We start from the raw sequence: 57,671 nt of genomic DNA on the forward strand, positions 1-57,671 counted from the left end.
TATGAAGTCATGGTTGGATAAACGGATGACATGGCTGAAAGGTGAGTTTGATAAGATGTAAGGCTTTGGCCGACGGATATTGGTGATGTTTATCTAATTCAAGAAGATGAGAAAGATCGTATTCTTTGCTATCATAGTCCTATGCCTCACTAGCTGTAAGGAAGACCTGTCGGATTACTTCGAGAGGATGGATCTTCGCGAGGAGGCCAACAAGAGACAGAAGGAACGTAATGAGCAACAGGCGAAGCGGAACGAAGAGCAGGCCAAGTGGAACGAGGAACAGGCTCAACGGAATGCCGACCAGGCAGCGCTGAACAGAGGCCTGCGCCTTCAATGGGAGGAGTTGGCCAAGAAGCTTGACAGTCTTGAGGCTGTCCGGGCTGTTGTGCCACCAGTTGAGCCGAAGTTGTTGTCCGTCACTTTTGCTAAGGCGGAGAACCCGAAGTTGAGTGCGGACATCAAATGCGAGATTGTCGATGATAATACGATAGAGTGCTGGTTGCCGGGCATCGTTACCGAGAAACAACTCATCCCGCAGTTCACTTTCGACGGTACCATGGTCACCATCGATGGTATTGAGGCTGTCAGTGGAGAGACGAAGTTCAACTTCAAGAAACCGTTAAAGGTGACGGTCATGACCTCGGACAAGATGGTTCACTACCTGATGTATGTCCATTCCTATACGGGCTTACCGATTCTCTACATCAATACGGCAGGTCAGCAGGAAGTTACATCCAAGGAGTATTATATTGATGCTTCGGTCAAGTTGGTGGAGGATGTACGGACGAGAAGTGCCGGTGATGTGACCGAGGCTGTCGGTCATATCAAGGGCCGTGGTAACTCGACATGGGGCCTTCCCAAGAAACCATACAGACTGAAGTTCGACGAGAAAGTGTCTTTCCTCGGAGAACATAAAGACAAGTCATGGGTGCTGATTCCTAACTGGACGGACAAGAGTATGCTTCGCAATGCGTTGTCTTTCTATCTGGGTAAGATGAGTAATATGGACTGGACCCCTTGTTATCATTTCGTGGAGGTGATCTTCAACGGTCGTTATGACGGTACTTATCTGTTGACAGAGAAAGTGAAAGTCTCCAATCACCGGGTGGCCGTCGGTGACGACGGGTTCTTGCTCGAATGCAACAACTGGGCCGACCGTGAGGACGACGCGACATATTTCCATACGACCTATGTCGATCCGGCTATCGTAATCAAAGAGCCTGAGGATGTGCAGTATGATGATGCTAATTACACGTATATCGTGAATTATATGTCAACGCTTGAGCGTACCCTGTTCTCCTCCAGCTTTACGAATCCTTCCACTGGATGGCAGAAGTATATGGATATGGATTCTTTCGTTGACTGGTATCTCATCCATGAGATTGCCAAGAATGTTGACTGTATGTTCAACTTCAGTACATTCATGCATCTGGAGAGAGGAGGAAAACTGAAGATGGGACCACTCTGGGACTTTGATATCGCATACGGTAACCTTAAGGAAAGCGGCTCTAGTTATCTGAAATGGATCTCCCCACAGGGGAATCTCCTCACGCAGACGAAGTGGTACAGTCGTTTGATGAAGGATCCTGCCTTTGTTGCGAGACTGAAAGAACGGTTCGACTTCTTCTATAAGCATAGAAACGACGTGTTTATGTTCTTGAATGATTATGCCGATTATCTCCGTTATTCTGTCATAGAGAATGAGGATCGTTGGGGCACCTTATATCATTATACTTATAAGAATGCCGATATCTGGGGATCCTATAAGAATGAGGTGCAGGATCTGAAGGAGTGGCTGAACACGCGTTTCGAATGGATGAAGTCCGAGTACGATAAGCTATAACAGCAAAGCGGTGATCTCCTCGTCGGTCGACAGGTTGAAATCACCGGGTATCGTGTTCTTCAGGGCTGCTGCGGCCAGCGAATAGTTGAGTTGTTTCTGTTTGTCATCGGGGTATACCCTCATGGCATGTAACCACGCGCCCATGAAAGCGTCGCCCACCCCTACGGGGTCCACTACGTCGGGGATATCTACGATGGGAGCCTGAAGAAGCTCTCCGTCGGTCCATAGCAGACCTGTCAGAGTGTGGTGGTTGGACGACACGATATTACGCATGCCCATCATCCAGTTCCGCAATCGTGGGAAACGTTCATGCAGTTCGTCGAACCATTCCTTATACTCATCCATCTGCATCTTGAAGTTTGAGTCTGTTGCCGTGAATGGCGGCTGTGGATGCTGACTCAGCCATTCAAATTCGATGGCATCGCCAAACATCATGTCGCACCGTGACAGCATCCTACTAAGAGTCTCCCGTGGGTCGGCCCCATAGCGCCATAGGTTCTTGCGGTAGTTGATGTCGAAGCAGACGGTTATACCCAACTCGTCGGCAATATCGAGTGCCTCAAAGGTGGCATCGGCAGCCTGTTGTGAGATAGCCGCAGTGATACCAGATACATGGAAGAATAAAGTGTCTTTCAAGATCTCGCGCCAGGGAATCATACCAGGCTTCAGGTCGTAGTAGGCGGAGTTGTTGCGGTCGTAGATCACCTTGGCGGGACGCATGCCTGCTGCCGGCTCAAAGTAATAGGTGCCAATGCGTTGTCCTCCGTAGAGCACATGACTGGTGTCGACACCCAACTGAGCCAGACACATAGCTCCTGCATGTCCGACAGGGGTGTCTGGCAGACGGGTGATATATGTCACATCCTCACCGAGTGTGGCCAGCGATACGGCCACGTTAGCTTCGCTTCCTCCATATTTGCTGGTGAACATATCACCCTGTGTCAGTCGTTGGTGGTCTGGCTTTGAGAACCGGAGTAATAGCTCTCCGAAAGTTACAATCTTCTGCCTCTTCATAATTTGTCTAGTTTATCTGTTGGCTTTGCTATGGCATACTTTCTCCCTCAACGTATTGCGACATTAAGAGGTGGTCACCATCATAGACAACATAGGTGAAATGGGTGATCCAGTCGCCGAGGATGATCATACGTACCTTCTTCGTCAGTTGAAGGTCTAGTTCGATATGGCGGTGGCCATAGATGAAATAGTCCACGTTCGGGTGGTACTGGATATATCCTTTGGTGAAAAGCACCAGATGTTCGCGGCTTTCTCCCATATAGGGCGGTTCCTCACCGCTCGGACGTTTCAGTCGACTGTGCTTGGCCCAGTGAAGACCGAACCACATGCCCCAACGGGGATGCAGGGCGGAGAAGGCCCACTGACAGAAGGATGAGTGGAAGATGGTACGGATCAGCTTGAACTTCTTGTCGGGATCGCCTAGTCCATCGCCGTGAGCCAAGAAGAACATCTTACCGTAGATCTCCGTCGTCATGGGCTGCTTGTGCAAGATAACACCGCATTCCTTCTCCAGATAGTCGTATGCCCAGATGTCATGGTTGCCGGTGAAATAATGTACCTCCACACCCATGTCGGTCAGTTCCGATAGTTTGCCGAGGAAACGGGAATATCCTTTTGGTACGACATATTTGTATTCGTACCAGAAATCGAACATATCGCCCAACAGGTATATGGCAGCTGCTTTCTCCTTGATACTGTCAAGGAAGCGCACCAGTCGTCGTTCTTGCATCCGTCCGTGCGGAATGGCAAGCGATCCCAGATGGGCATCGGAAAGGAAATAGACATTCTTCATCTGAATTGTTGATTAGTCGAACCCCAGTTCGACGCGTGCCTCTTCGCTCATCATCGACTGATCCCAGGCTGGCTCAAATACCAGATTGACATTACAGCCTTTCACCCCTTCGACACTCTCCACCTTCGTACGTACATCCTCCAATATGAAGTCGGCTGCGGGACAGTTGGGCGCGGTGAACGTCATGTCAAGTTCAACAAATGGTTCTGAGTCGTTGTCCTGTACGTCAATCTTATAGATCATTCCCAGATCGTAGATGTTGACGGGAATTTCTGGGTCGTAGACGGTCTTCAGCACATCAACGATCCGCTCTTCTATCATTGTTTTCTCTTCTTGTGTCATATTCGCTGCAAAGATACGTATTTTTATCAAATTTTGCTATACGTAACAACTTATTTTATTATTTTTGCTTAGGAAAATGGAGGGCTTAATTGTATTAAGAAGAAAAGACTGCAAAAACAGATGATCGACAAACGAGAATTCGAAATGGTTTTCAGACGTCATTATGACGGGATGTTCCGACTGGCACTAAGGATGTTAGGCGATGAGGCTGAAAGCAAGGATATTGTGAGCGACGTGTTCGCCCAACTGCTCCATCGCGGCACAGATCTCAAGTCGGACACTCTTCGAGCCTATCTGTTGACAAGCGTACGTAACCGCTGTATCAATCTGCTGGTGCACAAACAGAAAGAACAGCAGATGCAGAAGGCCGTCGTTGTAGAGATGATCACCCCAGAAAAGACCGTTGAACAGGAACAACTGCAGATGCTATACCACTACATCGACACGCAGTTTCCCAAACTCTCGCAGCAGATACTTCGTCTGCGCTACCAGCAAGGCTTGAAGTACCGCGAGATTGCCAAGGTGCTGCAGGTCAGCGAGGTCACCGTCCATAAACATCTGTCGCAGTCGCTGAAACAATTAAAGGATTATTTTAAATCATCGGATTATGGAATCAAATGACAAACTGGAAAAGCTCCTCAGGCAGATGTATACCCTAGAGTCCCTCCACGATAACGATATAGATACATCGGACATCGTCGACGAGGCGTGGACGAAGTTTGAGGCAGAACACTTTGGAGATGGAAAGCGAAGCGTGAAAACTGAAAGTTTTTCGTTTCTCAAGATAGCTGCAATATTTGTTGGAGTACTACTGCTCTCTGGTATCACCTATGCTGCTGTGCAGATGATAAATAGCAGTTCACAGAAGTTACAGAAAGAACAGGTCGTGGCGACAGTAAATACAGAACACTCAGCTGGCAATGCCCAACTGACAGAGCAGGATAGTACTCTGCACAAACCCATCGTCTACGAAGATGCAGAATTGGCAACCATCCTGAAAGATATGGCATCTTACTATCAGGTTGAACTCATCTATAAGAATGAGGCCAGCAAGCATATCCGTCTCTATTTCACATGGGACCAAAAACAGACGATAGACGATCTTGTCGATACGTTTAACAAGTTTGAGCGCATCCGGATTGTTTATGAGAACAAGAAATTGATTGTAGAATAACTTGAATCAACACAAAATGAAACATTATATATTCACAGTGCTGCTCTGTGGCTTGACGTTGTGTGCTCAGGCACAGAGGATAAGCCGCCATTACCAAAACGAGTCACTGTCAAAGGTCCTTGAAGACTTGAACACAGTCACCAGCGATAAGACCATCTATTTCATCTACGATGAACTGGAAGACTTCACAGTCACCAGTCACTTCTGCGATCTTCCCATCAAAGAGGCCATCCGCGAGGTCGTTGGTTTCTATCCGATGAAGGTGACATATGAAGGTGATAAGATCTTCATAGAATGTACCCAAAAGGAAGATACCAAGGTGATAGGCCATATCGTGGACGAAAACGGACAACCCGTAGAATTCGCCAATATCTCATTGCACAACGCCATAGAAATTCAAAACAATGATCAAAATTCCACATATATTAACGGAGGCGTGAGCAATGAGAATGGCGATTTCGTAATACCCTGTAAGGCCCAGCGCATCACACTGAGAGTGTCGTATGTCGGCTATAAGACCGTTACCCGAAACGTCAGCGTGGGCAACATCGGCACCATCACCCTCCAGCCTGAGACCTATATGGTGAAAGGTGTTGAGATTAAAGGCGAGAGACCTCAATACAAACCAACAACGGGTGGCGTAACCGTCGATGTACAACACTCGCTGCTCCACGACATCGGCAATGCCGCCGATCTGTTGTCGATAATACCGATGGTGCAGGGCAAGGATGGTAAGTTTGAGGTGCTGGCCAAGGGTGAGCCCGAGATCTACATCAATAATAAGAAGGTGCACGATATGGGTGACTTGAAACAGCTGAAATCAACAGACGTCAAGAGCGTCGATGTGATTACTTCCCCTGGTGCGAAATACAATGCCGAAGTGAATGCCGTGATCCTTATCAAGACCTTGAAGCCTCTGGGCGATGGATTCAGTCTGATGGCCACCAGTCAGACTTGGAAAAACAACAAGTGGAACACCTACGACGACTTAACGTTGAAATATCGCACTGGCGGCCTGGAGGCTTTTGCCAATGTCGCACTCGATAACGGTCATTACAGCAATGATCAAAATATCGATCAAGAACTGCATATCAGCAAGGACTTGTTTAGCGGCAGTGCAGAATTACCTGTCAGGAGTTCGTGGACGGAGATTCAGTATCAGGCAGGTCTGAGTTACGACTTCAGCACAGATCATTCTATAGGTCTGAGTTTCTCTTCGCAAAAGAACCTCCATAGTTGTTTCAAGTCGGATATGAAACAGTACTACATGAAGAACGGAACCTTTGATGGTAATGTCTATCTGACAACAGATATCCGCGAGAAAGACAAGCCCGTATGGGAACTGAACACCTACTATGTAGGTAAGATAGGGCAACTGGGTATTGATCTGAACGCTACCATATTACGACGTGAATCAGAGGAAAATAACAATCAGTATGAGACAAGTCAGGAATATGGCAACCGCACCATCACCACGCTGACCAATGAGGACCGTAAGATGGTAGCCGGTAAACTGGTGCTGACCTATCCCGTCTGGAAGGGTGAGTTAAGCGCAGGATCAGAAGCGACAAGCACAAAGAGCCGTGGTGGTAACCTCAACCTGGAGAATATCATCCCAGAGTCGGACACCGAGATGGAAGAAAAGAATATCGCCGGCTTTGCTGAGTATGAGTTACAACTAGGCCTGTGGCACCTAAATGCTGGTCTGCGCTATGAGCACGTCGCTGCGGACTACACCTCGTTTGGCGTCTGGCAGGAGGAGCCCAGCCGTACCTATAACGACTGGTTCCCCAATGTCTCAGCAGCCTGGCAGAAGGGTAAGTGGTGTGCTCAACTGAGTTACAACAAGCGCATCACCCGTCCGCCATACAACATGTTGACCTCTATGGTCATATACGACAGTCGAATCCTATACGAAGGCGGTAACCCATTGTTGCGTCCCTCGGTAAGACAGAGCATCGACTTCAACCTCACCTATTCATGGCTGAACTTTGTTACTGGTTTTACTCGCGAGAATGACTTCTTTACCCACGTTGGCCAGGTGTACGATGAAGTGCAGGAGATTGCCATCCTCCGTCCAGATAACTTCGACCATCAGGACCGTGTCTATGTCACACTCGTCGCATCGCCTAAATTCGGGTTCTGGCAGCCGCAGGCTACGCTGCACTATTATCAGCAGATGTTCGATGCAGAGAAATATGGTGTGCCAAAGAAACTGAATAAGCCTGAGTTCAGTTTTAATCTGAATAGCTGGTTTGAGATCAATCCGACGGCTAAGGCTTTGGTACAGGTGAACTATTCTGGCGCCAACCACTGGGGATTCATGTATCGTGGTGACAAATTCCAAGTGAATGCCCGATTGCAGAAGTCATTCCTGAAAGGGCGCCTGGCAGCTACTCTGTATGCCAACGATATTTTCCATACGGCTAAGAACAAGACGACGACTTACTATGCCATCGGAAAGACAGCACAGGATTACTACAGTTACACGCAAAGCGTGGGACTCACCCTGAGCTATAACTTCAATGTCTCAGGCTCGAAGTATCGTGGTACAGGTGCTGGTAACGACGAAAGGAACCGTCTCTGACCATTAACATCTCCCTTGCTCATGATAAGAGTAATATTGTCCGTCAGTGACGATGACATGATCGAGAAAATGAATACGCATCAGTTCACAGGCGCGTTTGATACTTCTGGTCAACTCATCGTCCTGACGACTGGGGGAGATGTTACCTGACGGGTGGTTGTGACAGACGGCCAGGATGGTAGCGTTGGCCAGCACCGCCTCACGGATGATGATGCGGATGTCGACAGCGGTCTCTGTGATACCACCGTGCGAGATGCGTATTTTCTTGATAAGGCGGTAATGCTGGTTGAGTAGTAGAACCCAGAACTCCTCCACGTCAAGATCCTGCATCACGGGCCGCATGTGGTTGTAGATGCGTGTGGCAGTACCAAGATCAGGTCGTTCCTCCGGTGTCTCCATCTGTCGGCGTTTGCCCAGTTCGCAGGCGGCGAGGATGCTGATGGCTTTCGCCTCACCGATACCGTTGTAGACACAGAGCTCACTGATGTTTCTCTTTCCGAGAGTGTTCAGGTTGTTATTACAATCTGCGAGAATCCGTTTCATCAGTTCTACCGCGCTCTCTTCCGTGGAGCCCGATCCGATGAGGATTGCCAGCAACTCTGCATTACTCAGTGTTTCTGCACCGAGACTTGCCATTTTCTCCCGTGGCCGGTCTTCCTCCGCCCATTCTGATATTTTTAGTTTGTTCATAGTGAAAAGCTTGTGGATTAAAAGTTAACAATGAAGGGTTTGTCTTTGGTGGTTAATTATAAAATGTTTTCTCGAATGCCTGGAACTCGTCTTGCCTGAGGATACATCGTTTCCACCACGATTCGATGAACCCCAGTCCGTAGCCCATCAGTTGGACGAAGGCCGCAGGGACGGAGAGAAGTCCCACCTTGAGGCTCTTGTTCCTGATGGTCGAGTCGGTCAGGATAAGGATGCTGTATATGATGATCGGTAACCATGGCAGCAGACAGAGCCAGCGCCATTGGTCGTTGCCGCAGTAGTACATCAGGAGTCGTCCGACGGCTGAGATGAGAATCAGTCCGATGACACCGACGGTGAAGACGGTGGGCAGCAGATGCACGAGTTTCATTGTACCGGGATGGCGCTTCTCGAGATTGATACGGGCGATGCCACTGTTGTAGACCTGTCGGAAGAATTTCCGGAAGTCGGTACGACGTTTGTGCCATACCCAGGCTTCGGGAAAGAGACGTGGCTTATAGCCTGCCTCGACGATACGATAGGAGAAGTCGATATCCTCACCAAAGCGCATCTTTGAGAATCCGCGCAACTGTAGATAGACATCACGACGGATACCCATATTAAACGAACGGGGATAGAACTTGTCGAGTTTCGTCTTTCCACCACGGATACCACCTGTGGTGAAGAACGAGGTCATCGAATAGCTGATGGCCTTCTGCACTGGGGTAAACGAGGGATGGGCCGCATCAGGACCGCCAAAGGCTTCTGTAGGAGTCTCTTTCAGAGAGTCTTCGACCGCCTGGATATAACCTTCATGCAGTACGACATCGGAATCGAGAATGAGCAGATAGTCGCCGCTGGCACGCTCAGCCCCGTAATTACGGCTTTGGCCAGGACCGCTATTCTCCTTGGCGTAATAATGCAATGCAAGGATGTCTGCGTACTTGTCGCAAACATCCTTGCATGTCTTTGTCGATCCGTCCTCCACAATAATGACCTCGAAGTCCTTCAGTGTCTGATTAGATAGGCTTTCGAGGAGTTCGTCCACTTCATCGGGACGATTAAAGACGGGAACGATGATTGAATATTTCAAGGTTCAATATTCAATGCTCAATTATTCCTTTACGCGCTGCAGATAGCTGCCGTCGCGGGTGTCAACCTGAATCAGGTCGCCCTCGTTGATGAACAGGGGAACGCGAACCTCAACACCAGTCTCCAGTGTGGCGGGCTTCAGTGTGTTAGTGGCGGTGTCGCCCTTGATGCCCGGCTCAGAATGAGTAACGCGGAGCACGGTCTTTACCGGCATCTCGGCATAGAGGATCGTGCCGTCGGTGGTGTCGGATACCACCTCTACGATATCGCTCTCCTTCATGTATTCATGGCCGATAACGAGCTCGTTGTCGATGGGGATCTGCTCGAATGTCTCCTGGTTCATGAAGATACGACCCGACTGGTCCTCATAGAGGTACTGGTAGGGGCGGCGCTCGATGATGACGTCTTCGAGTTTCTCACCGATGTTGAAACGACGCTCCAGAACACGTCCGTCAGAGACGTTCTTAACCTTGATGATCATGATCGTGTTACCCTTACCTGGCTTTCTGTGCTGGAAATCGATGCAAACCCAGATGCCGCCATCCATTCTGATAGCAGTTCCTTTTTTAATGTCTTGTGAATTAATCATATAACTAAAATGTTGATTTTGTTTCGTTTTCGGGTGCAAAATTAGTGCAAATCGAGTGAAAAACCAAATTTTATTGGATTTTTCCGCATAAAACTTGCGTAATTCAAAAGAAATGAGTACTTTTGCAGCCCAAAAGTGACGATAATAACAAAATAAAATAAGTATAAAGCAATGAAGAGAACATTTCAGCCGCACAATCGCCGTCGCGTCAACAAGCACGGCTTCCGTGAGAGAATGGCCACAAAGAATGGCCGCCGCGTATTGGCTGCACGTCGTGCCAAGGGTCGCAAGAAGTTAACAGTTTCTGACGAGAACCACGGAAAGTAATCCGTTATCTCTAACAGAATATTCGGTTAAAATAGGAAGAAGCAGAGTGTAATCTTTGCTTCTTCCTGTTTTTTATGGTATCGTTCTAAGCATTTGCTTCGTTTCAACAAACCTGAAGAATCCTTTGTTCTGTTCTTATCCTTCCGTATTTCTGCTGTCTGCAATGGTGAAGGTGCTCACGCTCGGAAAAAAAAGAAACAAGTTTCTTTGTTTTTCTCTCGCTTATTCGTACCTTTGCACTAAAGAAAAGAAGAAACAACATGAAAGCAAAGGATTTCTTTGGGAAGTTCGTCAGTGCCTATCTGTGGGGTAACCTGCTGGCGATGTTCCTTGTGATTGTCGCTTTGGCAATCGGCGTCAAATACGGTCTGGCATGGTACACGCATCATGGTGAGGGTATCGAGGTGCCCAAGATCGAGGGGATGTCCTATGCCGACGCCCGTCTGATGATTGATGAGATGGGCCTGAACATCATCGTCAGCGACTCTGGCTACAACAAGCGTCTGGCGGCCGACTGTGTTCTGGCGCAGAACCCGGGACCGGGTATGAAAGTAAAGACCGGTCATACGATCTATGTCACGGTGAACTCTCCTTCCTCTCCTTCCTTTGCGATCCCCGATGTGGTGGATAACAGCAGCTACCGCGAGGCGGAGGCCAAGCTGACGGCCTTGGGCTTCAAGCTCCTGCCTCCGCAGTATGTGTCGGGTGAGAAAGACTGGGTCTATGGTATCTTGTGCAAGGGCCGCCGTGTGTCTACGGGCGATCATGTGTCGATAGAGGCCCCGTTGACCCTGATGATCGGCAGCGGTGAGTACGACTCCGACGAGGATGTCGACTATATAGAGCCTGAGTACAGGATGATGCGTGGCGACGACGTGGACGAGTTCGAAGAGGTGAGATGATGCAACAGGACGAGATAGACGAGTTAGAGTGGTTGTCCGAAGAGGAATCCGACAATGAGTCGGAAGGCGACGGTCAGCTCTATGAGCACTTCCGGATGGAGGTGGACAAAGGGCAGGAGCCTGTCCGTATCGACAAGTACCTCTCTGAGCATCAGCAGCATTCCAGCAGGAACCGTATCCAGAAGGCTGCCGATGCGGGCTTTATCCATGTGAACGACAAGCCCGTAAAGAGTAATTATAAGGTCAGGCCTGGCGATGTCATCACGCTCATGCTCGACCGTCCCCATTATGACACGACGATCGAACCGGAGGATATCCCGTTGGATGTGGTGTACGAGGATGACGATCTGATGGTCATCAACAAGCCTGCGGGCATGGTGGTGCATCCCGGCTGCGGCAATTTCAACGGTACGCTCGTCAATGCCATTGCCTGGCATCTGAAAGACCTGGCCTCGTATGATCCGAATGATCCGGAGGTCGGACTGGTGCACCGTATCGACAAGGATACCAGTGGCCTGTTGGTCGTTGCCAAGACACCGGATGCCAAGACCTCGTTGGGCAAGCAGTTCTTTAATAAGACCACCCATCGTAGTTATAACGCACTGGTATGGGGTAACTTCGTCGAGGACGAAGGGCGCATAGAGGGGAATATCGGTCGCGACCCGAAGGACCGCCTCAGGATGGAGGTCTTTCCCCCCGACTCCGAGATCGGCAAACCGGCCGTCACCCATTACCGGGTGCTGGAGCGCTATGGCTATGTGACGCTGGTGGAGTGTATCCTCGAGACAGGGCGTACCCACCAGATACGTGCCCACATGAGACATATCGGTCATCCGTTGTTCTGTGATGAGCGTTATGGCGGCACGGAGATCCTTCGGGGCGAGCGCACGGCGAGTTATAAGGCTTATATCCAAAACTGTTTCAAGCTTTGTCCCCGTCAGGTCCTGCATGCCCGCACGCTCGGGTTCGTCCATCCGTCGACCGGTCAGCAGATGGACTTCTCCTCTGAGTGGCCCGACGATATGACTGCACTGATCGAGAAATGGAGAAGATACGTAAAGGTAAGAGAATAGAAAGGTAAATAGATAATAAGGTAAAAAAGTAAAGACACAATGAATGATATGAAAAGAACGATAGCTATCGTCTGCGGAGGCGACTCATCGGAGCATGATGTATCACTCCGCTCCGCTCAGGGACTCTACTCCTTCTTCGACAAGGAGCGTTACCATGTGTATATTGTCGACATCAAAGCACAGGACTGGCGCGTGGAGCTCTCGGATGGCACTACAGCTAAGATCGACCGCAATGATTTCTCGTTTGTCGAGAATGGAGAGAAGAAGGTGTTCGACTATGCTTATATCACCATTCATGGTACACCGGGCGAGAATGGTCTGTTGCAGGGTTATTTCGATCTGATCGGACTGCCCTATAGTACCAGTAGTGTGTTGGTTGAGGCCATGACCTTCGATAAGTTCGTGCTCAACCAGTACCTGCGCGGCTATGGTGTCAGCGTGGCTGAGTCGCTGCTGATCCGTGAGGGCTATGAGGAACTGGTGAGCGATGACGAGATAGAACAGCGTATCGGCATGCCTTGTTTCGTGAAGCCCGCTGCCGACGGGTCGTCGTTCGGTGTCTCTAAGGTCAAGAACAAGGACCAGCTGGCTCCGGCCATCCGTAAGGCGATGATGGAGAGTCCTGAGGTGATGGTTGAGAGCTTCCTTGAGGGAACGGAGATTTCCATCGGTGTCTATAAGACCAGGGAAAAGTCGGTCGTGCTGCCTGCTACGGAGGTGGTGACGACGAATGAGTTCTTCGACTACGATGCCAAGTATAATGGTCAGGTCCAGGAGATCACGCCGGCCCGTCTGTCCGACGAGGTGACCGAGCGCGTGCGTCAGATCACCAGTCATATCTATGATATCCTGCATTGTAATGGTATCATCCGTATCGACTATATCATCTCGAAAGAAGGTAAGATCAGTATGCTGGAGGTGAACACCACACCGGGCATGACGGCTACCAGCTTCATTCCCCAGCAGGTGCGAGCCGCCGGTCTGTCCATGACCGATGTGCTCACGGAGATCGTGGAAAACCAGTTTGATTAGAATTGAGAATAGCGTCATTGATTTCTATTCATTAATCATTAGTTCGTATGGCAGAGTTCGACGAGATACGGCCTTATGAGGCGGAGGAGATGAAGCAGGCGTTCGACGACTTGCTTCACGACCGACAGTTCAATGTCGTGATGAAAGGTTTCGCACCCTGGCTACCCACGTCGGTGCGTAACGGTCTGCTCAGATGTCTCTTCGTGGGGGTGAAGACCCCGCTCGACTTCCAGAAACGGTTCATGAAGCCCATCGTGAACCATATCATCCGCAAGCACACCGACGGCTGCACGTTCGATGACTCGTGTCTGCCGACGGATCGGAGCCAGCGCTTCACGTTCGTCAGCAACCACCGTGATATCGTGCTCGACTCCGCTTTCCTCGATATCATGCTCGTGGATAAGGGCTATCCCACCACCGTCGAGATCGGTATCGGCGACAACCTGCTCATCTATCCGTGGATCAAACGACTGGTACGCATGAACAAAGCCTTTATCGTGCGTCGCGGTCTTTCTCTCCGCGAGACGCTTGCCGCCTCACAGCTCATGAGCCGTTATATCCACTACGCCGTCAACCAGAAGAAAGAGAATATCTGGATCGCCCAGCGTGAGGGTAGGGCGAAGGACTCAAGCGACCATACTCAGGATGCTGTACTGAAGATGCTCGCCATGGGTGGCGACCTGAAGGAACTGAACATCGTGCCGCTGACCATCAGCTATGAGTATGATCCCTGCGACTACCTGAAGGCGCAGGAGTTCCAGCAGAAGCGTGACAATCCTGCCTTCAAGAAATCCCGCCAGGACGATCTCGATAATATGAAGACCGGCATCTTCGGCTATAAGGGTCGGGTGCGCTATTGCTGCGCGGCACCCGTCAACACGTGGATCGATGAGCTGGCAGACCTGCCCAAGACGGAATGGTACAAGGCACTGGCAGAGCGGATGGACCGTGAGATCCATCGTGGTTATACGCTCTATCCCTGCAACTACATCGCTCTTGACGAACTCAATGGCGACAACACTTATGCCGCCCATTATACCGCTGCCGATAAGGAGCGCTTCGAGAGCTATCTGACGGGTCAGATGGCTAAGATCAAGCTCCCCGATAAGGATGAGGCTTTCCTCCGTGAACGCATGCTCACGATGTATGCCAACCCCGTACGAAACAAACTTACCGCCGATGCGAAATAGTCTTGCAGTTATATTATGCATCGTCTGCGCCGTCTGTGTCGTCGGTGGCTGCACGCAGGATGCCTATGAAAAGGGCGAGGGCGAGTACTCTCTGATGAGGGGCGACTTCGCCGAGGCTTTTGTCGGCAGCGACAAGAAAGTGGCATCTGTCACCACCGATGACGGTGACCGACTGCCGCTGGCTATTCCTTTCTCAGCCTCTTGGATCACGAAGGCCGACACGACCTACCGTTGTATGCTATATTATAATAAGGTGAAAGGTACCGACGGAGCCTATCAGGCCGAGGTGGTGTCTATGAGCTCGGTGCCCTGTCCTGTCTTGAAATCCCGTTCCGAGACGAATCCCGTCAAGACCGATCCGGTGAAGTTTGAGAGTCTCTGGCTCAGTAAGACAGGAAAGTACGTCAACCTGCGACTGCTGCTCAAGACTGGCATGACCGACGACTCCACAGCCGTCCAGCGACTGGCTCTCGTCTCCGACACCGTGCTGGCATATGCCGACGGCACGCGCTCCCGTCACCTCCGTCTTCACCACGACCAGAACCGTGTGCCCGAGTATTATTCCACTCAGGTATATATCAGCATCCCCACCGATAGTATCGCCGCCGATACCGTCAGCTTTACCATCAACACCTACGACGGCCTCGTCGTCAAGACGCTCACCCTCCGATAACCTCATCGCCTGTCGAAGCCTTGAAGCTCTCCCCGCGGTCCCTGAGCCTGTCCTATCGTGCTCCCTGAGCCAACCATCCCTGAGCGGTCCCTGAGCCTGCCGAAGGGACTTGTCGAAGGGCCAACCAACATTCTACCTCACAGATTTGGCAGTCTCAGACAAATTGCCTATATTTGCCTTCGATATCAACCATATATCGCATGGGATTACAAAAGAATGTCACCTACGACAAGGAGTTCAACAGCACGTACGGCCTGAACACCTTTGACTACGGTGCCCGTCAACACGATTCCTTTTTCGCCCGCAGGGACCGTCTCGTCCCCCTCTGCGAGAAATACTACGGCGTCAGTCCGTATGCATATTGTGCTAACAATCCAGTGAGGTTTATTGATCCTGATGGGAATGAAAAGATATTCAAGAATATACCAATGAATCACTCTTCGTCGTTAAATCTTCACATAAGATAAATAAAAATACATTGTTTATGGTACGATATACGATTATATTTGTTTTGTGGAGTTTAATCACTACTCCCATTCATGCTCAGATAGAACAGTGTGAAGTCGTTAGTCTGACAGATGCCATTGTAATAAGTGAATATATACCTTGTCCTCAACTTGATTCATTTTATGTTGAGGGTTGTCATTATATCTATTTTGGAGGTAAGACTGTGCCTTTTAAAATCAGAGCGAGTTTTAATAAATTTCTAGTTGATCATTATGAGTCAAACTCCTATATCCCTGAATGTCTGTACAAAACAGAAGAGGATCCGATATTGAACTATCTTTCACATGATTATACATATGACTTATCCTATTCAAAACATGAGAGACGGAATTTTGAGAAAAGAGGAAGAATAGAAAGTAACGATATATACAAACGAAAAGGTTCTAAGAGATCATATGTAGCCTATTCCTTTGAGGGAGAAATCGTAATGTATAAGACGAAAAGAAAAATTATGATAGACCGAGGATTTAATGATCCGATATATAAAAGGAGACCTATGAAATCGTCAGAGTTTGCTGTGCTAAAGAAAGCAGGAAGCCTAAGATCCTTAACTATGGAAGAAGCAAATTCGATGAATCTAAAAAAGGAAGGAAATCGTTATATCAATATATTTGCACCAGAATAGAGAATTGGGTTATAGAAACTGATACCCAGTTGCACAAGACAACAGCTCTTCTATGCTTCTATGTTGGTGACAACTGCATACAATCCTCCTTATGGCTTTGGCTGGGTTATGACAAATAGGCGACTCTCCATAAAGAAATAAAGAACTGATAAAGCTTATGAAGTACAAAAAATATCTGATTGTGGCAATATCTCTTCTATTGCATACAGCTTGCTCCAACAATAGTAAGAAAAATATAGAGGGGGGTGGCCTGTCCTCCTCGTCTGTTTCAAATGAACGTGATTCAATATTCCTTCTCTCTGTCACGGAGGTTAATGATTCCAATCAGATATATATGCTCTCGTATTATTTGGATACTCTGAATTATCGTCTCAGCGTCGTGGGTACGAGACATCAAGAAGTCAGTTTCTACAGATGTTATTCAATCAATCCCAAAGAATCAATAGAATATGATGATAATGAGGGTGGACATGTCAAACTGCTATTAAGAAAAGGGTTAATAACCGAAAGACTGTTTGTGGGGGCCAACGTATCGATAAAGCATGAATATGACTCCTTGCGGCGCCTGAAGGGTATTATATATGTTGGCGGAAGGAAGATTGTTTCTTGGAAAGATGACCGCCTTCAACGGGTATCCTACATTGATTCTACTTCAAGTCGTTTTAATCAGACACATAATATGCATTATGATTCCCCCCAACCTTCTCAAGGTTATTCTCCAGAGTTATTAAATAGTTTCGTGACGGATACTCAGGGCGAGTTGCTCTTTGCTTATCTAGGTTTATATGGACGGCTGCCTTTGGGTAATGATTACATTGAGGAGATGATAACATATGATTATAGAGGGGTTGGCAGTAAAAAACATATCATTTATAATGAGGAATACTCAAATGATGGTACGCTGATGAAATATCAATGCCATCTTAGAGGAAACGAAACAGGGCTGAAGAGATCTTATTCGTGGAATCTTACAAATCTGAAGTATCTTTTATTCCTTACTGAGGATACGATAATAGAGCCGAATTGGAACGAAGGAGAAGATTTATAGTGCATTTTAATATGAGACGACTCGTAAAAGTTTTATCAGCCCTAATAGTTGCCATTTCCTTGGCATCATGTGAGAAGGGGAAGGGAAGGCTGGAACTCTATCCTTGTCTAAGCAATTACTATATGGTGGAGTATCTGGATGATATAACGGTTATATCACAGGCGGCAGGGGTTGATACCCTGAAGAAAGTCAATAATGAGATGTACTCGTCGGATGGGAGCTTGTTGTTGTCAACCATGCGTGATACCACCTTCCTGTATTCTGCAAAGGATCACAGGATTGAAAGGTCAATATTCAAGACAAAGGAAGGATACGAGACTACATCTGTTATTGATGATGGTCGCGACATGATAGCATCTGTATCTTTCTTCTATAACGAGAATTATGAGATTACTAGGATACATCAGATAGAAAGGGTTGATTACCTTCCCCAAAAGCAACAATTGCAGTGCGCTTCTCGTGATAAAGCTGTCTGTTTCTATCCCCAAATGAGAAGTCCCAAAACATTCTATGCTGAATATCCATCGGGGAAAATACTTCTTGGGAGTTCGAGTAAGCACTACGCATTTGATACCTTAAGTATAAGCAACGGGGAAATACGTAAAGAAAATGGCAGGTTTTTCTTAAGTATAAATGGCGATACCATCATAAGGGATCGTGATGAAGATGGAGATCATCGGTTGGAGATACGTAAGAAAGGCGAAAACGAGTATGTCTTTTCTAATTATTTGGAGAGACAAGAGACACTTGGTGCTTATGTTTATGGGAAAAGAGGAGATACAGATACTTGTTATCTATCGAAGGGCGATAGTACAAGTATTCTGCTTGTTTCATATACATATACAAGCGACTTCAAGATACTTAAAAGACAGTCGTTAGAAGAGGTCATATATCTTCCTAAGAAGGATTAGGGATAGGAACCGTTAAATAAAGGGAGTACAGCTGTCTGTGTTTTGACAAACCCTTTGATGCTTTGACAAACCCTTCGACAAGCTCAGGGACCGTTCAGCAACCACATGTTCAGAGGGCAGCTCGGCTACCGCATGGCATCCTTACGGTCCCTAAGCCTGTCGAAGGAATCAGGACTTAACAGGCCTCCACCTCTCTGTTTGTCCTAAAAAAGTGCTTAAAAAAGTGTTTGTCTGAAGTTGCGAACTAGAAAAAACGAGGGGGACTTTTAGCCTCTTTTTGGCCTGTTTGGCGTAGAGATGGGGGCTACTTTGGGTAGGGGGGGCTTCTAACGGTTAAAGAGATAGGCTCCATGACGGTAAGGAATGGCACCTACGAGTGAAGGAGATAATCTCCATACCCTATAAGGGATTATCTCTTTCTCTCGTGAACCCTATCTCCACGACTCATAGGGTCTATCTCTTTAAAGGAAAGATGCCGCCTCTTTTGTGCGTTGCCTTAACTTGCTTGTTATCAGGAAAGTACGAGGAGTGTTCAAAACTTGCGTGTATGGTACTCACTCTCACGTTCTTGATCTCCACGCGAGTTATGAGGGGCAGTTTGTCAAGATATATCGTATTTGTCCCTTCGACAAGCTCAGGGACCGTGGGAAGATTGGCTCAGGGATCGTGGGGCTGTAGGCTCTTGGTCGAAAGTTGACATGTTATGCCAAATACTGATACTTTTTTGTTGTATTACTGGTATTGATAGTGTGCACACTTATAGAGATGAACTCCAATCCTATTCCAATAATTCAATGGCATGGCATGGTTGTTCGGCTTCACCTTATTAATAAATAGGGGGATTGGGTGCGCTATGATAGCCGTGAAAAGAGTGTTGTAATTACATTTGTTTACAAAAGAAGGGGCTCTTTTGATTGTCTTGTTGACACTTTATGCCCGCAAAACCCTCATATTGCGTGACCTTTCCTTCAAATGAAGCATATTGATAGGATAGTATTATGAATTGACAAGAAAAGAAAGGCCTTATTTAAAAAATGTGCTTATCTTTGCACCCGAATGTGTCTAATTACATAACTATAAACTTTGGCTTTAAGCCATGAATACAAACCAAAACGTATGAACCTAAACAACTCTTCCTAGCTCAAGAACTTGATAGTTCTGTTTAGAACTAACTAGTTTTTGGGGACTATTATGCTTCCCGACTAACATTTTCTTGCATTTTATTAAACCATTTTATCTATAGTTAAATACTTAAGTATGAATCGAAATTTTGGAAAGACAGCGCTGCTGATGGGTGCCATGACTCTTTTGGGTCTCGGTTACTCGTCAAACGCCAATGCCGCTGATGCCGTGCAAGAGGTACAGCAGGCAACGAAGAAGATTACAGGTACTGTAGTCGACGCGATGGGGCCGGTTATCGGAGCCAGTGTGATGGAGAAAGGAACCTCGAACGGTACGATTACCGATCTCGATGGTAACTTTACACTTAACGTGAAGCCGGGTGCGACGATTGTCGTATCGTTCATCGGCTTTGAGACACAGCAGATTGCCGTTGGCAATCGTGACAACTTCCAGATTACGCTGAAAGACGACAATGCCGTTCTCGAGGAGGTGGTGGTCGTAGGTTACGGTGTCCAGAAGAAAAAGCTGGTCACAGGTGCTACCGTTCAGGTGAAGGGTGAGGAAATCGCCAAGCTGAACACGACCAATGCTCTGACAGCCATGCAGTCAAGCACGCCTGGTGTGCAGATCACGCAGAGTTCATCGCAGCCTGGTAAGGGCTTTAAGGTGAATATCCGTGGTGTCGGAACCATGGGTGCCTCTTCGCCATTGCTGATCATCGACGGTATCAATGCCGGAACAGCAGATGATGGACTGAATGGTCTTAATCCGAACGATATCGAGTCAATCGACGTACTGAAGGATGCTGCCTCGGCTGCCATCTATGGTGCACGTGCTGCCAATGGTGTAATCCTCGTGACAACCAAGCAGGGTAAGGCTGGTAAGGTGCAGGTTCAGTACGACACCTATGTGGGTTGGTCAAATGCCTACAAAGTGCCAGGCACCGTTAATGCACAGCAGTATATGCAGATCATCAATGAGACCAACTTCAATACATACGGAACTGCTACCAACTGGAGCAGCATCGTTCCACAGGCCATCCTCGACAAGGTGGACAATGGCTGGAAGGGTACCGACTGGTTCAAGGAGTATGAGAACAAGAACGCCCTGCAGTTCAGTCACGCTATGACCATGACCGGAGGCTCTGACCGCTCAAAGTTCTCGATATCTCTGAACTACAGCTCTAACGAGGGTATCATGGGTGCAGACAATGCCTCTAACTACAAGCGTTACGGTGGTCGTATCAACTCTGAGCACGTCCTGCTCAAGGCTAATGATCGTGATGTGATCACCATCGGTGAGAATCTGTCTTACTGGTATCACAGAAGCCATGACCTCGCAGAGTCGAATGGTTACTGGAATATCATGCAGGCTGCTTATATCGCCTCTCCTCTGGTAGAGCCTTACGATGCAGGCGGCAACCTCGCTTCTTATAAGAACAATGGTGCTGGCTATAGCACGATGATCTATAACAACCCGTTGAACCACTTCCTCAATGGCGGTTTCAACTCTATCAATAAGAACCGTGACTTCGGTGTAGGTGCTACCTTCTACTGGATCATCGAGCCGATAAAGAACCTCCGCTACCGTGGACAGTTCAATACGGGCTACAGTGCCAGCAACTACCGCAGCATCTCTAAGCCATTTAGTTCTAGCTCAACGAGCTCCAGTGCTAACTTTGACCTGAACATGGGTGAGTATGAGAGCAGTAGCTTCACTTTGGAGAACACGCTCTCTTATATTCTTCCGAAACTGGGTAAGCATACGATTGATGTCCTCGTCGGTCAGTCTCTTGAGCGTTCGAATTGGAGCTCTGGTATGAATATGAGCTTCACCGTTGATGAGTCGAACTTGAATTCTCTGGTTCGCAACGGATGGGATTACAATATTCCTTCTAACTATGAGACACAGTATATGACGGGTCATGGTGGTTATGACAACCCGATGCAGGGTAGTATTGCCTCCTTCTTCAGCCGTTTGAACTGGAACTACGACGAGAAGTATATGGCAACAGCCATCTTCCGTGCCGATGGTTCCAATAACTTCGCCCGCGGTCATCGCTGGGGCTATTTCCCCTCATTCTCCGCTGGTTGGGTGATCAGCAACGAGAAGTTCATGGAGAACACGAAGAGCTGGATGGACTTCTTGAAGTTCCGTGCTTCTTGGGGTCAGAATGGTAACTGCCAGATTCCTAACTTCTATTATCTCTCTAACATCGCTTTCTCTCCGACAGAATATGCCGACTATGGCTATAAGTTCTCAAGCGATAAGATTAAGACCGTTGATAGCAATATCTATACAACTGGTGCATACGCTAAGAACGCTCCTAACCCTGACGTGACTTGGGAGACTTCAGAGCAGATTAATGTTGGTTTTGATGCTTTGTTCATCAATGGCAAACTCGGCTTAAACTTCGACTGGTATGTTAAGAAGACCAAGGACTGGTTGCTCAGTGCTCCGATGAATGAGGTGCTAGGTTATGAGGAGCCTGCTATGATCAATGGTGGTGACGTGAAGAATACCGGTTTTGAGTTGGCTCTTTCTTGGCGCGATCAGGTCAATAAGGACTTCAGCTATCATGCCAATGTGAATGTGGCTACGAATAAGAACGAGGTAACCCGTATCGCCAACGCCAATGGATTTATCAATGGTCAGGTTGATGCTATCTTCGAGAACTCTTCTTTTGCTTCTCGTGTAGAGCTCGGTCACCCCATCGGTTACTTCTATGGTATGTCTTATAGCGGTATCTGGCAGAACCAGGCTCAGATTGATGCCGCCAGAGCTGCAGGCAAGGCCGTGCTTCCTAATGCTGCCCCTGGCGATCCTATCTGGGATGACTTCAGTGAAGACGGTACCATCGACTATGACGCTGACCGTCATGAGATCGGTAATCCTCATCCCGATGTAACCCTCGGTGTCAGCCTTGGCTGCGAGTACAAGGGCTTCGATTTCGCTGTCACCGGTTCGGGTGCCTTCGGTATGCAGGTGATGCAGTGCTATCGTACCGCTCTGCTGGCTAACCAGTATAACAGCTATACTGTCGATGCCTTCGACCGTTGGCACGGTGAGGGTACCAGCAACAAGTATCCTCGTCTGACCGTTGGTCAGATTGCTGATCAGTGGGTTTCTAACCGTTATATGCAGGATGCCGACTACTTCAAGATCCAGAACGTCACACTGGGCTACAACTTCAATAAGATCTGGAAGAACTCTCCGTTCAGCCAGCTCCGTCTCTATGTACAGGCTCAGAACCTCTACACCTTCACTGGTTATACTGGTGTCGATCCTGAGGTCGGTTCTTCTGGTGGTAAGGATTCTTGGGCACGTGGTATTGACGTAGGTCTGTATCCTTCGGCCCGTACTTTCATCGTAGGTGCAAGTATCAAGTTCTAATAATTTAATAAGGAAGATAAGAATATGAAAAAGATATATTTAATGGCAATCGCGATGCTCTTCGCTGTAGGTCTGACCTCTTGCGAGGACTTCCTCGATTCCGAGAATTACACGCAAGCCAATAGCTCTAACTATCCAGCCTCTGCTGGAGACCTGAATAAGGAGCTGGCCGCTCTGTATGGCGTGATGAACCAGTTTAGCACAACTCCGCTGGAGACACCATGGTTCGTTGGTTATATTATGTCTGACGATGCTAACGGTGCCGGTGGTACTGGCGACGTTGAGGCTCATGCTGTTGGTCACCTGATGGCTAACAAGGAAGACTTGTTCGACAATGCTTGGCATAATACCTATGTGGGTATTGCCCGTGCCAATGCGATCATCTATGCTGTCGACGCTTTCGACTGGACCGGTCAGGAGAAAACCCGCAACCAGTTGCTGGGTGAGGCTTACTTCATGCGTGGTCTGTTCTATCTCTGGGGCGTACAGTTCTGGGGTGATATCCCTGCTTACTGGGCTTCAGCTGCTCCCGATCCATGTCCTCAGGAGAGCGCAGAGAATGTGATTATGCCACATATCCTGGCCGACTTTACCAGTGCTGCCAATCTGATGACTCATGGTATGACAACCCGTGGTGACGGTCATGCTACCAAGGGTGCTGCCGAGGGTTACCTGGCTCGTGCCTATATGTTCTATGAGGGCTTCTATAAGAAGGCTGGCGAATTGGCAAATGCCAATCTGGCTGATGTTACTTTCGACTTTGAGCAGGAGGGTGCCGGCGCTTCTCTGAGCAAGGCTCAGGTTGTGGCTTTCCTTGAGGATGCCATCAACAACGGCGGCTATAAACTCATAGAAGACTATCGTCTGCTTTGGCAGTACACCAACGAATACACCATCAAGGACTATGCTTTCGTAAAGGATCTGGATAAAGCCGGTAAGGTATGGGCTGGTAATGGTAACGAGGAGGAAATGTTCCAGATACAGTATATGAACGCTGGTTCTTGGAATGGTACTATCGGTATGGGATTCGTAAACCAGGTGTCTCTGTATACTGGCTTGCGTTGTGATGACGACGGTGCCGGTACAGCTAATGGTGACGCTAATACTCTTCCTTTCGGACAAGGCTGGGGTCAGGGTACCATCAATGCTAACCTCTGGGATGAGTGGAGTGACAGCGACCCACGTAAAAAGGCTACTATCCTTGATGCTCAGGCAGAGTGTGAGAAATTCGTATTTACCACTTCCTGCTCTGAGGACGCAGGTTACTACAACAAGAAGTGGATGCCTATCACATGCTCAAAGTCAACTTGGGATGATCATAACACCGCTTATACATGGTGGGGCGTTTATCGTAGCGAAAACACAAGTGCAGCCAACAACAACAAGAACTCTTTCCAGGGTGACCACTTTGCCGACATCATCTTGCTTCGTCTGGCTGATGTGATGCTGATGCATTCTGAGTTGACGGGCGATGCCACTCAGATGAACAAGGTTCGTGCACGTGCAGGTCTGCCTGCTACAACCTACTCTTGGAAGAACATCAAGGATGAGCGTCGCTTCGAGCTCGCTGGTGAGGGCCTGCGCTTCAATGACCTGCGCCGCTGGTCTGGTAAGGACGGTGGAGCTAGCTGTGAGGCTGCTGTGGCTCTGCAGAAGCAGGATGGATCTCGTGTGAACTACACGGGCCACTGGACTGTGATGCATCATGGCCAGGGTGTAGGCGGTAGCAGCTGGGCTCAGCGTTATGCCGATACCGACGGCTTCGTTATGATTCCTCCTCAACAGATCAGTATTGTCGGTAATCCTGAAATCCTGAAACAGAATCCAGGCTGGGGGGCAAGTGCTACTGGTGCTAATATGTCGGGTTGCCCGGTATATGACTAATAAAGAGTTTCGAATTAATCATTAAGAATAAGCAATATGAAAAAATCAATATTATTGTTCGCAGTAGCGCTGGGTATGCTCACGGCCTGTGATCCTATCAAGGAGGACGGAACCTTTGGCGTGGACAACTATACATCCAGCAACCTGCTTGATGGTGCTGAGTTTTCGCAGTATGCCGATCAGGCTTGCACGACTCCTCAGGCTGATGGTAACTATATTAAGTATAATATTCCCAATGCATCAGGTATTTATATCTATTATATAAAGGCTGATGGTTCAGAATTTAAGCTTACAAGCGGTGCAAGCGGTGGTGTATTTAACTTTGTTCCTGCTCGTGGTTCTGATCCTAACCAAACAGTTTACTTTAAGTATATCGATGCCAACAACCAAGAAGTGGTGGCTTCTAAGGAGTTTAATGTTGCTGTAGCTGCTGAGCTGAAGCCAGAGGTTCGTCTTATCGCTTCTAATGCTTATGGCAAGAAGACCTGGACATGGAACACTCATAGTGGCATTAGTGCTGGTGGAGTTGATAACCTTGTCTGGGGTAACTTCGGCGCAGATGGTAGTTGGCGTGGTGAAACCCTTAATGATTTTGTTTGGTGGGGAGTCAACGATGCTGCTGATTTGAAAGATCAGATGGGTCACTCTGTAACTGGTACTGCTATCGGTGAGGAGGATAATGGCGCAACGATGGTCTTTACAGAAGACGGTCTCGTGAAGTGCTATGACGCAAATGGCGCAGAAATTCGTTCTGGTAGCTATGAGATAAAGGGATGGACTGGTGAAAACCATGATGGATTCAAATATGGTATACTCCATACCTCAGAGGGTGCAACACTCTTCCCTTATGAGATCAATGCTGGTGGACGTTATGTGACGGACTTCTGGATTTATTCTCTGACATCGGATAATCTTGTTCTGGTTTATCCAGATAATGGTGCATTCAGTGGCTGGTCTGAAGGAACGTATTGGGCATTTAAGAGCGAATCTGACGTCTCTGGTATGATGAACAACTACGGTAGTAAGACCTGGACATGGGATACTGAGAGTGGTATTAGCGCTGGTGGAACTGATAACCTTGTCTGGGGAAACTTCGGCGCAGATGGTACTTGGCGTAATGAAGACTTTGCTTCCTGCGGCTTCACATGGTGGGGCGTTAATGATGCATCACAACTGAAAGATCAGATGGGTCACTCTGTTACAGGTGTTGCAACTGGAGAGGAAGACAATGCTGCCACAATGGTACTAAATGAGGATGGCTCTGTAAAGTGCTATGACGCCAATGGAACGGAGATTCGTTCTGGAAGTTATGAGATTGACCTCTCAACAGCGGATGGCTGGAAGAAGGGTACATTCAAGACTACAGAAGGTGCAACTCTCTTCCCTTATGAGATTAATGCTGGTGGACGTTATGTAACAGACTTCCAGATTTACAGCATCTCTGATTCTCATATGGTACTTACTTATCCTGACAATGGCGCATTCAGTGGCTGGTCAGAAGGAACATATTGGGCTTTCAAGAAAAAGTAAATTCGTTTTGAGGTTTTAATATTTCAGTCGTCCCGCAGCACTTGATTTGCTGCGGGGCGATGTCTATTTCGCTTGCGTAAAGACTCTTTGCAACTAGATACGAACAATAGAACAAAGCAGCGTATTGACCAAAACTAATAAGGCGTGAAAAAAGTATTTTGGATTCTGATAACACAGTTGATGATACAGCTCCCCCATGCGGTAGGCAGACCTGTCGTTCAAGCGAACGTCCCCATAGTGGCTGAGGATGTGCACGTGGGGTGGTTTTCCTTGGCAACTGAGAAGAAGGCGGTAGCCATATATACAGATGCCAATGATTATAATGTCGTGCAGATTGCAGCAGAGATGCTGGCCGATGATGTGGAAAGAGTAACGGGACTTCGACCTTTACACCAGACTGTGGGATCACTGCCAAAGGATGCTTGCATCGTGTCGGGTACATTAGGAAAGAGCCAACTAGTAGACAGACTGGTGAAAAGCCTGGGAATAGATGTCAGTGGTATTCGAGGTAAGTGGGAGTCGTATATCATCACCACTGTTCAGCAGCCAGAGGGCAATGCCCCTTTGCTCCTTGTTATCGGCAGCGACCGACGAGGGACTGCTTTCGGACTGACATCTCTTTCTGAGGCTATTGGCGTGTCACCATGGTATTGGTGGGCTGATGTGAAGCCGCTTCGTAAAAAAGTACTTTATGTTGAACCGGGCTTTTTTTGTCAGGGTGAACCGGCAGTACAGTATCGCGGTATCTTTATTAACGACGAGCGCTTTGGTGGATGGGCGCGCTGGGCTGAACATCATTTCGAAAAGGCTGAGGGGAAAGTTGGTCCAAAGACATATCAAAAGGTTTTTGAGTTGTTGCTGCGTCTGAAAGCCAACTACCTTTGGCCTGCCATGCATCCAGGGACCCAAGCCTTCAATGATGATCCAGAAAACGCACGTCTGGCAGACGACTATGCGATCGTGATGGGATCGTCGCACTGTGAACAGATGCTGCGCAATAACGAGGGAGAGTGGAAGGCTGTAAACGAGCGGGCAAAGGCAAAAGGTGAGGCCGGACTTGGTAGTTTTAACTATATAACCAACCGCCAGATGATGCAGGATTATTGGGAGGAGCGTATTAAGGTCAACGGGAAATATGAGAATACCTATACCCTTGGTTTGCGCGGTATCCATGATTATCCGATGGAGGGAGCCCATACAACTGCAGAACGTGTGGCTCTGATGCAGCAGGCCATTGACGATCAGCGCAACATTCTGCGCCGTAACATCCATAAGGCAATAGAAGAGATTCCTCAGGTTCTTTGTACTTACGAGGAGGTGCTTGATGCCTATCATCATGGATTGAAGGTGCCCGATGATGTGACGCTGCTCTGGAGTGACGATAAGCATGGCTACTGTCGTAATCTTTGCAACCCAGAGGAGCTACAACGAAAAGGTGGAGCAGGCATGTATTACCATTTGTCGTATCATGGTGATCCTGCCAGTTGGATATGGCTCAGTCCGCTCTCGCCCGCCTTTCTCAGTACAGAGCTCACCAAGGCTTACACCTATGGTGCCAGGAAAATCTGGGTGTTTAACGTCGGAGATATCAAACCTGCGGAAAAAGAGATATCCTTTGTGATGGACTTGGCGTGGAATCTTAATCGATGGAAACCTACCGAGGCACACAACTATACAAGATATTGGGCAGCAAAGACTTTCAGCCGAGACCTGGCACCAGAGATCGCCGATATGCTAGCAGGCTACTATCGGTTACAGGCTGCAGGCAAAGATTCCCATGTATGGTTCGTAAATTACAGCGATGAGCAGATTGGGCAGCGTATAGCTCAATGGCGTGCGCTGGCTGCTCATGCAGATGAGTTGTCATCTCGTATCCCGGAACCGTTAAAGGCGGCCTATTTCGAACTGGTGCACTATCCCATTCGTGGTGCTGCCATGATAAATGAATATCAGTTGCTGGCTCGTCGTAGTATGGTGAGGGCAACGACAGGTGATGGTGATGAGGCCATAGCAGATGGCCGACGTGTGGAAGAGATGTTTGACCGGCTGAATGCATGGACAGATCATTATAATAACGGAATCCTTGACGGCAAGTGGGCAGATTTCTTCAATTGGCAGCCCTACCATTGGTTCCGTTCGGAAAAGATAGATCCGCCTTACTGCACGCCAGAGGTGTTGGAACAGGTTCAGAACAGCCCTAAGCCGCGCTTCCTCCCTGTTTGCGAAGCTGTCTCTGTTGAAGGCGTCAGCATTGATAGTGAAATGGAAGGTGATATACCCCTTTGGATAGAGGCATTAACACCTGTTGAGAACTTCTCGAAAGCGGCTCAGGACAACGTATTCTGTCATGTCGTCTCTGACTCGGGTAATTACGATGCCTCGGCGACACCTATTAATAATATATGGCATGCTTCTTATGTCGGTCCGATGTGGAGTCGTGTCGGAATGTTGCACCTGAAGAAAGGTTCTAACCGCCTCGCTATTAACAGTCTGAAACCTGGTACCCGTATCTATAAGATATACATGGGGCTCTATCCTCCGTTTGAAAGAGAGCCTCGCCTCAGGATTCCTGCATCTCTCTATCAGAGCGCACAGGGTGGTGTCGAGCGCGTAGAAGGTTTAGGTTATACTGATGGAGTTTTAGCGCAACCTTTTGATACGTCATCTTATCAGCAGATAGAGAAGGCTCCTTTTGTTGAATATGAACTGGATCTATATGATGGTGATACCACAATCGAAGTGCGGACGTTGCCTACACTTCATCTCTATGAGGGGCGTGATGCCCGCTATGCGGTCCAACTCGGTGATACCGTACCGCAGGTGTTCTCTATCCAGACTGAGGATTTTACTGCAGAGTGGCGCTCAAACGTACTGCGTGGCTATGCCTCACGCTCGCTGTCCGTTGCTGCCACAGGTCGTCAACGGCTGCGTATTTACCTGCTCGATCCAGGCATTGTGCTACAAGAGGTCTTAATTCACTCTAAAGAATAGGGAAATGATGAGGGGATTGTGTTTAGTTATCATTCTAATGATCTCAGGATCTTGTAATCAAATGTTGGCAGAACAGCGCCAATATCTGCATGATAATTGGACGTTCGGGTTAACGCACCAGTCTAGCCGATACCCTGCTGTGGTGCCGGGGGTTGTGCATACAGACCTAATGCGCCAAGGGCTTATAAAGGATCCTTATATAGGGCTAAATGAACGGGACGTTCAATGGGTTGACAAGGAAGACTGGTTATATGAGACTACATTCCGTGTGACTGATGGTGTCTTAGCCGAGGAACATGTTGATCTTTGTTTCGATGGGCTTGACACCTATGCTGATGTTTATCTGAATGATCATAAGATATTAGAGGCGGATAATATGTTTCGCAGATGGCGAATCGATGTCAAGTCGCTGTTAAGAGTCGATAATAACGTGTTACGTGTATATTTCCATTCTCCAATAAAGGTAGATATGCCTAAGTGGGAAAAGCACTCAGGGCTTTATGATGCTGCCAATGATCAGTCGGAGAATGGCGGACTACAGGATAGAAAACTCAGCGTATTTGCTCGTAAGGCAGGCTATCACTATGGTTGGGATTGGGGACCACGACTCGTCACCTCTGGCATTTGGCGTGATGTGTATATGGAGGCTTGGAGCAAGGCCCGTATTACGGATGTCTATCTTCATCAGTGTGAGGTCAGCAAACAAAAAGCAATCGTCAGGGATGAAGTGCAGATAGAGACTGATATTGATATACCTAATGCCGTGATTACTGTGATGGATAATAAAGGTAGGAGTGTAGTCCAAAAAAAGTGTTCATTACGGAAAGGGCAGAACACTGTCTCTGTGGATTTTGTCATTAAGAATCCTCGGCTATGGTGGTGTCGTGGTTTGGGAAAGCCTGAGCGTTACACTTTTATGACGAATGTTGTCGCAGATGGAAAACTTATGGCGCGGAATGAGCAACGTATTGGATTGCGTTCTGTTAGATTAGTGATGGATCCGGATGAAAAAGGTAACAGTCAGTTCTATTTCGTACTTAATGGCGTGAGAGTATTTGCAAAGGGGACCAATTATATACCACAAGATAACTTCCTGACCACTGTTACACCTGAGCGTTATTGGCAGACTTTGCGAGATGCTGTGTTGGCAAACATGAATATGATTCGTGTCTGGGGTGGAGGTATATATGAGAACGATATCTTCTATGATCTCTGTGATGAGATGGGGTTGATGGTATGGCAGGACTTTATGTTTGCCTGCAGCACCTATCCGGCTGAGGGTGACTGGTTGGAAAGTGTGCGTCAGGAAGCTGATGACAATATCCGTCGTTTGCGTAACCATCCTTGTATTGTTCTATGGTGTGGCGGTAATGAATGCCTGGATGCTTGGTATAACTGGGGGTGGAAAGGGCGTATGGAGAAAACCGATCCTGAAGGTGCCAGGCTGGTGGAACAACAGCAGGAACATCTTTACTATGATGTGCTGCAAGAAATAACTAGTCAGTTGGTTCCCGATGATATCTATACTCCAGGATCGCCTTACTCCGTACGTGGGCATGGTAGCGATGGCGTGAACGGTGACCGTCATTTCTATGGCGTCGGGCATCGGCGCATGCCTGTCAGCATGTATAATCAAGAGACTTCCCATTTTTTCTCTGAGTATGGCATGCAGTCATTTCCAGAATATGCTTCGGTACTCCGCTATGCACCTGACACAACTACTCATGATATCGGTAGCCAGTTGATGATGTGGCATCAACGGGGTGGCGTGGAGGCCAATAAGGTCATTGAGTGGTATGTCAACAATGAATATGGTTATCCTCGTGATTTCCGGCAATTCCTCTATGCTTCACAGCTGCTCCAGGGTGATGCCATGCGTACAGCCATAGAATCTCATCGCCGTGATATGCCTCATTGTATGGGGTCATTGCTCTGGCAGCATAACGACTGTTGGCCTGTAGCCTCTTGGTCTACCCGTGATTATTATGGTCATTGGAAGGCGGCTCACTATATGGTGCGCCATGCCTTTGAGCCACTACTCTGTTCTGCAGTTACGAAAGGGGACAGCTTGCATGTCTATGCAGTCAACGATCTGCAGCTCAGGCAACAGGTGAGATTGAGACTAACTGTCTATACTCTCAGTGGGCAGACGGTTCATACACAGACACAGACAAAGGTGATTTTACCCAATACATCGACTTTGTTACTTAAGCAGTCTTTATCAGAATTGCTGAAAGAACATAAGCGTGAGGATGTCGTCGTAAACATGAGCCTTACAGCCTCGTCTGGAGTCGCATATGAGGCCAATAGTTTCCTTTGTTTACAGAAAGACCTGCGACTACTGCCTGCGAAACTAGCTTTTCAGGTGGATGCAGTCGATGGTGGATGTATCATCACCATCAAGTCTGATAAGTTTGTGCGTGCTTTGGCTATTTCTTTGGATGCAGAGAAGTACTGGTTGGACAAGAACTATTTCGACTTGCTTCCGGGAGTCCCAGTCCAATGCTTTCTGCGTTCATCGTTGTCTCCGGCAGATGTCCGGCAGAGAATGACGTTCATTTCTTTGAATAGTATGAAAGAGCAATAGCGAAGGCCTGTTATTTGATATATTATTTGGTGGAGTCAGAAAATGTTAGTAACTTAGCAGCGTTTATGAATCAGGTGAAAGTGAAATATTTAGGCAATGGGTTGTCTTTGCTTGTGGGCATTGGCGTGTTCTTGTTTTGGTATGTGTGGTATCCTCACGCATTATCATATCAAGAGCAGTATCAATTGTTCCTGTGGACAGGTGACTATTTCATGGAACGTGTGAGTGTGCCTGGTGGCTTTGCTGAATGGTTGGGTGAGTTTATCGTTCAGTTCTATTATGTAGAATGGTTAGGGGCACTGCTGTTAGCGCTTCTGTTTGTTGGCTTTGGATGGTTGGCTGGCTGGATTCCTGCAGCCTTGTTGTTGTGGCTTTTAGGCGATCCAAGTGTCCTGTTAGGTTATGCTATGGCGGTTATGATCGCCGTCGGAGTAAACAGGATGAACAGGCTTTCTGGACGAACGGGCCTGCTGGCTGATATGGCGCTGGTGCCTCTGGTGTATTGGTTGGCGGGATCTTTGGCTTGGATTTATGTGGTGATGCGATGGCTTAAACTTCATAAGGCTGTAGGTTGGCTCCTGCCGTTGTATTTGCTGGTTCTGCAGTTACTGGCCTATCGTTTCCTCTTGCCGCAGTGGACGCATGAGATGGTTTTCCTGCCTGAGCAATATTACCGTATCCCGATGATGTTGCCTGCACTGATGTGGATAATCCCTGTTGTGGTGATCATCGTTTTCGTGGTGCAGTCGCTGATAAAGTCTGTCAGATGGCATATGCCTGTACAGTTTGTGGTGGCTCTGGTATTGGGCTATATAGGTATGACCAGTGGCTATGACAAGGATATGTTTGAACTTATCCGTCAGGACTATCTGGTGAGAAACGAGCGATGGGATGAAATCGTGAAACGTGCTCAGGAGTATCAGGTAAAGACACCGTTCAGTTCCGTATGCGTGAATCTGGCCTTATCTCAAAAGCATCAGTTGGCAGATCGGATGTTCGACTTCTATCAGAGTGGTGCAGATGCGTTGATTATGCCTCGTATCCGTGATTTGACCTCGATGCTCCCCTCTGCAGAGACATTCTGGCGGTTGGGTATGGTGAACTCTGCTTTGCGCTATTTCTTTGACACACAAGAGTCCATCCTTAACGGACGGACAAGTGGCCGCTGTACCAAGAGAATAGCGGAATGTATGGTTGTGAATGGTCATTATAAGACGGCCAAGAAACAACTTCATCTGTTGAAACGTAGTTTATATTATCATGACTGGGCTGTCGAGACCGAGGCTCTGTTGGCCAATGAGGATGCCATCAACAGACATCCCATATATGGTAAGCTACGTCGGTTGCGCTATCAGGACGACTTCCTCTATAGTCATCTTGAACTGTACAAAATGTTTGGCATATTGTTTATGAACAACAATAAGAACACCATGGCTCTTGAATACTTTATGGGCCAGATGTTGTTGGAAGGCCAGATGCAGGGATTCATGCAATATATGCCCATGGCGGAGAAGTATAGTGGCTATCGGACGATGCCTATTGGGTATCAGGATGCCATGCTGTGCATTCGGAAACAGGGGGCAGTCTCCGGTTCACCCTATGCGAGCTATGTAAAACGGATGATGGAAGAAAGGAAAAAAGATGAAAGCAATGATGAAGCTCACTAAGATATCATATAAGTTGTTGGCTATTGGCTGTTGGCTATTAGCTATTGTCGGTTCGTCGTGTACAGATATACCAGAGAATCCGACATGCCTCAATCAGCAGCCTTCCATATACCCCGATTATATCGGTGTAACGATTCCTGCCGATATTGCTCCTCTCAATTTTAGTTCGGCAGACGAGAATATCGACTGCATGGATGTGGTCGTAAAGGGTAGCAAGGAAGGTGAACTGCATGTAAACGGTGAGTGGGCAGACTTTGATATTGACGACTGGCATGCGTTGACTGAGCAGAATGTCGGGGGAAACTTGTCGTTTACGGTATGCATCAAGAAAGACGGCCAGTGGTTAAAGTATCAGGATTTTAAGATGTTTGTGAGTCCTTACAGGCTTGATGAATATGGTGTGACATATCGTCGCATTGCTCCTGGTTATGAGGTTGGAGGCGATATAGGTATCTATCAGCGGGATATCCATAGCTTTCAGGAGTCTGCGATCTTGGCAGAGTGTATTGTTCCTGGTCAGTGTATGAACTGTCATGTGGCCAATCGCGCCAATCCTCACACGTTTAATATGCAGATGCGTGGTTCTTGTGGCGGAACATTGATCTATAAAGACGGGAAGCAGAAATACCTGATAACCAAGACAGATAGTACCGTTGCTAACACGAGTTATTCTTATTGGCATCCTGATGGTGACTACTGTGCTTTCTCGACGAACTCCATCCACCAGAGCTTCTTTGTCGGGACAGGTCAGCGCATAGAGGTTTATGATACCTATAGTAATGTTCTCGTCTTAGATACGAGGACTGATGAACTGGTGCTTTGTCCGTTGTTACAGACAGAAGACTGGGAGACCTATCCGGCTTTCTCGGCAGATGGGAAGACGTTGTTCTATTGTACGGCCAAGCCTTATCATGTGCCTGCAGAATGGAACAAGGTGAAATATAGTCTGTGTAAGATTTCCTTCGATGCCAGAACAGGTACGTATGGTGACCATGTGGATACCTTGTTGAATGCTCGTGTGCTGGATAAGAGTTTTACTTATCCCCGTCCTTCGTATGATGGAAAGTGGCTGATGTATAATGTGACAGATTGTGGTAATTTCCCTGTCAACCACCCTGAGGCTGACCTTTGGCTGATGAACCTGGAAACAGGGGAGACCTATCCATTGAAAGATGCAAACAGTGAGGATACGGAGAGCTTTCACAACTGGAGCCTGAATAGCCGTTGGTTTGTATTCTCCAGTCGTCGTGAGAACGGGGTTTACAGTATGCCGTATATCGCGTTTCTCGGTGAGAATGGTCAGGCTGGCAAGCCTTTCCTGCTGCCGCAACGTAATCCAAAGAAGTATTATCTGGAGGAGATGGACTCCTATAACTGTATTGACTTTACAAAAGAGGAAGTGCAGTTAGATGCCCGTGAGGTACATAAAAAAGTATTCGAGAATAAGAGAGAACAAGTAAAGATTAGATAAGATATGAAGAAGATTTTATGGTGTGTGATGGCTATGGCTGTGATGACTATGTTCTATAGTTGTAAGCAAAATAGCAATGTGTGTCGGATTCAGGGTGTTGTCAATGGAGAACAGTTTGAAGGCAAACGTATATTCCTTGTGCCGTTTACAGGCCCCAAAAGCGCAGAGACCGTTGACTCAATGGAGATTAAGGACGGGAAGTTCCATTTCGAGACTGATAGCATGCAGATGTATAAAATCCTTATTGATCTGCGATTCCGTGTAGGCATTCAACCTTTGTTGGTAATAGGTGAGCCGGGCGAGGTGAAAGTGGTCATTGATAGCGTCAGCCATGCTGTGGGTACACCTCAGAATGACTCTTTGGAGAAGTGGAAGGTGCGTACGGAGATCCATAACCGGGAGTTGAGTAAAATGCGCAGATATATAGCCGACCTGCAGCAGCAAGGCGATACGGTGCGGGCCAAGTATATCCAGCAACGTGCCGACAGTTTCCATCTGGTGTATAAGAACTATTCCCGTCAGATGGCAGAGAACCTGAAGGAGGGCGTGTTGCACGATTTCCTGAAGGATATGTTCCCGCTGACGTATCAGCGCAAGTATCCTGACGGAAGAGTCGTAACGATGAATGCTGATACGAATGAGGAAATCCCTGAGTAGATATTGGAAGGTCGGGCTGACGGTGCTGTTCGGCTTGGCGGTATTCCTGTTCTGGCAATACCGTTATCCCTTTGTTCTGGCCTATCAGGAGCAGTTACAGCTGTTTCTCTTCGACGATGACTATTTCTGCGAGCGTATGTCAGAGCCTGGCGGCTTGGCAAGATACATCGCTGAGTTCATGGTGCAGTTCTATAATTTGGTTACTATTGGGGCTGCCGTGATAGCATTACTCTTTGTACTGGTACAGCGATTGATGTGGCGGTTGATGTCTTCCAAGACTGACGGATCCTACCTCTTGAGTTTCCTGCCCGTCGTGCTGTTATGGTATGCCATGGGCGATGAGAGTGTCATGTTGACGTATGTCATCGCATTGATCATGGCTTTATCTGTAGCCTTAGCTTGGTCGCGGTGGTTCGCAGATGGCGTGTTGTGGAAGAAGTTCATTGTTGCTTTGGTCATCATCCCGATGCTCTATTGGCTGATAGGTCCGATGGTCTTGCTCGTGGCTTTGATGATGATGCCTTGGCTGGTATCTGTGTCTGCCGTTGTCTATGCCTTGGGACTGATGTTGCTGAGTGCCCATTTCCTGCCGTTCCCGATGATGCGGGTGATGTTGGGTATTAGTTATTACCGCATCCCTGTTACGTTGCCATATATGCTGATGGTTATTCCTGTCGTGGCGGCTTTCATAACCTGGTCGTCTCGTATGGACTGGCTCAGGTGGAAATATATGGGACCATTGTCTGTCGGCGTGTTGGTCTTAGGACTGCTCTTTGTCCCTCGTGGCTATGATGCCAGGAAATACGGACTCATCGAGTACGATTATCTGGTACGTGTGGGTGATTGGAATGCGATCATACAGAAAGCCGAGAGGCAGATGCCGGACCTGCCGATGAGTGTCAGTGCCACAAATCTCGCCTTAGGTATGACGAATCAATTGGGCGATCGGGCTTTCGACTTCTACCAGCGCGGTACGGGTGGTCTGCTGCCGAGGTTTGAGCGAAACTTCGCTACAGCCCAGCTGACGGGTGAGATTTATTTCCATCTCGGTCTGGTGAATACTGCTCAGCGCTTTGCCTTCGAGGCCATGGAGGCTATACCTAATTACAATAAGAGTGCCAGGGTGGTGAAGCGTCTGGCCGAGACAAACCTCATCAACGGACAGTACGAGGTGGCCCGGAAGTATCTGCAGATGTTGGAAAAGACGGTGTTCTATCGTCTCTGGGCGCAGCGTACGATGGCGATGCTGGGCGACGAGAAGGCTATCAACGGGCATCCTCTCTATGGCATGCTCCGCCAATACCGTCTGCAGGACGACTTCCTCTTCAGCGAGCGCGAGTTGGATAAGATCTGTGGTCAGCTCTTCATCCACAATCAGCAGAACATGATGGCAGCGCAATATCTGCTTATGATGCCGCTGCTCGATGGGGATGTAGCGCGATTCATGAACTATGCACAATATGTGCAGGGGAAGATAGCTTATAATCCCCGACATTGTCAAGAGGCTATCGCCTTTGCTTTTTTCCAGCAGCGGCAGCAGCCACCGCAAGGTCTCGTCAATCAGCTGACGTTGCAGCAAATGAACGAGTTCGCCCGTGTCTATGGCTCTGATAAGAACTCACCGGCACTGGCTCAGTTCAAGAACACGGTTTGGTATTACTTAACAGCAGGAAAATGAAGAAGCTAATATGGTCTTTGTGTCTTTGTCTCTCTGGGCTCCAGTTGCTATCATGCAGTTCTGGACCAGAGAACCCAATACAGGTAAGTCAGCTGCCGCCGATCTATCCTGACTATGTCGGGGTGACGGTTCCGGCAGAGATCGCTCCACTGAACTTTAACAGTGTGGAGACTGATATCGACTGCATGGATGTGGTGGTGCGCGGCTCGAAGGGCGGTGAGATGCATGTTCAGGGCAATGAGGCTGACTTTGATATAGACGATTGGCACCAGCTGACTCAGCAGAACAAGGGCGGACAGCTCTCCTTTACCGTCTGTATCCTGAAGGACGGCCAGTGGAAGCAATACAAGGACTTTTCTGTCAGCATCAGTCCGTATGCCCTCGATGAGTGGGGATTGACCTACCGCCGTATTGCTCCAGGCTATGAGGCATTCAGTAAGATGGGCCTCTATCAGCGCAACCTCTCTACCTTCGATGAGTATCCTATCATAGAGAATACTCAGGTGCCAGGCATGTGTGTCAACTGCCATTCTGCCCATCAGACCGACCCCTCGAAGTTTGTCTTTCATGTGCGTGGCGACCATGGTGCCACCATGTTCCAGATAGACGGACAGCGAGAATGGCTGAAAGCCAGCAATGACCAGTTGGGTGGCTCGATGGTCTATCCCTATTGGCATCCCAGCGGGAAGTATTGTGCCTTCTCGACCAACCAGACACGTCAGGGATTCCACGTCGCGCCTCATGAACGTATAGAGGTGTTCGACCACTCCAGCGATGTGTTTGTCTATAACCCCGTAACCCATGAGATTATCCGCGACTCGCTGCTCTCTACTAAGGACTGGAGCGAGAACTCGCCTGTATTCTCTCCCGATGGGCATACCTTGTATTATATGACCTGTAAGCAGCAGGACTATCCCATACATTACAAGGACGAGAAGTATAATCTCTGTAAGATTGCCTTTGATCCCGAGACCGACACCTTCGGCGAACGGGTGGATACGATATTCAATGCTGTGGCGATGGGTAAGAGTCTGACATGGCCGCGCCCTTCGTACGACGGGAAGTATATACTCTTTACCTTGATGGATTACGGCTATTTCTCTATCTGGCATAAGGAGAGCGACCAGTGGTTGCTTGACCTTCGGACAGGTGGGGCACGTGAGTTGAAGGAGATCAATAGTACGGACGCGGATAGCTATCATAACTGGAACCTCAACTCGCACTGGATTGTCTTTACCAGTCGCAGAGGCGATGGATTGTATAGCCGTCTCTATTTAACGAGTGTCGACGGTCGGGGACGCTTCTCGAAACCGTTCCTCTTGCCGCAGCGCCACCCGAAGGAATACTATGAGGAGAGTATTTACTCCTTTAATACTCCCGACTTCACGAAGACGAAGGTGAACTTCGATGCCTATCGTGCCGGCCGTGAAATAGCTTCGGATAGGCGTCTTGAGACGAAGGTGTGCTCTCCAACCAAGTAGGAGATGGCATCTTTAAAAGTAAAACAACTTGTTTTACCTTGTAAGGGATGGTTTCTTTAAGTGTAAAAGACTATCTTAACGCAGGTAAAACAAGTTGTTTTACTTTCAGGAAGATAAGGGCTTACTTCCTAAGGGATGATGTTCGGAACTGAATAGCCTGTCCCTTCATGGCTTTAACAACGTCATCCACGTCGAAGGGTACCTTGCCCTTACCCAGTTCCGGGGCATTGAACGACTTCAGGTTGTTGTCATAGAACGTCGGATGCTCTTGGGGCAGACAGAAGGGCTTGTGGGCTCGACCGTTCTTGTCGACGTAGCAGAAGTAAGGCTTGCCATATAGTCCGTCATCGCGTTTCGAGGCGAAGACAAACCAACGACTGTTCGATGACCAGGAATGATAGGTGTCACTCTTCCCGCTGTTCACAATGGCAAGGGGGGCGATGGCTCCTGTCTGCAGGTCCATCATCTGGAGGTCAGCCTCTGGATGCCAGATAGGGAACGTGCCATAGTCGGCAACGGTATATAGGATGAAGCGCCCGTCGGGACTGATGCGGGGATGGCAGACGGAGGTCAGGTTCTGTCCTTGGACCTTCAGTCTTTGACTGTTGAGCAGGGTGTCGACATGTGTGCCGATGGTGCCGGTACGCTCGTCGAAGGAGATACGTACAAGACTGTATTGCAGTCGCTTGATATTGTGAGGCAGACTGACGGTGTCGGCGGCGCAGTAGTATATATACTTGCCGTCGGGTGAGAAGGTCGGGAAGGTCTCGAACGCCAGACTGTCGGCCAGCAGAGGAGAGGTGAAAATACGGTGCTCCTGCATATCAGCCACAAAGATGTTCGATGAGGCATCATACACTTCCAGTCGTTTACTGGGGTCGCTGTGGAAGGCGGGGATGATCTTCTGCGTGGAGTAGGTGATATACCGCTCCGAAGGACTGAAACAGAAATACACGCTACCTGGGATGTCAAGCTTGTTGAGCCGACCGTGACGGTTAAGGATCGCACCACCGCCGGGCCCTCGAACGTACATCATCGTCAGGTCGGGATCCTGATGGGCATAGGTGTGGCAGTTCATACAGCGGTTCTCCAGCTGTTCGTGGTGGGCGATGGCGGTCACATCGAAATTCTCTACACAGCGCTGCTGAATCTGCACGTGGTTCCATATCTCGTAGTCGGGCTCGATGAGACGATAAGTGAGGTAGGGGTCTACCTTTTCACTCACTATCTGCCAGCTGAAAGGCTTGTACTGGATCCACTTGCCGTCGACAAGTGCTGTGACGGTGACCTTGATTGTTTGATCAGTTGATTGCTGCATCAGTTCTCTCCACTCGTCGATCCCGAAGACGACCTCGTTGCCACTGGCGTTGAGCGCCAGTCCGCCGGCCTTCACCTCGATAGCTTCGCAGTCGGCACGGAGCAGGAAGTTCAGTGGAGCGATATTCTCAGGTATGGTCACATCGCAGTAGTCGGGGTAGATAGGCGGCAGCGTGTTCTGCATCGTGACATCCTTCGGTGTCGGTGTGCAGGAAAGGAAAAAGGGCATAAGGGTAAAAAGGAACCCCAGGCCTTTTGCCAAACTCGTTCTATGTAATTTCTCCATCCAATTCATTCTTACCTGTCTGCTTTTTTATTTTAGTTTGACCTCGGGCACTTTGGCCTTATCGAAGTAGTACCAATAGGTGTCCTTGAAGCGATTGTCGCCGCGTAGCTGGTTATACTGTTGGAAACGTTGGAACACGTCGCCTCGTTGGATATACGTCTCCCACTCTTTTTGTGAGGCGTCGGTGCCGGCCAGCCAGATGCACAGGGCTTCTTGATAGAGCGATTTCAGGCGGGGCTTGCCAGTCTCGATGCAATAGCGGTCGTAGTCGCGCTTGAAGCTGTCGATATCCTTCAGCAGCAGGTCGCTGCACAGGATATAGTCGAGGGCGATGGTGTTGTCAGGATTAGCATTGAGCAGTTGCATCATCAGGAAGTGAGCATTGTCTGAGATGGATATCGTGTCGCCTGCGTTCACCATCAGGGTCTTCTTCTGATAGATCTGCCGACCGTGCTGACGGATGTTCTCGGCCCATTTGGTGTATACCCATGTCTTGTCGAGGATGCGCAGATACTTCTCCGCGGCCAGCGTGTCGCCGCTGACGATATTGCATTCTGCCAAGCGGCGTATCATACGGACATTACGGTTGTTATGTGAGAACACGTTAGTCATCATGGCAGCTCGTTCGGTAAAGGTCATGTCGCCCAATGTCCAATAGAGCTCGTTCATGTTGCGGATGGTGAGCATGGGGGTCTTAGGGCCGATCTTCTCGAAGGTGCCGAGGTAGTTTGGCGTGAACTTCAGCAGGTGGTCGGGCAGTTGGCCACGCTGGGCCTGGACCAGATTATAGAAGAACAGCATCTGGTCGGTCCATCGGTCAGAGCCTTCTATCAGTCGGATCACCTTGTCGTGGTTGCCGAAGTAGTATTCACAATCTACGGCAAAGTCTTTCTCTAAGATGAAGTCGGGCCCTTGCAGCTTCTTCATTGGTGGCAGACCGAAGAGTAGCCATGTGGGTAACAGACCGCAGCAACAGACAACGGCTCGCTTCTTCCACCCCTTGGCGAGTGATATCAGCCACAGCAGTAACACCCAACCCATGATGGCGATGGTGGATGACAGACGGTAGCTGGTGCTAAAATGGCAGACGGCCATGAAGGTCATCAGTACCAGCGCCAGCGCCAGTGATACGATGCGGCCAACCTTAAAGTGCCTGAGAGCGCTGTAAAGCATCATGCCCGTTGCTGTCAGACAGAGCGTCAGGATGGTGGCGCCGATGTAGAGGTAGTAGTAAAACTGTGTCAGGAAGTCGCCTGTCAGCGTGGCAAGCCAACCGGGACCGGTATAGGATGATATATAATCCCACGACCAGAGGAACAGTTGGTTCTGCTCCTGAAAGAAGAGATGGTAGGGATAGCAGAACTGGAAGAAACACCAGCAGGTGACAGTCCAGAGTGCAATGAAGACTCCCGGGGTATATCTTAATATCTTATTTCTCACTTTCCAGAATTTTTTCCAGTTCGTTGATCTCTTCTTCCGTCGTGGCCCAACTGGTGACAAAGCGACAGATGGTATGGTGCTTGTCGGCTTGTCCGAAATGCGTGAACAGCATCTTACTACTCAGTCGGTCTACCTGTTCATTGTCGATGATGACAAACTGTTGGTTGGTGGGGGAGTCGACGTAGAACTCATAACCGTTCCTGATGAAGATATCCTTCATCCGCATGGCCATCCTGATGGCATGCGCTGACAACTTGAAATAGAGGATCTCGTCCGATTGCTCTGATAGAGGGGAGAAGAGCGCCTCGAACTGCAGACCGATCAGCGCCCCTTTGGCAATGACGGCCCCGTGCTGCTTCTGAATGGAGAAGAAATGCTTATGGGCATTCTGGTGGGTAAAGACGACTGCCTCGCCGCAGAGTGCCCCGATCTTCGTACCGCCGATATAGAAGACATCGCAATGGCGGGCCAGATAGGGCAACGTGATGTCATTACCTTCTGCCGCCAGTCCGTAGCCGAGACGGGCACCGTCGATATAGAGCGGTATCTCGTAGTGCTGACACACCTGGTAGATGTCGTTAAGCTCCCTGGCACTGTAAAGCGTGCCGAACTCCGTCGGGAAGGTGATGTAAACCAGACCGGGGTGTACGGCGTGATCCTTGTTGCCGTCGTGCATGTAGTCGTCGAGATACTTGTCGAGCACCTTGGCCTCCATCTTTCCCTGTGTGTCGGGCAGGGTGATAATCTTATGCTCGGTGAACTCCACGGCTCCGGCCTCGTGTACGTTGATATGGCCTGTGCCGACACAGATCACTCCCTCATACTGGTAGAGCATGGAGTCGATGGTGGTGGCATTGGTCTGGGTACCACCTGTCAGGAAGAAGATCTGTGCGTCGGGCATCCCGCAGGCCTCTCGTATCCGGTTCTTGGCACGTTCGCAGAACGTATCGAAGCCATACGGGGTCGGCTTGGCACCGTTATTCTTGATCAGGTTCTCGAGCACTTTTTCGTGTGCTCCGTTGTTATAGTCACATTCGAATGAAATCATCTCGTAATTAGCTTATCTGGCTACAAAATTACGAAAAAAACTCCATTGTCGGTTGCCAAATATCAATTATTTAGTATCTTTGCAGACAAATTTGTTGCAGACTCGAGATATGTCAAAATATAAGACGACTTTCGTGGTGATTTTTTTTGTTTCTCTGATGTTTATGCTCTCATCATGGGATGGTGGGCGAAGCGGGCTGACAGGCCCCATACCACAGAGACCTCTCTACGGTGATTCCACGCAATGGTATATTCAGGACAGGGGCGGCATAGCCGATATCTTCTATGTCATCTCTACAGAGACAGGCGACCGACAGGTGGGTGGTGATACGTGTCACTTTGCCGACACCTATGATCAGGTATCGCGCGGAGCTATGTTTGTGGAGATGGCTGCTGTCGACTCGTTCTATTCCGGCAGGTTGAATTTCTATTCGCCTTTTTATCGGCAGGTATCCATGCAGTCATGGACGTCACAGGATACGGCGATGGCGCGTATCCCTATAGCCCTTTCCGACGTGAGGCGTAGTTGGGAATATTACCTGGCTCATTTCAATCAAGGACGTCCTTTCGTGCTGGCTGGTTTCAGTCAGGGTGCCTGTGTCGTCAAGGAACTGATCAAGGAGATGCCCGACTCAATATATAAGCGGATGATAGCAGCCTATGTGATTGGCTATCGTGTCACGCAGGATGAAGTGGCCCGTTATCCGAATATCATACCGGCACAAGGCGCGTCCGACCTCGGCGTGACCGTCTGCTTCAACTCCGTACGCTCTGTCGACTGTGCTATTCCCATCGTGTCTGAAGGAAATGTGGTGTGTATCAATCCTGTCAACTGGCGGACGGATACAGTGAGTACACCGTTTGTCTACTTCGGGAGACACAAGAACGATACGCTTTCTGTACGATGTGATGTCGAGAATTGTCTGCTGGTTGTCGATGGCTTCCGGGAGAGAGCGCTTCTGCCAGTGATAGGGCGCTCGGGAAACTATCATAATATGGAACTGAAGTTCTATTATCCTTATATCCGTCAGAATATTGCCGACCGTGTGGCGGCTTACATGAGTATTACCAACTAAATAATAAAAGCTATGAACAGAAAACTAATGTTTTTCGTGCTGTCGCTGGTCGCTATGGCGATGCAGGCACAGACAGCCAGAAAGTTTACAATCGACCTGACCGACGACGGGAAGGCACAGATGGTGGCGTTCCTGCCGGAGAACCCTTCTGGTAGGGCTATTGTAGCAGTGCCTGGTGGCGGCTATTCTGTCCTCTCTAACTCGCATGAGGGTTATCTCGCATCGGAGTGGGTTAACAAACGCGGTATATCCTATTTTGTGGTTAACTACCGTTTGCCCAATGGTGACCGTACTATTCCGATGGGGGATGTTCAGAAAGGTATCCGCATCGTTCGTGACTCGGCTGCCATCTGGGGCATCAACCCACATGATGTAGGTATTATGGGATTCTCTGCAGGTGGTCATCTGGCCTCTGTCGTATCGACTCTCTCCGACTATGATTCACGCCCGGACTTCTCCATCCTGTTCTATCCTGTCATCTCTATGGACGAACGGGTGACGCACAAATGGTCGTGCATCAATTTCCTCGGTGAGGAAGGACATAAGGATCCAGAACTCGTCAAGCAATACTCCACGCAGAATGCCGTCAGGCGTCATCTGACACCTCCAGCCGTTATTATCACCTCTAATGACGACCGTGTAGTCCCGCCAGTAACCAATGGCATCGCCTACTATTCGGCGATGCGCAATGCCGGTAATGACTGCTCTCTGTTTGTCTATCCATCTGGTGACCATGGCTTTGGCTTTGGTACTTGGTTCAAATACCATGACCAGATGCTCAGCGATCTTGGTCGTTGGCTGGATCATCTCCAGACACCTTCGACAGATGCTGTAAAGGTGGCTTGCATAGGTAATAGTATTACCGACGGTCATGGCATTGACATGGCATCGGTTTTTGGCTATCCTGCTCAGTTGCAGAAAATCTTAGGAAAGGATTACTGGGTGAAGAATTTCGGTGTGGGTGCACGTACGATGCTGAATAAGGGCGATTATCCTTATATGAATGAATTGGCATGGAAGGATGCGCAGGCGTTCGATCCCGACATCGTTGTCATCAAACTCGGCACCAACGACTCGAAGCCGGAGAACTGGCAGTATGGGGCAGAGTTCAAGAAAGACCTGCAGCAGATGATCACGACCCTGCGTCCCGATCTGGCACAGCCGGTGAAGAAGAAGGGTAAGAAGGTGGCCGTTCTGCCTGCTCGTCCACAGATATATCTCTGTACGCCAATCCCGGCCTTCAAGCCGTCGTGGAACATCAGTGACTCTGTGATTGTGAATAACATCATTCCTATTCAACAGGAGGTGGCTAAGCAGTACGGACTGCAGGTTATCGACTTGCATACGCTCTTCGCTGAGGACGGTGACAAGATGCTGGGCGATGGTATCCATCCCAATGAGAAAGGGGCTCGTCGCATGGCAGAGATCATCGCTGACGCTATCAAAGAGAAGTAACAAACAGTTGAAAGCATAAGACTAAACATCCCCCATTCTCTATGAGAGTGGGGGATGTTTAGTTATGGTGGGAGGTCATTGCCTATAGGGCTTCGAGCATCCGCTTAATAACAACGGAACAGCTGATCTCGCGGTTGGCAGCCTCAGGAATGACAAGGCTGTTGGCGCTCTCAATCACATCGTCGGTAACGATGAGGTTACGACGTACGGGTAGACAGTGCATGAACTTGCCATTGTTGGTCCATGACATATGCTCTGTGTCTACAGTCCAGGAACGGTCGTCACAGGTGATCTTACCGTAGTCGGCAGAGTTGGTTACACCCGGATTGCTCCAGTTCTTGGCATAGATGAAGTCGGCTCCTTCGAAGGCTTTCTTCTGGTCATACTCTACACAGGCGTTACCGACGAACTTCGGGTCGAGCTCATAGCCTTTCGGATGGGTAATCACCAGATCGACATCAGCTGCGTTCATCCATTGGGCGAACGAGTTGGGTACAGCCTGAGGCAGGGCGCGGCAATGGGGTGCCCAGGTGAGCACGACCTTTGGTCGCTTCACTGTCTTATGCTCCTCAATGGTAATCAGATCGGCAAAGGCCTGCAGAGGATGCACGGTGGCGGTCTCCATGGCGAAGACGGGTCGGCCGCTATATTTGATGAACTGGTTGAGAACGGTCTCGGCATAGTCGTACTCGCGGTCAGTGAGTCCGGCGAAGGAACGTACGCCAATCAGGTCGCAGTAGCATCCCATCACGGGTATGGCCTCCAACAGATGCTCGCTCTTGTCGCCGTCCATGATGACGCCACGCTCGGTCTCCAATTTCCAGGCTCCGGCATTGACGTCGAGCACGATGACATTCATACCTAGGTTCATCGCGGCCTTCTGTGTCGACAGACGGGTACGAAGACTGTTGTTGAAGAAGATCATCATGAGCGTCTTGTTCTTACCCAGATGCTGATACTTAAAACGATCGTTCTTGATCTCCATGGCCTCGGCCATCGCCTTCTCTAACGGGCCGATATCTTCTACATTGATAAAACTTCTCATATGATAATACCTAATTTATCTGTTTGTTATTCTTCTAACTCAGCGGGAGCGTCATGATGAAACGGGCACCCTTGGTATAGCTGGTGTCTAGGATGATATCTCCATCCAGTCTTCTGGCTATCGAACGGGCAACGGTCAGTCCGATACCGGTGCCGTCGTAGTTCTCGTCTAACTGGACGAACTCCTCAAAGATATGCTGTGCCTCATCATGAGGAACGCCGATGCCTGTGTCCTCGACGATAAAGCGGACAGACCGCTGCGGTTGGGTGTCAACGGACAGAAGGACTTTTCCCTCCTTGGTGAACTTCCTCGCGTTGTCAAGCAGTAGTGTGAGGGCACGGATGGCGTAGTGCTGGTCCGTATGCAGCATGACAGTCTCTACCTCTGGTGTCACCTGCATGTCGAATGTGATGTGAGTGGCTTCTGAGAGCTGTGCCTCGTCGGCCGCTTGTGTGGCAATCTGAATAGCCAGTACATCATCGTTGCGTGCTATCACAGAGTGGCTGCTTGCCTCACTCAGTTCCAACATTTTGTTGACAAGCTCGGTGATGCGGTTGGTATTCTCTGTTATCCGCTGACTGATGTCTTTCCGTGTGGCATCGTCTAATGTCATATCCTCTGTCGTGAGGACTTGTGTGAAGCCGCTGAGGATATTGAGCGGGGTACGTATCTCGTGCGAGATCTGGTGGATGAAGTCTGTCTTCATCCGCGATGACTCCTCGGCACGGGTGTTGGCAATAGTCAGTTGTCTGTTTTTGTCCTTCAACTCAAGATTCTTCTCCTCCAGCTTCTTGGCTGAGCGGTAGCTCAGAAGCATGATAATGAACAGGGTGACGAGAATGAGCAGTGCGATACCGATGATAAACCGTTGTCTGTCTTGCTGGCCTTTGGTCCGTATCTCGTCGAGTTGGAAGATGGTATTGAATTCGTCCAATTGTATGCGCATGTCACGGGCAAAGGTTGAGTCCTGCTGCTCGTAGAGAGAACGATAAAGACGGGCGGCATCGGCACTGCGGTTTGCCTTCATCAAGATCTCACCGCGAATCAGACGGGCGGGCTTCCAGTCGTCAGTGGCCATCATGGGGACGTAGGCGTCACTCAGTGTGACGGCCTGTTCAATATTCCCGTTGAGCATGGCAAGATGGGCACGATGCACCAGTGACAGGTAGTGGTAGTAGTTGTCTTGATGTGCTTTGTTCAGTTGTTCTGCTTTCGCCAACTCCTCATCGGCCTCCTGTAGTCGTGAGAGTCCCATCAGGGCACTGGCTTTCTGGAGGTGTAGTTCGATGAGAACACGCTTGGTCGACACCTTGGTGAGATCGCCTCCATACTGCGCCAGCAACTGTTCCCACTCATTACAATAGGACAGTTCTGAGGCATACTCTTTCTCGTTGTCCAGTGCCTCGCAGAGATAACCGTAGGCACGGCTCATCTCACTGAACCTGTCGTCGCCCTCTCCCTTCAGCAGATCGATACTGTGCTTGTAGGCTTTGATGGCCTCACGGTTGTCAATCTCCAGATAGAAGAAGCCCATCTGCTGGTAGGCAATGGCACGTCCTCGGTTGTTGTTATGCTGTTGGGCATGCTCAAGCATACGCTTGGTCTCGAAGAGCGCTGTCTGTGGTCTCTTGCTGAAGTAGTAGGCCTCTGCCAACAAACGCCATGTTCTGTAATAGTATGTCCATTGATCGTGCTCTTCCATCCATCGCATCTGCTTGGGTGCTTCAATGATGACCAGACTATCTTTTTGGGCACGTGATATCAGAGAAATCTTCTCGCGCCGTAACATGGCGGCGGAGTCGATCTTTCCTTCTCGTTCAACTCTCTCGGCGGTCTTTTCAATTCTGGCTAGGATGGTGTCTAGAGTGTCTTCTGCGACGATAGGTAGACAGCAGCAGACAGAGAGGATGACGGATAATAATACTCTTATACGCATAGGTCGTTACGGTCTTATTTGTCCTTCTCCCTCAATGAGCCATTTGTAGGTACAGATCTCTTCCAGGGCCATAGGACCGCGCGGACCGAGCTTCTGGGTGCTGATGCCGATCTCTGCTCCGAGACCGAACTGTGCTCCGTCGGTAAACGAGGTAGGGGCGTTCCAGTAGACGCAGGCCGCATCGACATGTGCTTGGAACTGACGGGCGGTCTGCTCGTCTGCGGTGATGATCGCCTCACTGTGTCCACTGCCTTTCTCATCAATGTGGACAAGTGCCTCGTCGAGTGAGGCAACAGTCTTAATTGCCAGTTTGTAGTCCATGAACTCAGTGCCGAAACTGTCGACAGTAGCATGCTCAAGATATGGGTAGTTACCGTCGAGAGCAGCGAAGGCACGTTCGTCGGCATAGATGGTGACATGCTTCTCTGCCATCTTCTCGCAAAGCACAGGCAGATCATTAAGGCGACTCTCATGGATTAACAGACAGTCGAGTGCGTTACATACAGAGACGCGGCGTGTCTTGGCATTGTTGATGATAGCCTTACCCATCTCCAGATTACCGTCTTTGTCGAAATAGGTGTTGACGACACCTGCTCCAGTCTCAATGACCGGCACGCGAGCTGTATCACGAACGAAATCGATGAGCTTACGTCCGCCCCGTGGGATACATAAGTCGATATAGCCCACGGCATTGAGCATCTCACCGGTTGCCTCATGGGTAGCTGGCAATAGGGCAACAACGTCCTTGCTAACCCCATATTGCTCTAGTACCTCGTGGATGAGTGCCACCTCCTCGCGGTTGGAGCAGTCGGCATCTTTACCACCTTTCAAGACACAGGCGTTACCGCTCTTGAAACAGAGAGAGAAGACATCGAACGTGACGTTAGGGCGTGCCTCATAGATCATGCCGATCACCCCGAAAGGCACACTAACCCGACAGAGACGTAGGCCGTTGGGTAGCGTCTTCTGTTTGGTGATGTGTCCGAGAGGTGTGGGCAACGTGGCAACATTCCGCATGTCGTCGGCAATACCCTCTAGTCGCTGAGGCGTCAGCATCAGTCGGTCGTAGAGGGGATTAGACTTCTCCATCTTGGCTAGGTCCTGGCCGTTGGCGACAAGGATTCGCTCTTGTTGGCGGATAATGGTATCAGCCACGGCATTCAGAATAACCTTCCGCTGCTCGTCGCTTAACAGAGCGAGGCCTTTGCTGGCCTGTCTCACACGCTCAAATGTCTCTTTCAGTTGCATGGCTTTTATTATTTTCTGTGGACTGTCAGACTAACGCGACACTTGTCGTCTTCTGAATAATCCTTCAGTCCTGTTGGTCTTTATGATACTACGAACTCTGTATGTGGTGTCGTCTCTGGGCGCTCAATGAGGTCAACGAGGATGTTTTCACGCTCTCCGTTAGCGATGATAACGCGGATACCTGCCTGTTGCACCTTCTGTGCGGTAGTATATTTGGAGTGCATGCCACCACGACCAAAGGCGCTCTTCTCGGCCTTGATGTACTGCGACAGGTCGCGCCCGGGTTTCACCTGTGGGATGATGTGCGACGAGGAATCGTCGGGATGCCCGTCGTAGATGCCGTCGATATTCGATAGCAGGATAAGGGTGTCGGCTTCCATCATCTGGGCGATGAGGCCCGAGAGTTCGTCATTGTCTGTAAACATCAGCTCGGTGACGCTCACCGTATCGTTCTCGTTGACGATAGGCAACACATTGTTCTCCAGCATCACGGTCATGCAGGCGCGTTGATTGCGGTACTGCTCGCCGGGCTCGAAGTTCTCCTTCATAGTGAGCACTTGTCCCACGTGAATGCCGAACTCACGGAACAGGTCGTAGTATAGACCTACGAGCTTCACTTGACCGACAGCAGAGAAAAGCTGGCGCTGCTCTACTGAGTCGAGAGAGTGGTCGACGGTCAACTCCCGTCGTCCGCAGGCCACTGCACCCGACGAGACGACGATGACCTCTATGTCCTGCTTTCGCAAGCCTGCTATCTGGTCGACCAGTGCCGACATGCGTGTCACGTCGAGCTTCCCGTCTTTCCTAGTCAGCACATTTGAGCCGATCTTTACAACAATTCGTTTCATATCCTTTAATTGATATTCTTATTTCTCTGCATCCTTCTGTCGGATCTCCACGCGACGGATCTTTCCGGAGATGGTCTTCGGAAGCTCGTCAACGAACTCGATGATTCGGGGATACTTATATGGTGCGGTCTCATTCTTTACATGTTGTTGCAACTCTTTGATGAGATCGTCACCGGCCTTGTTCTTCCATTCTTTTCCGAGTACGACTGTAGCCTTGACCACCATGCCTCGGATGTCATCAGGCACACCAGTGATGGCACACTCCACTACGGCAGGGTGGGTCATGAGGGCACTCTCTACTTCGAACGGGCCAATGCGGTAGCCAGAACTCTTGATGACATCATCGATACGGCCCTCAAACCAGTAGTAACCGTCCTCGTCACGCCATGCCATGTCACCCGTATGGTAGATACCATCGTGCCAGGCCTCGCGCGTCTTCTCGTCGTCACGGTAGTAACCCTTGAACAGACCGATAGGCTTCTTGTCGCCTACACGCACAACAATCTCGCCTTTCTCTCCATCCTCGCACGACGTGCCGTCGGCGCGTAGCAGGTCGATATCGTATTGGGCGTTAGGAATACCCATGCTTCCGGGCTTCGGTGTCATCCATGGGAAGGTACCAAGTGTCATGGTGGTTTCTGTTTGTCCGAAACCTTCCATCATCTGGATACCTGTTTTCTCCTTGAACTTGTCGAAGACGGCGGGGTTCAGGGCCTCACCGGCCGTGCAGCAATACTCGAGTGAACTGAGATCGTACTGCGACAGATCCTCACGTATCATGAAACGGTAAATGGTCGGAGGAGCACAGAAGCTCGTCACATGGTATTTTTCCATCTGTCGGAGGAGTGTGTCGGCATTGAATTTCTCGTGGTCGAATACAAAGACCGTCGCACCAGCAAACCACTGTCCATAGAACTTCCCCCATACGGCTTTGCCCCAGCCCGTGTCAGCCACGGTGAGGTGCAGTGAGCCTTCGTGAAGGTTGTGCCAGAAGACACCCGTCGTTAGATGTCCCATGGCATAGAGATAGTCGTGTGCCACCATCTTCGGTTCACCGCTCGTTCCACTGGTGAAATACATCAACATCGTATCGTCGTTGGTGTTGACGAAGGCGGGCCTTACGAACTTCGGAGCCTGCTTCCATTCTGTCTGCCAGTCATGGAATCCTTCAGGAATCGGTTTGCCGTGGTCGGTGATTGTGATATATTGCTTCACCGTTGGACTCTCAGGTATGGCGGCCTGTATCTGACTGACGACATAAGGGTCGTCGACGCAGATGATGGCCTTGACGGAGGCGCGGGTGTTGCGATATACGATGTCATGCTTGGTGAGCATATGGGTCGCGGGGATGACGATGGCGCCAATCTTATGCAGGGCCAGCATCACTACCCACCACTCATAACGGCGCTTCAGAATAAGCATCACGGGGTCGTTCTTGCCGATGCCGAGCGACAGCAAATAGGAAGCTGCCTGATCTGTCTGCTCCTTCAGTTGTCCGTAGGTGGTTCGTATCTCTTCGCCTTGGTCGTTGGTCCAAAGGATCGCTAATTTCTCCGGAGCTTCCTCCGCCCATGCGTCCATTACGTCATAGGCGAAATTGAAGTTCTCAGGAATGATAAATTCCAGATTCTTATTGTAGTCCTCAACAGACGTGAATGTCGTCTGTTTCAAAAATCTTTCTACCATATTATAATGCTTCAATCATTCAATTCTTTAATCCTACTCGACGGTGAAGGCAAGGAACTTCACGGGCTTGTCGCCGATAGCTAGCATACCGTGTGGCTTGCTTGAGTCAAAGTAGATACTGTCGCCCTCTTCCAGGATTATGGTCTTTCCGCCGATATAGAGTTCCATCGCTCCTTCCAATACGAGGTTGAACTCCTGACCGGGGTGGGTGTTTTTGTAGACTGTATGTGCTTCAGGCTTCGGTTCTACTGTCACAATGAACACGTCGGCCTTATGGTTCACAAAACCACTTACCAGACTCTGGTATTTGTATGCCTTCGTGCGCTCAACACTCATGCCTTGTCCCTTGCGCACCACGAAGTACGACTTCATGTGGGGAGCCTCTGCGAACATCAGTTCTTCGGCGGAGACGCCATATTTGTGAGCGATCTTCATCAGGTTGGAGATGGTAATATCAACCTCGCCGTTCTCAATCTTCTCATACTTCTCGAGCGAGATGCCTACGGTGTCGGCCACCTCCTGCGCTGTCAGGTCGAGCACGTCGCGCAGTCCGCGCAGGCGTTCACCTATTTGCTTTAACTGTTCGTCCATATTATATTTGTTGTTATCGTTCGTCAATGACTTTATAATCAGCGTATCTCTTCTTTGGGAATACGAAAATATCATCGTTGATGCCACCGGCCTGAAAGTCAGCGAAGGTGATGGTCGCCCAGAAAATGGTCACTTTGATGCGTAGCCGCTTAGGGTAGTAGTCGCCTCGGGTGAGCAATGCCTGAACCTGTCTGATACTGCCTTTGGCGCCTGACTTGGCCTTTAGCGTCACTAGGAACCCTTCGGGAGCTTCGGCGATGGAATAAGTGAAATCGTCGGGGTAGAACTTGAACTTCTGCAATTTGTCATCCTTCTTGTTCACCTTCGGGTCGTGGAGCTCAACGATATGTTTGTTCTGTCGTACGATATGCTTCAGATCACCGTTGTCCCAGATGATGGTATTCTTATGCTGCGACTTACTTTTGTTGCCCTTGTAACAAGCCGTACCTTCCTCCTTATAGAGATGCAGGATATTAATTTTATAGGAGAATCTTACGCCCTCCGGCCCGAAGAAATGATTATACGCCGTCTGGAAGATACGACGTGCCTGTCGCTCGTTTGGGGTCATTCCCGTATCCTGCTCGCCTACATGTGTTCGCCCCTGTGCTAGGGTTATCATACACAGACAGGAACAGCAGAGTACTAGAAATCTCTTGATCATTTCAGTCCGGCTTTGAGTCCGCGGATGACGGCAGAGGTGAAGCCGGCATGCTCCATCTCATTAAGTCCTTTGATGGTTACACCGCCGGGAGTCGTCACAAGATCGATGGCCGCCTCCGGATGCATGCCGCTGGCTTCAAGCAGTTCTACTGCACCCTTTATGGTCTGCATGACGATCTTCTTGGCATCGTCGGCCTTGAAGCCCAACTCTACACCACCTTCCGATGCGGCACGGATATAACGCATGGCATAGGCGATGCCACAGGAGGCGAGGGTCGTACCTGCTGCCAGATGTTGTTCGTCTGTGATGAGGGTGTTGCCCATCTCGTTGAAGATGTCGGTGACGGTCTGGGTATCCTTCCCCGAGGCCCCTACGGGCACGATGAAGGTCATAGAGGCCATCTCGGCAATGGCAATGTTCGGAATCACTAGGAATAATGGAGGACAGTTATCACCCAACCACTCTTTGATGCTTGCAGATGAAACACCGGCAGCAATTACTATCAACAATTGCTTCTTAGCGTTCAGCTCTGGCTTGATGTCTTTCAAGACCCGTTCCACAAGCCATGGCTTGACCACAACGCAAACGATGTCTGCAGTGTCGGCTGCTAACTTGTTGTCAGTGGTAACGTTGACACCTGTCTTTGCGAACTTCTCTACGACAGCCTGTGACGGATCACTTACTGTGATATCCGCGTTTTTAAACTGTTTGCCTTTGATGAGCCCTTCTACGGTGGCACCACCCATGGCGCCAGCTCCAATGACTGCTATCTTCATAATACTCGCTTTAATCGTTCAATAAAATCGTCTGCATTTTGTTTTGTCAGACATAGTGGCGGTAATAGGCGCAGAATCTTTTCTCCAGCACAACCGGTGAAACAGTGCTCCTGATGGATGAGTGGCAACCGCACTTCCTTGTGGGGAATGTTAAGATCGATGCCGATCATCAGACCGCGTCCACGAACATCGGTGATATGGCTCTTCCCCTTTGATTTCAACTCGTCGTTTTTCAGGTCCTTCAGTTTCTTAATCAGGTACTCGCCGGTATCATGGGCGTTCTCAACCAGATGCTCCTGCTCGAAAACATCGAGCACGGCCAGTGCTGCCGCACAAGCTAGATGATTTCCGCCGAAGGTTGTGCCGAGTTGTCCATAGACTGGTACGAAGTCGGGACTGATGAGTACGCCGCCCATCGGGAAGCCGTTGGCTATACCTTTTGCCACGGTGATGATATCGGGCTTGATACCCAACCATTGGTGAGCGAAGAACTTTCCGCTCCGACCGTAGCCGCATTGAATCTCATCGCAAATCAGGACTGCACCATAGCGTTTACACGCATAAGCCAGTCCTTGAGCAAACTCAGGGGTGGCCATTTGGATTCCACCGACACCCTGAATGCACTCCAGAATCACGGCTGCCACACCACCTTTTGACAGTTCGCGCACCCATGGCTCAAGATCATTCAATGGCAGAAACCGTGTATGGTGGTTGTCGTTGATCGGAGCAATGATCTTCGGATTGTTGGTCACCTCGACGGCAAGACTTGTTCGTCCGTGAAAGGCCTTCTCACAGGAAAGCACTCGTGTGTTGCCTGTTTTGAAAGAGGCAAGCTTTAGTGCATTCTCATTGGCTTCTGCACCAGAGTTGATAAGGAAAAGTTGGTAGTCATCGTAGCCACTGATTTTACCAAGACGCTCTGCCAACTCTACCTGTAGTTTGTTGATGACGGAGTTGGAGTAGAACCCCATCTTATTGAGCTGCTCAGACACTTTCTCTATGTAGTGTGGATGCGAGTGGCCGATGCTGATTACTGCATGCCCGCCATAGAGGTCCAGGTATTCCTGTCCCTTGTCGTCCCATACCTTACAACCCTGACCCTTGACGATGTTCACGTCGAAGAGCGGATATACGTCGAATAGTTTCATGTTATTAAGTCTATAATCGTTTGCAAAGTTACGGCAAATATCCGAAAACACGTCACATTCTTCAGTCTTTTTGCACGTTTTTTTGTGTTCCTTTAGAAAGCGGATGCCTTTAGTCTCAGACCGGTGGTCTCATCAATGCCGAACATGATGTTCATGTTCTGAACGGCCTGACCTACGGCACCTTTCAGTAGATTGTCGATGCAGGAGGTGATGAGCAACTTATTGCCATACTTCTCAACATGCACCAGTGCTTTGTTGGTGTTTACCACCTGTTTCAGGTCGATGGGCTTGTTGCAGTAGTGAGTGAAAGCCGCATCATGATAGAAATCCTGATAAACTTTAATTACATCTTCTACAGGAGCCGTAGTCTTGACGACGGCGGTACAGAAGATTCCTCGGGCGAAGTCACCACGATAGGGGATGAAGTCGATGTCGGCATCGAGCGTGCCTTGTACTTGTTTCAAACTCTGACGGATTTCTGCGATATGCTGATGCTGGAATGGCTTATAGATGCTCAGGTTGTTGTTTCGCCAAGAGAAATGCGTGGTGGCACCGGGCTTCTGTCCGGCACCAGTCGAACCAGTGATGGCATTGACTGCAACATCTTCTTTTAAGAGCCCCAGATGAGCGGCAGGCAGAAGCGCCACTTGGATGCATGTGGCAAAACAACCGGGGTTGGCTACATGCTGTGCCTTCTGAATCTCGATCTTGTTGATCTCCGGCAGACCGTATACATAGTCGTGGTCACCTTTGATACGGAAGTCCTGTGCCAGATCGATGATTTTCACATTCTCAGGAATTACGTGCTCCTTAAGAAATTGTTCGCTCTTACCGTGCCCGAAACAGAAGAATACAACATCTACCTTGTTGAAGGGCATCTCATTGGTGAAGCATAAGTCTGTCTCACCCACAAGACCCTCGTGCACGTCACAGACCGGATTGCCGGCATTGCTTTCCGAATTGGCAAATACGATTTCTGTTTCTGGATGGTTGAGTAGCAGACGGATGAGCTCGCCGCCCGTATACCCTGCTGCGCCAAGTATTCCTACTTTAATCATCTCGTAATCTGTTTAATCCGTGACTTATCTTTTCTCGTCTTTATGTATTCCGTAGTAGACACGGAGAGGCGTAGAGCTAACCTTGATGAAACCTTTGGCCTCGTCGGCAGTCCAACCGGTCTGCGTCTCACCGTATTCACCGAGTTTGCTCTTTGTAAGGTCATTGTCAGAGTCAATACCGACGGTCTCAAAGCCATAAGGACGGAGTTTCAGGATGGCGGTACCAGTCACGTTACGCTGACTGGAGGTCAGCATGGCCTCGATATCTGGCATAACAGGCTCTAGATACTGGCTCTCATGCAGGAACATACCATACCAGTTGGCTACTTGATCTTTCCAATACTGCTGCCACTTCGAGAGTGTTGACTTCTCTAACAGGCGGTGTGCCTCAATAATCAGTTTCGGTGCTGCGGCCTCGAAACCTACACGACCCTTGATGCCGATAATTGTGTCACCTACATTGGCATCACGACCGATGGCATATGAGGCGCCAATTTCCTCAATTTTCTGGATGGCTTTGATCTTGTTACTAAACTGTTCTCCATTGACTGCTGTGATTTCTCCTTTGTCGAAGGTAATCTTCAGTGTGGCTTCCTTCTCTGTTGCTGTGACGTGCTTCAAATAGGCCTCCTCAGGCAGCCCCTGTGTGGGGTCAAGCAGTTCACCACCGCAAATGCTGGTGCCCCAGATGCCCACGTTGTAACTATACTTCAGTTTGGTAAAGTCTGCAAAAAAACCGTGGTCGTTCAGGTAGTCCACCTCTTCCTTGCGGGTCAACTTTTGGTCACGGGTCAAGGTGATAATCTCTACACCTGGAGCCATCACGAGGAAGGTCATGTCGAAGCGGATCTGGTCGTTGCCTGCACCTGTAGAGCCATGCGCAATGGCATCGGCACCAATCTCTTTGGCATAACGGGCAATGGCGATAGCCTGGAAGATTCGTTCGCTGCTCACACTGATAGGGTAGCAATTGTTACGTAGCACATTACCGAAGATCATGTATTTCAGCGATTTCGCGTAGTACTCTTGTGTCACGTCGAGCGTTATGTATTGTATGGCGCCCAACTTGTAGGCGTTCTCTTCATTTTTCTTTAACTGTTCTTCACTGAATCCGCCGGTATTGGCGCATGCTGCATATACGTCCCAACCTTCCTGGGCTAACTTCATCACTGTATAGGAGGTG

The 57,671-nt window shown here is 49.1% G+C and carries 47 protein-coding genes (2 of these 47 running past the window's edge); 27 read left to right on the forward strand and 20 right to left on the reverse strand.

Annotated features, from left to right (window positions below; all coding sequences use genetic code 11):
* Positions 1-61, forward strand: partial view of a CotH kinase family protein gene (locus tag BLU99_RS10645; protein ID WP_176771126.1) — the 3' end only. It extends 1,664 nt beyond the left edge of the window; the window shows 61 of its 1,725 coding nt (coding positions 1,665-1,725); its start codon lies off the left edge, out of view; the stop codon is at positions 59-61.
* A gap of 45 nt (positions 62-106) precedes the next feature.
* Positions 107-1,843, forward strand: coding sequence for a CotH kinase family protein (locus tag BLU99_RS10650; RefSeq protein ID WP_091901930.1), 1,737 nt, complete (start codon positions 107-109; stop codon positions 1,841-1,843).
* Here the strand turns inward: BLU99_RS10650 and BLU99_RS10655 are convergent.
* The 3 genes from BLU99_RS10655 to BLU99_RS10665 are packed head-to-tail and all read right to left on the reverse strand — an operon-like array spanning position 1,838 to position 3,992.
* Positions 1,838-2,857 (reverse strand): sugar kinase, encoded by a 1,020-nt coding sequence (locus BLU99_RS10655; protein ID WP_091901932.1) that lies wholly within the window; start codon positions 2,855-2,857, stop codon positions 1,838-1,840. The two genes, BLU99_RS10650 and BLU99_RS10655, sit on opposite strands and share 6 nt — an antisense overlap.
* 28 nt (positions 2,858-2,885) lie before the next feature.
* A complete protein-coding gene (locus BLU99_RS10660; protein ID WP_091901934.1) occupies positions 2,886-3,650 on the reverse strand; it encodes a UDP-2,3-diacylglucosamine diphosphatase in 765 nt (254 codons plus the stop codon).
* A 12-nt stretch (positions 3,651-3,662) separates the two neighbouring features.
* Entirely contained in the window at positions 3,663-3,992 is a 330-nt protein-coding gene (locus tag BLU99_RS10665; protein ID WP_091901936.1) for a metal-sulfur cluster assembly factor, read from the reverse strand.
* Positions 3,993-4,136: 144 nt separating this feature from the next.
* On the opposite strand from BLU99_RS10665, the gene BLU99_RS10670 reads away from it, so the two are divergent.
* Genes BLU99_RS10670 through BLU99_RS10680 form a run of 3 tightly spaced genes read left to right on the forward strand, consistent with a single transcriptional unit; the run spans position 4,137 to position 7,753 of the window.
* On the forward strand, positions 4,137-4,613 hold the full coding sequence (locus BLU99_RS10670; protein WP_176771127.1) for an RNA polymerase sigma factor: 477 nt from the start codon (positions 4,137-4,139) through the stop codon (positions 4,611-4,613).
* Positions 4,600-5,166, forward strand: coding sequence for a DUF4974 domain-containing protein (locus BLU99_RS10675; RefSeq protein ID WP_091901940.1), 567 nt, complete (start codon positions 4,600-4,602; stop codon positions 5,164-5,166). Before BLU99_RS10670 ends, BLU99_RS10675 begins: the two co-directional genes overlap by 14 nt.
* Positions 5,167-5,182: 16 nt before the next feature.
* Positions 5,183-7,753 carry an outer membrane beta-barrel family protein gene (locus BLU99_RS10680; protein WP_091901943.1) on the forward strand — a complete coding sequence of 857 codons (2,571 nt, stop codon included), beginning with the start codon at positions 5,183-5,185 and terminating at the stop codon, positions 7,751-7,753.
* A 3-nt stretch (positions 7,754-7,756) separates the two neighbouring features.
* Here BLU99_RS10680 and radC read toward each other — a convergent pair whose 3' ends face one another.
* Genes radC through efp form a run of 3 tightly spaced genes read right to left on the reverse strand, consistent with a single transcriptional unit; the run spans position 7,757 to position 10,121 of the window.
* Entirely contained in the window at positions 7,757-8,443 is a 687-nt protein-coding gene (gene radC, locus BLU99_RS10685) for a RadC family protein (protein WP_091901946.1), read from the reverse strand.
* Positions 8,444-8,495: 52 nt separating this feature from the next.
* Complete coding sequence (locus BLU99_RS10690) at positions 8,496-9,533, reverse strand: glycosyltransferase (RefSeq protein ID WP_091901949.1); 1,038 nt, start codon at positions 9,531-9,533, stop codon at positions 8,496-8,498.
* A 21-nt stretch (positions 9,534-9,554) separates the two neighbouring features.
* Positions 9,555-10,121, reverse strand: a complete 567-nt coding sequence (gene efp, locus BLU99_RS10695) for an elongation factor P (protein ID WP_036911629.1) — start codon at positions 10,119-10,121, stop codon at positions 9,555-9,557.
* A 171-nt stretch (positions 10,122-10,292) separates the two neighbouring features.
* Between efp and rpmH the strand changes: the two genes are divergently transcribed.
* The 20 genes from rpmH to BLU99_RS10795 all read left to right on the forward strand — a co-directional run bounded on the left by rpmH (position 10,293) and on the right by BLU99_RS10795 (position 38,870).
* On the forward strand, positions 10,293-10,448 hold the full coding sequence (gene rpmH, locus BLU99_RS10700; RefSeq protein ID WP_013063965.1) for a 50S ribosomal protein L34: 156 nt from the start codon (positions 10,293-10,295) through the stop codon (positions 10,446-10,448).
* A 260-nt stretch (positions 10,449-10,708) separates the two neighbouring features.
* A complete protein-coding gene (locus tag BLU99_RS10705) occupies positions 10,709-11,350 on the forward strand; it encodes a PASTA domain-containing protein (protein ID WP_091901951.1) in 642 nt (213 codons plus the stop codon).
* Positions 11,350-12,423, forward strand: coding sequence for an RluA family pseudouridine synthase (locus BLU99_RS10710; RefSeq protein WP_369807724.1), 1,074 nt, complete (start codon positions 11,350-11,352; stop codon positions 12,421-12,423). The genes BLU99_RS10705 and BLU99_RS10710 overlap by 1 nt, the downstream gene beginning before the upstream one ends.
* 39 nt (positions 12,424-12,462) lie before the next feature.
* Positions 12,463-13,455: a D-alanine--D-alanine ligase gene (locus BLU99_RS10715; protein WP_091901955.1), complete on the forward strand. Its 993-nt coding sequence runs from the start codon at positions 12,463-12,465 to the stop codon at positions 13,453-13,455.
* 47 nt (positions 13,456-13,502) lie between these two features.
* On the forward strand, positions 13,503-14,645 hold the full coding sequence (locus tag BLU99_RS10720; protein WP_091901958.1) for a 1-acyl-sn-glycerol-3-phosphate acyltransferase: 1,143 nt from the start codon (positions 13,503-13,505) through the stop codon (positions 14,643-14,645).
* Positions 14,635-15,318, forward strand: coding sequence for a NigD1/NigD2 family lipoprotein (locus BLU99_RS10725; RefSeq protein ID WP_176771128.1), 684 nt, complete (start codon positions 14,635-14,637; stop codon positions 15,316-15,318). Before BLU99_RS10720 ends, BLU99_RS10725 begins: the two co-directional genes overlap by 11 nt.
* Positions 15,319-15,518: 200 nt before the next feature.
* Positions 15,519-15,785 carry a hypothetical protein gene (locus BLU99_RS12180; RefSeq protein ID WP_144006140.1) on the forward strand — a complete coding sequence of 89 codons (267 nt, stop codon included), beginning with the start codon at positions 15,519-15,521 and terminating at the stop codon, positions 15,783-15,785.
* A gap of 17 nt (positions 15,786-15,802) precedes the next feature.
* Positions 15,803-16,450, forward strand: a complete 648-nt coding sequence (locus BLU99_RS10735; RefSeq protein WP_091901965.1) for a hypothetical protein — start codon at positions 15,803-15,805, stop codon at positions 16,448-16,450.
* A 157-nt stretch (positions 16,451-16,607) separates the two neighbouring features.
* The gene (locus tag BLU99_RS10740) at positions 16,608-17,498 is read left to right on the forward strand and encodes a hypothetical protein (protein WP_091901967.1); all 891 of its coding nucleotides are present in this window, start codon (positions 16,608-16,610) and stop codon (positions 17,496-17,498) included.
* 11 nt (positions 17,499-17,509) lie between these two features.
* Complete coding sequence (locus tag BLU99_RS10745) at positions 17,510-18,409, forward strand: hypothetical protein (protein ID WP_091901969.1); 900 nt, start codon at positions 17,510-17,512, stop codon at positions 18,407-18,409.
* A 1,257-nt stretch (positions 18,410-19,666) separates the two neighbouring features.
* Positions 19,667-22,924, forward strand: coding sequence for a SusC/RagA family TonB-linked outer membrane protein (locus tag BLU99_RS10750; protein WP_091901971.1), 3,258 nt, complete (start codon positions 19,667-19,669; stop codon positions 22,922-22,924).
* A 24-nt stretch (positions 22,925-22,948) separates the two neighbouring features.
* On the forward strand, positions 22,949-24,808 hold the full coding sequence (locus BLU99_RS10755; protein WP_091901974.1) for a RagB/SusD family nutrient uptake outer membrane protein: 1,860 nt from the start codon (positions 22,949-22,951) through the stop codon (positions 24,806-24,808).
* A gap of 36 nt (positions 24,809-24,844) precedes the next feature.
* The gene (locus tag BLU99_RS10760; RefSeq protein WP_143065794.1) at positions 24,845-26,338 is read left to right on the forward strand and encodes a hypothetical protein; all 1,494 of its coding nucleotides are present in this window, start codon (positions 24,845-24,847) and stop codon (positions 26,336-26,338) included.
* 144 nt (positions 26,339-26,482) lie between these two features.
* The gene (locus BLU99_RS10765) at positions 26,483-29,329 is read left to right on the forward strand and encodes a glycosyl hydrolase 115 family protein (protein ID WP_144006141.1); all 2,847 of its coding nucleotides are present in this window, start codon (positions 26,483-26,485) and stop codon (positions 29,327-29,329) included.
* A 61-nt stretch (positions 29,330-29,390) separates the two neighbouring features.
* Positions 29,391-31,916 (forward strand): beta-mannosidase, encoded by a 2,526-nt coding sequence (locus BLU99_RS10770; RefSeq protein ID WP_255397552.1) that lies wholly within the window; start codon positions 29,391-29,393, stop codon positions 31,914-31,916.
* Between the two features lie 65 nt (positions 31,917-31,981).
* Entirely contained in the window at positions 31,982-33,583 is a 1,602-nt protein-coding gene (locus BLU99_RS10775) for a DUF6057 family protein (protein ID WP_091901981.1), read from the forward strand.
* Positions 33,558-35,054, forward strand: coding sequence for a TolB family protein (locus BLU99_RS10780; protein WP_369807723.1), 1,497 nt, complete (start codon positions 33,558-33,560; stop codon positions 35,052-35,054). The genes BLU99_RS10775 and BLU99_RS10780 overlap by 26 nt, the downstream gene beginning before the upstream one ends.
* 3 nt (positions 35,055-35,057) lie before the next feature.
* Positions 35,058-35,711, forward strand: a complete 654-nt coding sequence (locus BLU99_RS10785) for a DUF4369 domain-containing protein (RefSeq protein WP_091901984.1) — start codon at positions 35,058-35,060, stop codon at positions 35,709-35,711.
* On the forward strand, positions 35,692-37,389 hold the full coding sequence (locus tag BLU99_RS10790; RefSeq protein WP_091901986.1) for a DUF6057 family protein: 1,698 nt from the start codon (positions 35,692-35,694) through the stop codon (positions 37,387-37,389). Before BLU99_RS10785 ends, BLU99_RS10790 begins: the two co-directional genes overlap by 20 nt.
* Positions 37,386-38,870, forward strand: a complete 1,485-nt coding sequence (locus BLU99_RS10795) for a TolB family protein (protein ID WP_091901989.1) — start codon at positions 37,386-37,388, stop codon at positions 38,868-38,870. Before BLU99_RS10790 ends, BLU99_RS10795 begins: the two co-directional genes overlap by 4 nt.
* A 121-nt stretch (positions 38,871-38,991) precedes the next feature.
* Here the strand turns inward: BLU99_RS10795 and BLU99_RS10800 are convergent, their stop codons facing one another.
* The 3 genes from BLU99_RS10800 to BLU99_RS10810 form a co-directional block, all read right to left on the reverse strand.
* Positions 38,992-40,416, reverse strand: a complete 1,425-nt coding sequence (locus tag BLU99_RS10800) for a TolB family protein (protein WP_091901991.1) — start codon at positions 40,414-40,416, stop codon at positions 38,992-38,994.
* Between the two features lie 84 nt (positions 40,417-40,500).
* Positions 40,501-41,913, reverse strand: a complete 1,413-nt coding sequence (locus BLU99_RS10805; protein WP_091901994.1) for a DUF6057 family protein — start codon at positions 41,911-41,913, stop codon at positions 40,501-40,503.
* Positions 41,903-42,961, reverse strand: a complete 1,059-nt coding sequence (locus BLU99_RS10810) for a threonine aldolase family protein (RefSeq protein ID WP_091901996.1) — start codon at positions 42,959-42,961, stop codon at positions 41,903-41,905. Before BLU99_RS10810 ends, BLU99_RS10805 begins: the two co-directional genes overlap by 11 nt.
* A 109-nt stretch (positions 42,962-43,070) precedes the next feature.
* Between BLU99_RS10810 and BLU99_RS10815 the strand changes: the two genes are divergently transcribed.
* Together BLU99_RS10815 and axeA1 are read left to right on the forward strand one after the other, a co-directional pair.
* The gene (locus BLU99_RS10815; RefSeq protein WP_091901999.1) at positions 43,071-44,036 is read left to right on the forward strand and encodes a DUF3089 domain-containing protein; all 966 of its coding nucleotides are present in this window, start codon (positions 43,071-43,073) and stop codon (positions 44,034-44,036) included.
* 12 nt (positions 44,037-44,048) lie between these two features.
* Positions 44,049-45,491, forward strand: coding sequence for an acetylxylan esterase AxeA1 (gene axeA1, locus BLU99_RS10820; RefSeq protein WP_091902001.1), 1,443 nt, complete (start codon positions 44,049-44,051; stop codon positions 45,489-45,491).
* An 82-nt stretch (positions 45,492-45,573) separates the two neighbouring features.
* Here the strand turns inward: axeA1 and BLU99_RS10825 are convergent, their stop codons facing one another.
* From BLU99_RS10825 to BLU99_RS10875, 11 genes are all read right to left on the reverse strand, one after another.
* Positions 45,574-46,536: a Rossmann-fold NAD(P)-binding domain-containing protein gene (locus tag BLU99_RS10825; RefSeq protein ID WP_091902003.1), complete on the reverse strand. Its 963-nt coding sequence runs from the start codon at positions 46,534-46,536 to the stop codon at positions 45,574-45,576.
* Positions 46,537-46,570: 34 nt separating this feature from the next.
* Positions 46,571-48,472: a sensor histidine kinase gene (locus tag BLU99_RS10830; protein ID WP_091902005.1), complete on the reverse strand. Its 1,902-nt coding sequence runs from the start codon at positions 48,470-48,472 to the stop codon at positions 46,571-46,573.
* A gap of 6 nt (positions 48,473-48,478) precedes the next feature.
* Positions 48,479-49,720, reverse strand: coding sequence for a glutamate-5-semialdehyde dehydrogenase (locus BLU99_RS10835; protein ID WP_091902007.1), 1,242 nt, complete (start codon positions 49,718-49,720; stop codon positions 48,479-48,481).
* 80 nt (positions 49,721-49,800) lie between these two features.
* Positions 49,801-50,568, reverse strand: a complete 768-nt coding sequence (gene proB / locus BLU99_RS10840; RefSeq protein WP_091902010.1) for a glutamate 5-kinase — start codon at positions 50,566-50,568, stop codon at positions 49,801-49,803.
* A gap of 18 nt (positions 50,569-50,586) precedes the next feature.
* Positions 50,587-52,254: an AMP-binding protein gene (locus BLU99_RS10845; RefSeq protein ID WP_091902012.1), complete on the reverse strand. Its 1,668-nt coding sequence runs from the start codon at positions 52,252-52,254 to the stop codon at positions 50,587-50,589.
* Positions 52,255-52,287: 33 nt separating this feature from the next.
* A complete protein-coding gene (locus BLU99_RS10850; protein ID WP_091902062.1) occupies positions 52,288-52,845 on the reverse strand; it encodes a helix-turn-helix domain-containing protein in 558 nt (185 codons plus the stop codon).
* Positions 52,846-52,858: 13 nt separating this feature from the next.
* Positions 52,859-53,506, reverse strand: coding sequence for a hypothetical protein (locus tag BLU99_RS10855; protein WP_143065796.1), 648 nt, complete (start codon positions 53,504-53,506; stop codon positions 52,859-52,861).
* On the reverse strand, positions 53,503-54,282 hold the full coding sequence (locus BLU99_RS10860; RefSeq protein ID WP_091902016.1) for a pyrroline-5-carboxylate reductase family protein: 780 nt from the start codon (positions 54,280-54,282) through the stop codon (positions 53,503-53,505). The genes BLU99_RS10855 and BLU99_RS10860 overlap by 4 nt, the downstream gene beginning before the upstream one ends.
* Positions 54,279-55,430, reverse strand: coding sequence for an aspartate aminotransferase family protein (locus BLU99_RS10865; protein ID WP_091902018.1), 1,152 nt, complete (start codon positions 55,428-55,430; stop codon positions 54,279-54,281). The genes BLU99_RS10860 and BLU99_RS10865 overlap by 4 nt, the downstream gene beginning before the upstream one ends.
* A gap of 92 nt (positions 55,431-55,522) precedes the next feature.
* A complete protein-coding gene (gene argC / locus BLU99_RS10870; RefSeq protein WP_091902020.1) occupies positions 55,523-56,488 on the reverse strand; it encodes an N-acetyl-gamma-glutamyl-phosphate reductase in 966 nt (321 codons plus the stop codon).
* Between the two features lie 24 nt (positions 56,489-56,512).
* On the reverse strand, positions 56,513-57,671 hold the 3' portion of the coding sequence (locus BLU99_RS10875; RefSeq protein WP_091902023.1) for an argininosuccinate synthase. The gene runs 44 nt beyond the window's last position; 1,159 of the gene's 1,203 nt are visible here — the last part of the coding sequence; the start codon falls outside the window, past its right edge; the stop codon is at positions 56,513-56,515.

The sequence above is a fragment of the Prevotella sp. lc2012 genome (assembly GCF_900107065.1).
Lineage (GTDB): Bacteria > Bacteroidota > Bacteroidia > Bacteroidales > Bacteroidaceae > Prevotella.

Coding starts and splice junctions, on each gene's coding strand:
- BLU99_RS10810 (WP_091901996.1), bottom strand. CDS start 42,961: ATGATTTCATTCGAATGTGACTATAACAACGGAGCACACGAAAAAGTG.
- BLU99_RS10800 (WP_091901991.1), bottom strand. CDS start 40,416: ATGCCCTTTTTCCTTTCCTGCACACCGACACCGAAGGATGTCACGATG.
- BLU99_RS10835 (WP_091902007.1), bottom strand. CDS start 49,720: ATGCAACTGAAAGAGACATTTGAGCGTGTGAGACAGGCCAGCAAAGGC.
- BLU99_RS10780 (WP_369807723.1), top strand. CDS start 33,558: ATGAAAGCAATGATGAAGCTCACTAAGATATCATATAAGTTGTTGGCT.
- BLU99_RS10665 (WP_091901936.1), bottom strand. CDS start 3,992: ATGACACAAGAAGAGAAAACAATGATAGAAGAGCGGATCGTTGATGTG.
- BLU99_RS10750 (WP_091901971.1), top strand. CDS start 19,667: ATGAATCGAAATTTTGGAAAGACAGCGCTGCTGATGGGTGCCATGACT.
- BLU99_RS10815 (WP_091901999.1), top strand. CDS start 43,071: ATGTCAAAATATAAGACGACTTTCGTGGTGATTTTTTTTGTTTCTCTG.
- BLU99_RS10850 (WP_091902062.1), bottom strand. CDS start 52,845: ATGGACGAACAGTTAAAGCAAATAGGTGAACGCCTGCGCGGACTGCGC.
- rpmH (WP_013063965.1), top strand. CDS start 10,293: ATGAAGAGAACATTTCAGCCGCACAATCGCCGTCGCGTCAACAAGCAC.
- BLU99_RS10830 (WP_091902005.1), bottom strand. CDS start 48,472: ATGCGTATAAGAGTATTATTATCCGTCATCCTCTCTGTCTGCTGCTGT.
- BLU99_RS10795 (WP_091901989.1), top strand. CDS start 37,386: ATGAAGAAGCTAATATGGTCTTTGTGTCTTTGTCTCTCTGGGCTCCAG.
- BLU99_RS10790 (WP_091901986.1), top strand. CDS start 35,692: ATGAGGAAATCCCTGAGTAGATATTGGAAGGTCGGGCTGACGGTGCTG.
- axeA1 (WP_091902001.1), top strand. CDS start 44,049: ATGAACAGAAAACTAATGTTTTTCGTGCTGTCGCTGGTCGCTATGGCG.
- BLU99_RS10865 (WP_091902018.1), bottom strand. CDS start 55,430: ATGAAACTATTCGACGTATATCCGCTCTTCGACGTGAACATCGTCAAG.
- BLU99_RS10675 (WP_091901940.1), top strand. CDS start 4,600: ATGGAATCAAATGACAAACTGGAAAAGCTCCTCAGGCAGATGTATACC.
- BLU99_RS10855 (WP_143065796.1), bottom strand. CDS start 53,506: ATGATCAAGAGATTTCTAGTACTCTGCTGTTCCTGTCTGTGTATGATA.
- BLU99_RS10775 (WP_091901981.1), top strand. CDS start 31,982: ATGAATCAGGTGAAAGTGAAATATTTAGGCAATGGGTTGTCTTTGCTT.
- BLU99_RS10755 (WP_091901974.1), top strand. CDS start 22,949: ATGAAAAAGATATATTTAATGGCAATCGCGATGCTCTTCGCTGTAGGT.
- BLU99_RS10660 (WP_091901934.1), bottom strand. CDS start 3,650: ATGAAGAATGTCTATTTCCTTTCCGATGCCCATCTGGGATCGCTTGCC.
- BLU99_RS10650 (WP_091901930.1), top strand. CDS start 107: ATGAGAAAGATCGTATTCTTTGCTATCATAGTCCTATGCCTCACTAGC.
- BLU99_RS10860 (WP_091902016.1), bottom strand. CDS start 54,282: ATGAAGATAGCAGTCATTGGAGCTGGCGCCATGGGTGGTGCCACCGTA.
- proB (WP_091902010.1), bottom strand. CDS start 50,568: ATGAAACGAATTGTTGTAAAGATCGGCTCAAATGTGCTGACTAGGAAA.
- radC (WP_091901946.1), bottom strand. CDS start 8,443: ATGAACAAACTAAAAATATCAGAATGGGCGGAGGAAGACCGGCCACGG.
- BLU99_RS10680 (WP_091901943.1), top strand. CDS start 5,183: ATGAAACATTATATATTCACAGTGCTGCTCTGTGGCTTGACGTTGTGT.
- argC (WP_091902020.1), bottom strand. CDS start 56,488: ATGATTAAAGTAGGAATACTTGGCGCAGCAGGGTATACGGGCGGCGAG.
- BLU99_RS10720 (WP_091901958.1), top strand. CDS start 13,503: ATGGCAGAGTTCGACGAGATACGGCCTTATGAGGCGGAGGAGATGAAG.
- BLU99_RS10735 (WP_091901965.1), top strand. CDS start 15,803: ATGGTACGATATACGATTATATTTGTTTTGTGGAGTTTAATCACTACT.
- BLU99_RS10670 (WP_176771127.1), top strand. CDS start 4,137: ATGGTTTTCAGACGTCATTATGACGGGATGTTCCGACTGGCACTAAGG.
- BLU99_RS10715 (WP_091901955.1), top strand. CDS start 12,463: ATGAATGATATGAAAAGAACGATAGCTATCGTCTGCGGAGGCGACTCA.
- BLU99_RS10705 (WP_091901951.1), top strand. CDS start 10,709: ATGAAAGCAAAGGATTTCTTTGGGAAGTTCGTCAGTGCCTATCTGTGG.
- BLU99_RS10740 (WP_091901967.1), top strand. CDS start 16,608: ATGAAGTACAAAAAATATCTGATTGTGGCAATATCTCTTCTATTGCAT.
- BLU99_RS10655 (WP_091901932.1), bottom strand. CDS start 2,857: ATGAAGAGGCAGAAGATTGTAACTTTCGGAGAGCTATTACTCCGGTTC.
- efp (WP_036911629.1), bottom strand. CDS start 10,121: ATGATTAATTCACAAGACATTAAAAAAGGAACTGCTATCAGAATGGAT.
- BLU99_RS10710 (WP_369807724.1), top strand. CDS start 11,350: ATGCAACAGGACGAGATAGACGAGTTAGAGTGGTTGTCCGAAGAGGAA.
- BLU99_RS10845 (WP_091902012.1), bottom strand. CDS start 52,254: ATGGTAGAAAGATTTTTGAAACAGACGACATTCACGTCTGTTGAGGAC.
- BLU99_RS10745 (WP_091901969.1), top strand. CDS start 17,510: ATGAGACGACTCGTAAAAGTTTTATCAGCCCTAATAGTTGCCATTTCC.
- BLU99_RS10825 (WP_091902003.1), bottom strand. CDS start 46,536: ATGAGAAGTTTTATCAATGTAGAAGATATCGGCCCGTTAGAGAAGGCG.
- BLU99_RS10785 (WP_091901984.1), top strand. CDS start 35,058: ATGAAGAAGATTTTATGGTGTGTGATGGCTATGGCTGTGATGACTATG.
- BLU99_RS12180 (WP_144006140.1), top strand. CDS start 15,519: ATGGGATTACAAAAGAATGTCACCTACGACAAGGAGTTCAACAGCACG.
- BLU99_RS10725 (WP_176771128.1), top strand. CDS start 14,635: ATGCGAAATAGTCTTGCAGTTATATTATGCATCGTCTGCGCCGTCTGT.
- BLU99_RS10760 (WP_143065794.1), top strand. CDS start 24,845: ATGAAAAAATCAATATTATTGTTCGCAGTAGCGCTGGGTATGCTCACG.
- BLU99_RS10770 (WP_255397552.1), top strand. CDS start 29,391: ATGTTGGCAGAACAGCGCCAATATCTGCATGATAATTGGACGTTCGGG.